The organism is Butyrivibrio sp. XPD2002, from assembly GCF_000423945.1.
In the GTDB taxonomy this organism is placed as follows: domain Bacteria; phylum Bacillota; class Clostridia; order Lachnospirales; family Lachnospiraceae; genus Butyrivibrio.
Map to the genome: position 1 here is coordinate 127,317 of NZ_KE384114.1, position 57,671 is coordinate 184,987.

Annotated in this window: 47 protein-coding genes and 2 riboswitches (2 of these 49 cut by a window edge); of the genes, 37 read left to right on the top strand and 10 right to left on the bottom strand. The window is 42.2% G+C overall.

Annotated features, from left to right (window positions below):
- The 4 genes from G587_RS0116885 to G587_RS0116900 form a co-directional block, all read left to right on the top strand.
- Positions 1-179, top strand: partial view of a PPC domain-containing protein gene (locus G587_RS0116885; protein WP_026493193.1) — the end only. It extends 895 nt beyond the left edge of the window; only the last 179 of its 1,074 coding nucleotides appear in the window; its start codon lies beyond the left edge, outside the window; its stop codon occupies positions 177-179.
- Between the two features lie 181 nt (positions 180-360).
- Positions 361-1,857, top strand: a complete 1,497-nt coding sequence (cysS, locus tag G587_RS0116890; protein WP_026493194.1) for a cysteine--tRNA ligase — start codon at positions 361-363, stop codon at positions 1,855-1,857.
- A 196-nt stretch (positions 1,858-2,053) separates the two neighbouring features.
- Entirely contained in the window at positions 2,054-3,109 is a 1,056-nt protein-coding gene (locus tag G587_RS0116895) for a hypothetical protein (RefSeq protein WP_026493195.1), read from the top strand.
- Positions 3,110-3,298: 189 nt separating this feature from the next.
- On the top strand, positions 3,299-4,591 hold the full coding sequence (locus G587_RS0116900; protein ID WP_026493196.1) for an IS110 family transposase: 1,293 nt from the start codon (positions 3,299-3,301) through the stop codon (positions 4,589-4,591).
- Between the two features lie 597 nt (positions 4,592-5,188).
- Here G587_RS0116900 and G587_RS0116905 read toward each other — a convergent pair.
- Together G587_RS0116905 and G587_RS0116910 are read right to left on the bottom strand one after the other, a co-directional pair.
- Positions 5,189-5,824, bottom strand: a complete 636-nt coding sequence (locus G587_RS0116905; RefSeq protein WP_026493197.1) for a methionine ABC transporter permease — start codon at positions 5,822-5,824, stop codon at positions 5,189-5,191.
- Positions 5,824-6,795, bottom strand: a complete 972-nt coding sequence (locus tag G587_RS0116910) for a methionine ABC transporter ATP-binding protein (protein WP_026493198.1) — start codon at positions 6,793-6,795, stop codon at positions 5,824-5,826. The genes G587_RS0116905 and G587_RS0116910 overlap by 1 nt, the downstream gene beginning before the upstream one ends.
- A gap of 1,084 nt (positions 6,796-7,879) precedes the next feature.
- Here G587_RS0116910 and G587_RS0116915 point away from each other — a divergent pair.
- The 13 genes from G587_RS0116915 to G587_RS0116985 all read left to right on the top strand — a co-directional run bounded on the left by G587_RS0116915 (position 7,880) and on the right by G587_RS0116985 (position 25,301).
- Positions 7,880-8,929, top strand: coding sequence for a MetQ/NlpA family ABC transporter substrate-binding protein (locus tag G587_RS0116915; RefSeq protein ID WP_026493199.1), 1,050 nt, complete (start codon positions 7,880-7,882; stop codon positions 8,927-8,929).
- A gap of 1,240 nt (positions 8,930-10,169) precedes the next feature.
- Positions 10,170-12,488, top strand: coding sequence for a putative bifunctional diguanylate cyclase/phosphodiesterase (locus G587_RS0116920; protein WP_026493200.1), 2,319 nt, complete (start codon positions 10,170-10,172; stop codon positions 12,486-12,488).
- Positions 12,489-12,644: 156 nt separating this feature from the next.
- Positions 12,645-12,872 (top strand): hypothetical protein, encoded by a 228-nt coding sequence (locus G587_RS0116925; protein ID WP_026493201.1) that lies wholly within the window; start codon positions 12,645-12,647, stop codon positions 12,870-12,872.
- A gap of 482 nt (positions 12,873-13,354) precedes the next feature.
- On the top strand, positions 13,355-14,461 hold the full coding sequence (locus tag G587_RS0116930; RefSeq protein WP_026493202.1) for a hypothetical protein: 1,107 nt from the start codon (positions 13,355-13,357) through the stop codon (positions 14,459-14,461).
- Between the two features lie 286 nt (positions 14,462-14,747).
- A riboswitch (cyclic di-GMP riboswitch) is annotated at positions 14,748-14,831 on the top strand.
- 95 nt (positions 14,832-14,926) lie between these two features.
- On the top strand, positions 14,927-16,042 hold the full coding sequence (locus tag G587_RS0116940) for a hypothetical protein (protein WP_026493203.1): 1,116 nt from the start codon (positions 14,927-14,929) through the stop codon (positions 16,040-16,042).
- A gap of 23 nt (positions 16,043-16,065) precedes the next feature.
- Positions 16,066-17,157 (top strand): hypothetical protein, encoded by a 1,092-nt coding sequence (locus G587_RS0116945; protein ID WP_026493204.1) that lies wholly within the window; start codon positions 16,066-16,068, stop codon positions 17,155-17,157.
- A gap of 70 nt (positions 17,158-17,227) precedes the next feature.
- On the top strand, positions 17,228-20,251 hold the full coding sequence (locus tag G587_RS0116950; protein WP_026493205.1) for a hypothetical protein: 3,024 nt from the start codon (positions 17,228-17,230) through the stop codon (positions 20,249-20,251).
- Positions 20,248-21,102 (top strand): polymorphic toxin-type HINT domain-containing protein, encoded by an 855-nt coding sequence (locus tag G587_RS0116955; RefSeq protein WP_026493206.1) that lies wholly within the window; start codon positions 20,248-20,250, stop codon positions 21,100-21,102. Before G587_RS0116950 ends, G587_RS0116955 begins: the two co-directional genes overlap by 4 nt.
- Before the next feature lie 120 nt (positions 21,103-21,222).
- A complete protein-coding gene (locus G587_RS24715; RefSeq protein WP_051201116.1) occupies positions 21,223-22,341 on the top strand; it encodes a polymorphic toxin-type HINT domain-containing protein in 1,119 nt (372 codons plus the stop codon).
- Positions 22,342-22,351: 10 nt separating this feature from the next.
- A complete protein-coding gene (locus tag G587_RS0116970; protein WP_026493207.1) occupies positions 22,352-22,798 on the top strand; it encodes a YrhA family protein in 447 nt (148 codons plus the stop codon).
- Between the two features lie 174 nt (positions 22,799-22,972).
- On the top strand, positions 22,973-23,812 hold the full coding sequence (locus G587_RS24720) for a leucine-rich repeat domain-containing protein (protein WP_051201117.1): 840 nt from the start codon (positions 22,973-22,975) through the stop codon (positions 23,810-23,812).
- A 71-nt stretch (positions 23,813-23,883) separates the two neighbouring features.
- Positions 23,884-24,675, top strand: a complete 792-nt coding sequence (locus tag G587_RS0116980) for a hypothetical protein (protein ID WP_026493209.1) — start codon at positions 23,884-23,886, stop codon at positions 24,673-24,675.
- A gap of 140 nt (positions 24,676-24,815) precedes the next feature.
- Entirely contained in the window at positions 24,816-25,301 is a 486-nt protein-coding gene (locus G587_RS0116985) for a GNAT family N-acetyltransferase (RefSeq protein ID WP_035787112.1), read from the top strand.
- A gap of 435 nt (positions 25,302-25,736) precedes the next feature.
- Here G587_RS0116985 and G587_RS0116990 read toward each other — a convergent pair whose 3' ends face one another.
- Positions 25,737-26,396 (bottom strand): Crp/Fnr family transcriptional regulator, encoded by a 660-nt coding sequence (locus G587_RS0116990; RefSeq protein ID WP_026493211.1) that lies wholly within the window; start codon positions 26,394-26,396, stop codon positions 25,737-25,739.
- Between the two features lie 135 nt (positions 26,397-26,531).
- Between G587_RS0116990 and G587_RS0116995 the strand changes: the two genes are divergently transcribed.
- From G587_RS0116995 to G587_RS25215, 6 genes are all read left to right on the top strand, one after another.
- Entirely contained in the window at positions 26,532-27,266 is a 735-nt protein-coding gene (locus tag G587_RS0116995) for an ATP-binding protein (protein WP_026493212.1), read from the top strand.
- 41 nt (positions 27,267-27,307) lie between these two features.
- The gene (locus G587_RS0117000; RefSeq protein ID WP_026493213.1) at positions 27,308-28,255 is read left to right on the top strand and encodes an L-lactate dehydrogenase; all 948 of its coding nucleotides are present in this window, start codon (positions 27,308-27,310) and stop codon (positions 28,253-28,255) included.
- A 411-nt stretch (positions 28,256-28,666) separates the two neighbouring features.
- Positions 28,667-29,680, top strand: a complete 1,014-nt coding sequence (rsgA, locus tag G587_RS23335) for a ribosome small subunit-dependent GTPase A (RefSeq protein WP_035787114.1) — start codon at positions 28,667-28,669, stop codon at positions 29,678-29,680.
- 16 nt (positions 29,681-29,696) lie between these two features.
- Positions 29,697-30,704: a GNAT family N-acetyltransferase gene (locus G587_RS23340; RefSeq protein ID WP_081679497.1), complete on the top strand. Its 1,008-nt coding sequence runs from the start codon at positions 29,697-29,699 to the stop codon at positions 30,702-30,704.
- A gap of 543 nt (positions 30,705-31,247) precedes the next feature.
- Positions 31,248-31,916: a DUF998 domain-containing protein gene (locus G587_RS25210; protein ID WP_081679498.1), complete on the top strand. Its 669-nt coding sequence runs from the start codon at positions 31,248-31,250 to the stop codon at positions 31,914-31,916.
- Positions 31,916-32,083, top strand: coding sequence for an HAD hydrolase-like protein (locus G587_RS25215; RefSeq protein ID WP_081673616.1), 168 nt, complete (start codon positions 31,916-31,918; stop codon positions 32,081-32,083). The genes G587_RS25210 and G587_RS25215 overlap by 1 nt, the downstream gene beginning before the upstream one ends.
- Before the next feature lie 52 nt (positions 32,084-32,135).
- On the opposite strand, the gene G587_RS0117025 is transcribed toward G587_RS25215, so the two are convergent.
- Positions 32,136-32,429, bottom strand: a complete 294-nt coding sequence (locus G587_RS0117025; protein WP_026493214.1) for a hypothetical protein — start codon at positions 32,427-32,429, stop codon at positions 32,136-32,138.
- A gap of 176 nt (positions 32,430-32,605) precedes the next feature.
- Between G587_RS0117025 and G587_RS0117030 the strand changes: the two genes are divergently transcribed.
- The 11 genes from G587_RS0117030 (at position 32,606) to G587_RS0117085 (ending at position 46,198) form a co-directional block, all read left to right on the top strand.
- A complete protein-coding gene (locus G587_RS0117030; protein WP_026493215.1) occupies positions 32,606-32,971 on the top strand; it encodes a YccF domain-containing protein in 366 nt (121 codons plus the stop codon).
- A gap of 16 nt (positions 32,972-32,987) precedes the next feature.
- Positions 32,988-33,206: a hypothetical protein gene (locus G587_RS0117035; RefSeq protein WP_026493216.1), complete on the top strand. Its 219-nt coding sequence runs from the start codon at positions 32,988-32,990 to the stop codon at positions 33,204-33,206.
- 194 nt (positions 33,207-33,400) lie between these two features.
- Positions 33,401-34,153 carry a hypothetical protein gene (locus tag G587_RS0117040; RefSeq protein WP_155829603.1) on the top strand — a complete coding sequence of 251 codons (753 nt, stop codon included), beginning with the start codon at positions 33,401-33,403 and terminating at the stop codon, positions 34,151-34,153.
- Between the two features lie 36 nt (positions 34,154-34,189).
- Entirely contained in the window at positions 34,190-36,247 is a 2,058-nt protein-coding gene (locus tag G587_RS0117045; protein ID WP_026493218.1) for a M13-type metalloendopeptidase, read from the top strand.
- Between the two features lie 834 nt (positions 36,248-37,081).
- Positions 37,082-38,020 carry a hypothetical protein gene (locus tag G587_RS0117055; RefSeq protein WP_242830105.1) on the top strand — a complete coding sequence of 313 codons (939 nt, stop codon included), beginning with the start codon at positions 37,082-37,084 and terminating at the stop codon, positions 38,018-38,020.
- A 511-nt stretch (positions 38,021-38,531) separates the two neighbouring features.
- Complete coding sequence (locus G587_RS0117060; RefSeq protein ID WP_026493221.1) at positions 38,532-38,900, top strand: hypothetical protein; 369 nt, start codon at positions 38,532-38,534, stop codon at positions 38,898-38,900.
- A 90-nt stretch (positions 38,901-38,990) separates the two neighbouring features.
- Positions 38,991-39,917: a cysteine synthase A gene (gene cysK / locus G587_RS0117065; protein ID WP_026493222.1), complete on the top strand. Its 927-nt coding sequence runs from the start codon at positions 38,991-38,993 to the stop codon at positions 39,915-39,917.
- 13 nt (positions 39,918-39,930) lie between these two features.
- On the top strand, positions 39,931-41,877 hold the full coding sequence (locus G587_RS23355; protein WP_035787118.1) for an ATP-dependent helicase: 1,947 nt from the start codon (positions 39,931-39,933) through the stop codon (positions 41,875-41,877).
- A gap of 63 nt (positions 41,878-41,940) precedes the next feature.
- Positions 41,941-42,030, top strand: a riboswitch (cyclic di-GMP riboswitch).
- 131 nt (positions 42,031-42,161) lie between these two features.
- Positions 42,162-43,094, top strand: a complete 933-nt coding sequence (locus tag G587_RS0117075; protein ID WP_026493223.1) for a hypothetical protein — start codon at positions 42,162-42,164, stop codon at positions 43,092-43,094.
- A gap of 161 nt (positions 43,095-43,255) precedes the next feature.
- Complete coding sequence (locus G587_RS0117080; protein WP_196812607.1) at positions 43,256-44,290, top strand: fibronectin type III domain-containing protein; 1,035 nt, start codon at positions 43,256-43,258, stop codon at positions 44,288-44,290.
- Positions 44,291-44,413: 123 nt separating this feature from the next.
- Entirely contained in the window at positions 44,414-46,198 is a 1,785-nt protein-coding gene (locus tag G587_RS0117085) for a sensor domain-containing diguanylate cyclase (RefSeq protein ID WP_026493225.1), read from the top strand.
- Between the two features lie 117 nt (positions 46,199-46,315).
- On the opposite strand, the gene G587_RS0117090 is transcribed toward G587_RS0117085, so the two are convergent.
- Together G587_RS0117090 and G587_RS0117095 are read right to left on the bottom strand one after the other, a co-directional pair.
- Positions 46,316-46,921, bottom strand: coding sequence for a hypothetical protein (locus G587_RS0117090; RefSeq protein WP_026493226.1), 606 nt, complete (start codon positions 46,919-46,921; stop codon positions 46,316-46,318).
- A gap of 58 nt (positions 46,922-46,979) precedes the next feature.
- Positions 46,980-47,474: a CinA family protein gene (locus tag G587_RS0117095; protein WP_026493227.1), complete on the bottom strand. Its 495-nt coding sequence runs from the start codon at positions 47,472-47,474 to the stop codon at positions 46,980-46,982.
- Between the two features lie 174 nt (positions 47,475-47,648).
- Between G587_RS0117095 and G587_RS0117100 the strand changes: the two genes are divergently transcribed.
- From G587_RS0117100 to G587_RS0117110, 3 genes are all read left to right on the top strand, one after another.
- Positions 47,649-48,596, top strand: coding sequence for a transporter substrate-binding domain-containing protein (locus tag G587_RS0117100; protein ID WP_026493228.1), 948 nt, complete (start codon positions 47,649-47,651; stop codon positions 48,594-48,596).
- 20 nt (positions 48,597-48,616) lie between these two features.
- Positions 48,617-49,273: an amino acid ABC transporter permease gene (locus tag G587_RS0117105; RefSeq protein ID WP_026493229.1), complete on the top strand. Its 657-nt coding sequence runs from the start codon at positions 48,617-48,619 to the stop codon at positions 49,271-49,273.
- A gap of 64 nt (positions 49,274-49,337) precedes the next feature.
- Positions 49,338-50,093: an amino acid ABC transporter ATP-binding protein gene (locus G587_RS0117110; RefSeq protein ID WP_026493230.1), complete on the top strand. Its 756-nt coding sequence runs from the start codon at positions 49,338-49,340 to the stop codon at positions 50,091-50,093.
- On the opposite strand, the gene G587_RS0117115 is transcribed toward G587_RS0117110, so the two are convergent.
- The 4 genes from G587_RS0117115 to G587_RS23365 form a co-directional block, all read right to left on the bottom strand.
- On the bottom strand, positions 50,090-51,268 hold the full coding sequence (locus G587_RS0117115) for a PAS domain-containing sensor histidine kinase (protein ID WP_026493231.1): 1,179 nt from the start codon (positions 51,266-51,268) through the stop codon (positions 50,090-50,092). The genes G587_RS0117110 and G587_RS0117115 overlap by 4 nt on opposite strands.
- A 125-nt stretch (positions 51,269-51,393) precedes the next feature.
- Positions 51,394-53,511 (bottom strand): TaqI-like C-terminal specificity domain-containing protein, encoded by a 2,118-nt coding sequence (locus tag G587_RS23360; protein ID WP_051201119.1) that lies wholly within the window; start codon positions 53,509-53,511, stop codon positions 51,394-51,396.
- 86 nt (positions 53,512-53,597) lie between these two features.
- The gene (locus tag G587_RS0117125) at positions 53,598-56,369 is read right to left on the bottom strand and encodes a YfhO family protein (RefSeq protein ID WP_026493232.1); all 2,772 of its coding nucleotides are present in this window, start codon (positions 56,367-56,369) and stop codon (positions 53,598-53,600) included.
- A gap of 207 nt (positions 56,370-56,576) precedes the next feature.
- Positions 56,577-57,671, bottom strand: the final stretch of a protein-coding gene (locus G587_RS23365; protein WP_081679500.1) for a transglycosylase domain-containing protein. Its footprint extends 1,749 nt past the window's final position; the window shows 1,095 of its 2,844 coding nt (coding positions 1,750-2,844); the start codon falls outside the window, past its right edge; it ends in the stop codon at positions 56,577-56,579.

The following is a 57,671-nucleotide window of genomic DNA, read 5'->3' on the forward strand; positions in this document are numbered from 1 at the left end:
TTAAGACTAAGACCATCACCTATTCTTCTTCCAGTCAGCCCAAGAACATGACTGCAACATTGAAGAAGTTAAAGCGTCACAAGAACTACTACGTTCAGGTAAGAACCTTTGAGAAGAGCAGTTCAGGAAACTACTACTATTCAGACTGGTCCAAGTCAAAGAAAGTAAGAGTTAAGTAATAAAGTAAATAGAATTGGTCTAATAGCCCCGGAGCGTTTAAGAAAATCGCTTCGGGGTTGCTTTTTTACTGTAAAAAGCAGATTTTTTCTGCTATAATTTCATTTGATGTTTTAATGAATAGAGACTATTTGGTACTGTTCCCGGTGCGGAACGATTATCATGATTCAAGGAGTTCTAAAAATGGCACATAAGTTTAGTTTTTACAACACTCTTTCAAGAACAATTGAAGAGTTTATTCCAAACGAAGAGGGTAAGGTGTCCATGTACACCTGCGGACCTACCGTTTACCACTTCGCACATATAGGTAATATCCGTACTTACATCATGCAGGATGCGCTTATCAAGGCGCTTGAATATTGCGGCTATGATGTAAAGCGTGTAATGAACATCACTGATGTCGGCCATCTTTCATCCGATGCTGACACAGGTGAAGATAAGATGCTTGCAGGTGCTAAGCGCGAGCACAAGACAGTTATGGAGATTGCTGATTTCTATACCAAGGCATTTTTCAAGGATTTCGATGCTGTTGGCAATAAGCGTCCCGAAGTTATCGAGCCTGCAACCAACTGCATACCTGAGTTTATTCACATGGTAGAGGTTCTTCTTGAAAAGGGCTATGCATACGTTGCCGGTGGTAACGTGTACTTCGATACCAGTAAGCTCCAGGATTACTATGTATTCTCATCTGCTATTGAAAAGGAGCAGCTTGCAGTAGGTGTTCGTGATGATGTTGAAGAGGACACCGCTAAGAAGAATAAGACAGACTTCGTTCTGTGGTTCACAAAATCAAAGTTTGAGGATCAGGCTCTTAAGTGGGACAGCCCCTGGGGCGTTGGTTATCCCGGATGGCACATTGAGTGCTCATGCATTTCCATGAAGCACCTCGGTGAGTACATCGACATCCACTGCGGTGGTGTTGATAACATTTTTCCTCACCACACCAATGAGATTGCACAGTCAGAGAGCTACCTTGGCCACAGATGGTGCAAATACTGGTTCCACTCCAATCACTTAAATGACAGAGCAGGTAAAATGAGTAAGTCCAAGGGAGCAGTTCTCACTGTTTCCGTTCTTCAGGAGAAGGGCTACGATCCGCTTGTTTACAGATTCTTCTGCCTGCAGTCACATTACAGAAAGCCCCTTGAGTTCTCATTTGAGGTGCTTGATAACACAGTGACAGCCTACAACAACCTTGTGAAGAAGGTGGAGGCACTTATCGCTGCTGATGAAAAGATCAAGGCAGCAGCTGATCAGAATAAGGAAGATATTGCAGCAGTTTTAGAGGTTATCAGAAACAGCCAAGACATTGACGAGAATGTTAAGAAGGAATTTGAAGAGAAGTTTGCAGATGCAATCTCAAATGACCTCAACACTTCAATGGCAGTAACACTTCTGTATGATATTCTAAAGGCAGACACAAACGCAGCTACCAAGCTTGCAGTTGTAGACAGCTTTGATAAGGTTCTTTCACTTGATCTTATCGGACATGCTCTTGCAGATGATTCTGCAGACATTGATCCTGAGCTTGAAGCTTTCATCAAGGATGCGATCGAGAGAAGAGCAGCTGCCAAGAAGGCAAAGGATTTTACTACAGCTGATGCTATTCGCGATGAGCTCCTTGCAAAGGGCGTAGAGATCAAGGATACACGCGAAGGCGTTAAGTGGTCATTAGTATAAAATAAAACAATATAGCCTTTATAAAACCAGGATTAATCAGTATGAATAACTGATTAACCCTGGTTTTTTATGTCATTTATGAACCTTGGGGACGGGGTTAGAGGTTCATTTACTTGTTTTTGTCGCTTTATTATCGTAAAATAGTATAGTATTTTCTAGGAGGGGAACTACAAAATAATAAGGAGATTGGGAAAGTATGAAGAAAGTTACAAGGTTTTTATCACTCATGTTGGCTGCCATTCTGACAGTCACCGCTTTTCATGGGACAGATGCATCAGTTGGAAGCGTTAAGGCGCAGGGAGAAAGCGAGCTTAGCCCGATAATGCTTTCATACAACAAGGGCCTGCAGACATTTAATATTAATAAAAGGCAGGAATATTGGTATGCTTTTGACATACCGCAGGATGGTGACCTGAAGGTTACGGTTGTTGCTGACGATTTGACCGTAATACATTTTAACGCAGGGGAGACAAATCTGAATTATTGTGACAGTGTTCGCACAAACTATCCGTTTATCAAACATTTCACAGCAACACCCGGCAGGTATTATTTACATGTACATAGTAATTATTCCAACAGTTTTAAGTTAAACATAGAATTTACAGGCTATGGTACTAAAGATCCTTTTAAGGATTCTTTCGATAATCCGATAAACTATACACCTGGATCTGAGGTTGTTGGTGCTGTATCCTATACGGATAATACTGACTGGTATAAATTACAGGTTCCTGAAAATGGTAAATACAAGATCACCTATCGTGCTGAAGCAGGAGCTTATGGTCTGTATATTTATGATAACGATATGAAAGAGTACTGGTCGCTCTTAGCATCTATCACCAAAAATGAACCTCAGTCAACCACCAAAAATTTCAAGGCAGGTACATACTATATAAAGGCAAGCACCAGTTCCTGGGGGAAGTACAGATTCAGCATCAGCAGAGACGGTATCACTCCTACCAAGATCAAGAAGGCAAAATCCTACAAAAAGGGCCAGATAGAGGTCAAGGTCAAGGGCGTTAACAACGTGGATGGTTATGAGGTTCGCGTTTGCACAAATAAAAACTTCACAGGAAAAGTAAAGACAAAATCAATTAAAACCGGCTCATATAACAAAGGCAATACACTTAAACTTACTTTGAAAAAGTTAAAGCGCCACAAGAACTACTATGTTCAGGTAAGAACCTTTGAGAAAGGCTCAGAAGATTATTATTACTCAGATTGGTCTAAGGCAAAGAAGGTTAGAGTAAAGTAAATAATGTAAAATAATACAGGCACCGTGATTTTACATCACGATGCCTGATTTTTTATTCAATAGCTTCCTGTAACATTTAAAGTGTGGATAGAAGTGTGAATTTATAGAAAAAGAAAGATACCTCAGATAAACTGTAATTGCTGACCCTAGCATAGTTGGCAATAAACAGAAAATGAGAGGTATCTACAAATGAATTCTACACAAAACAAAAAGATCAGGCAAGTTACAGAAAAGACAATGGTGGTGGGCATCGATGTTGGTAGTGAAAAACATTACTTTAGGGCTTTTGATTGGAGAGGAATTGAGCTCACCAAAAAGCCTTTTCCGTTCACTAATTCAATGGAGGGATTTAATTCCTTTTCCAATGAGATATATTCGCTTATGGAACGATTCCATCTATCGGAGACACTTGTTGGCATAGAGCCTACAGGGCATTATTGGTTTAATCTTGGACAGTATATGAGCGGTAAAAGTATAAAGTTTGTAATGGTTAATCCGCATCATGTACATAAATCGAAGGAGTTAGATGATAACAGTCCTTCAAAAAATGATTGCAAGGATCCCAGAGTTATAGCTGGACTTGTAAGAGAAGGAAGGTATTACTATACATATATGCCACAAGGTATATATGCGGAACTCAGAAATGCTTCAAATCGTAGATTTACACTTGTTGAGGAACAGACACGAATAAAAAATAGGTTGTATAGATGGATCAGCGTGTACTTCCCCGAATATAAAGGCATATACACCCAGATAAATGCTAAGGGTGGGCTTCTGATTTTGAAAGAAGCTCCGATGCCTGAAGATATAATCAAGTTGGGAATAGACGGAATTATAGAAATATGGAAGAAAGCTAAACTTCGTGCTAATGGTCGCAAAAAGGCAATGGTTATCTATAATGCTGCACTAAAGAGCATTGGATACAGAGAGGGGCTTGTAGAAGCAAGAATGGAGATCAGAGATCTTCTTGAGGACCATGAGCAAAATGAAAAGCGTCTTAAACAGATCAATGATCTGATTGAGAACCTTGCCCTTAAGATCAAGAATGTAGAAAAACTTCTTGAAATAAAAGGTATAGGGATAATTACAATAGCAGGATTCATTGCAGAAGTAGGCGATATCATGCGCTTTGATAATGCCAAAGAACTGCAGAAACTTGCGGGATTAGAATTGGTGGCAGATAGTTCTGGAAAGCATAATGGCATGACCAGGATAAGTAAGAGAGGACGTAAACATTTGAGATATTTGCTCATACAAGCTGCGATATCCGTTGTTGGTAAGTGCGAAGAATTCAAAGAGATCCACAATTATTACACTACCAGGAATTCAAATCCATTAAAGAAGATGCAATCAATCATAGCTGTAGCATGTAAACTTATTAGGGTTTTTTATGCGATCTTGGCAAAAGGGATAGACTATGATGCGTCAAAGATGCTTGAGGATATCAAGCATCCAGGAGAAACGCCAAATTTGGCGGCGTAATCCAATAATCCATGGTACTACAGGAAGCGTCCACCGGTAGGTGCTGTAGTAAGGAGTGTTTTGGTTCAGTAAGTTACAAAGAGTGAGCTGGTAGCCAGCAGGAATAAATTTCCGGAGGACAAAGATCCTGAGCAATAGCTGAGCTGGCGCCCTGGTTATGGATAGGCAGAACGAAGGAAGTGAGGACTCCGATAGAGGATGATCCTGTTGGACATGAGAGGTGAGCTGCCATATAGGGATGGGTATGCATCGAGGCCATTTAAATCGTAATCAAAAGACGTTTTATTTGGAGTACCCATAAATACCTATATATCCGTCAATTTAGGCAAGGATTAGTCCATAACCAAGCAATCACTCAATCTGAGAATGAAAAAAAACTAGGAATTTACACAAAAAACACTTGATTAATTGGAGAGGAAATTCCTTCGGATTTCCTATCGAATAAAAAGCGCTCCGCTATGGATGCGACTGGTGCGCAGATGAATTTTGCAAGCTAAAGCTTGCGCGCACCAGCGCGCAAAGAGTCGCGAGCGACTCTTTGTTCTTGCTGTGCAATATCGTTCGCACGCCAGGATTTCTCAAGCGAAATCCTTTTTATTATGACATCTTCTTGTACATGAAGTTACCGAGCATCTGGATCGCCTGAACGAAAGCGATAAGAATTATTGAGCACACGATCAGGTAATCGGTCTTGTACTGCTGATAACCATAGCGGATTGCGATATCACCGATACCACCGCCGCCGACAGTACCTGCCATTGCGGAATATCCTATGAGAGAGATAACAAGAAGGATGATTCCGTTAAGCATTCTCGGGATGGATTCCTTTACATAAACTCTCATGAGAATCTGGAAGTTGGATGCTCCAAAGGATCTTGCTGCTTCAATGACACCGGGGTTGGTCTCACGAAGACTTGTCTCAAACACTCTTGCAATATAAGGAATTGCTGAGATTGTAAGAGGTACGATTGAAGCTGTTGTTCCGATGGATTTACCAACAACCATTCTTGTAAAAGGAATGAGGATTACCAGCAAAATAATGAAGGGGAAGCTTCTGAATACATTTACGATGAAGCTCAGTACTTCATATACGATTTTGTTGGGCTTTAATCCGTCAGGTGCTGTAAGTGTAAGGATTATCGCAGGGATGAATCCTAAAATCACTGAAAAAAGTGTGGACCAGAAAACCATATAAAGGGTCTGGTTAAAAGCTTTTAATATAATATCTGTCATTACTTAATAACCTCCCATGTAACATCATGTCTGTCGAGGAATGCGCAAACGTTGTCGAGATCATCCTCGTGTATGTTGAGTACAAGACTTCCGTAAACATCCTCGCGGAAATCCTCAAGCTTCGCCCAGCAGATATTGAAATCTCTGTGAAGCTCCTGAGACATCATAGTAACGATGGGACGCTGATTGCCCTCGCCGTAGAAGAAAAGTTTGATATTAAGGCCTGTTGTAGGAAGCTTATCACTTTCCTCTCTAAGGAAATCTCTGATCTCTCTTTCCTTAGGCCATACAAACAGCTTCTCAGGCTGACCAACGGAGAGCACCTGTCCGTTACTTAAGAATGCAACCTTTTTACAGATCTGCTTAACTACTTCCATCTGGTGAGTAACGATGATGATGGTGATTCCCATCTCCTTGTTGATCTTCTGAAGGAGTGCCAGGATTCCCTTTGTAATTTCAGGATCCAGCGCACTTGTCGCCTCGTCGCAGAGCAGGAATTCAGGATCAAGCACAAGGGCTCTAGCTATAGCTACACGCTGCTTCTGACCACCGGAGAGTTCTCTCGGCTTTGCGTGAACCTTCTCCTCCAAACCTACGAGCTTTATGAGCTTTAATATCTTTTCCTTCGCCTCAGGTGTGTTGGTAGGCATTCCCCAGAACTTCATGGGAAGCGCAACATTCTGATACACATCAAGTCTCTCCAGAAGGTTGAAGCTCTGGAATATCATTCCCATGCGCTTCTGAAGCAGGCGTAGAGCCTTCTTATCTCTGATATTAACTTCCTGTCCATCCACTGTGATGAGACCTGAGTCGTATGATTCAAGACCGTTGATGCAACGGAGAAGAGTGGACTTACCGGCACCACTCTGACCAATGATACCGAAGATCTCGTGATCCTCGATCTCCATGGATATTCCCTTAAGGACATCTGTGTCCTTGAAGGATTTCTTTACACTTTCGATTTTTATCATTAAAAAATCCCCAAAACTTTCTTATATTAATATTACTAGTATAATTACTAGAGTATTTTACACTAATTTATACTATATGAATAGGTTTTGTTTGGGGATTGGGGGGAGATTGTGTTGGTGAGTTAAGTGCTGGTTTTGCACTCCTTTGCGGGGGTGTGCGGTGGTTGGTGGTACGTCAATCCGCGAACAAATTATTATCCTGGATGAACGGTGGCTGTTTTGTTTGGGGATGTGTTGGTTTTACGCTCCTCTGCGGGAGGCATGTGGTGGTTTGTGGTACGTTAATCCGCGAACAAATTATTATCCTGGATGAATGAGTGTTGTTGTGCTTTTTTGGGCGTTCGCCCGGTAGGATGAATTTCTTGCTTACAGGCGTAACAGAGCGTGCAGGTTATTAGTTGCCTTTACGCCTGTGATCTAATTTGTTCGCGGGTAGACGTAACTCCCACCTGAATAGCATCCCCACGAGGTGACATGAACAACTAAATGGTACATATTTGTAGAGATAGTTGTCTGGAGAAATTGTCAGAACAACTATATAGTGGATATATGCGGAAATAGTTGTCCGGAAATAAAACAGGAACAACTAAACGGCGGAAGTAAGCAGAAATAGTTGTCCGAGCAAATAATCGGAACAACTAAACGGCGGAAGTAAGCAGAAATAGTTGTCCGGAAATAAAAAAGGAACAACTAAACGGCGGAAATAAGCTGAAATAGTTGTCCGAGCAAATAATCGGAACAACTAAACGACAGAAATATGCAGAAATAGTTGCTTACACAACCTTCTGGCAAGTCTAAGCAAGCTATTTCTAGTCTTTACGCTGGTGATCTAATTTGGTCGCGGATAGACGCAGCGCCCACCGGGAGAGTGTTCCCGCGAGCTATACCTACAACCCCAAAATAGGCGTAATTTCGCAGGCTATAAGTTTTTCTTATGCGAAAAAGCGTCTTTTTTAATTGCTAATATAATAAAAGTGGTATATCATACACATATTGAAAAATGCCTTACGGAGACACGGCAAAACATCTGGGTTATGTTGAGATGGTTTCCACAAATAGGCTTAATCAGAGGAGGACATGATTTATGAAAAAGAAAGTTTTAACAAGCATTATTCTTTCAACAGTTCTGACATTCGGAGCACTTACAGGATGCGGTTCTAACGGTGCTGCTGATTCTGCAAGCGATGCAGCTTCAACTGAGGCTACTGAGGCAGAGAGCACAGAAGAGGCTGCTGAGACAGAGAGCACAGAAGAAGCAACAGAAGCTGAGAGTACTGAAGAAGCAACAGAGACTGAGAGCACAGAGGAAGCTACTGATGCTGAAGGTACTGAGGAAGCAGCAGGCGAGATCGTTGCTCCTGCAGATGGAGACAACAAGATCACTGTTGGTGCTACACCTGTTCCTCACGCAGAGATCCTTGACAACATTGTTAAGGAAGTTCTTGCAAAGAGCGGCTGGGAGCTTGAGACTGTAGTATTTAACGACTACGTTCTTCCCAACACATCACTTGAAGAGGGCGAGCTTGACGCTAACTATTTCCAGACACTTGGTTACATGAACCAGCAGAACGAGGACGCAGGTCTTCACCTTACAGCAGTAGCTGGTGTTCACATCGAGCCCATGGGCATCTACTCAGAGAAGTACACATCACTTGAGGAGCTTCCGGACGGCGCTTCAATCGGTATCCCTAACGATCCCGATAACGCTGAGCGTGGTATCGATCTTCTTGTTCAGAAGGGTCTTCTTACTTCAAAGGGTGACTACGGCACAGATGACAACTATACAGAAGATACACTTTCAAAGGATACAGAGGCTAACCCTCACGGCTATGTGATCACACCTCTCGAGGCTGCTTCACTTCCTTTATCACTTCCTGATCTTGATGCAGCAACAATCAATGGTAACTATGCTCTTGAAGCTGGTCTTCCTGAGTCACACCCTGCACTTGATATCGAGGAGTTCGATGATGAGACAACTCTTAAGAGAACAAACTTCCTTGTAGTTAAGGACGGTTCTCAGGATTCTGACAAGATCAAGGCTCTCGTAGCCGCTCTTCAGTCAGATGAGGTTAAGGCTTACATCGATGAGACATATAAGGGCGCTGTTATCTCATCTTTCACAGATGCTCAGTAATAGATAATAGTATTGCTGAATACAAATAGTAGAAGCCACCGCTTCGGATCAATCCGGGCGGTGGTTTTTTATGCTTTAAAGTGTTTTTCAATAGTTGCTGCTTCGCGGGAATGGCCTTAGTGAGGGCGTTACGTCTATCCGCGAACAAATATCAAGATAGGATGAACGGAATGAAGAGTGTGTAGAGATGAGTTGAGTCAGTAAGGTAGTAATGGCTTATATCGGTTACCTCGCGGGAAAGCTCTTCAGGGAGGTGTTGCGTCTATGCGTGAACAAATATCAAGATAGGATGAACGGAATGAAGAGTGTGTAGAGATGAGTTGAGTCAGTAAGGTAGTAATGGCTTATATCGGTTACCTCGCGGGAAAGCTCTTCAGGGAGGTGTTGCGTCTATCCGCGAACAAATATCAAGATAGGATGAACGGAATGAAGTGTGCGCAAAGATGAGTTGAGTCAGTGGGCCAGGGATGGCTCTCATCGGTTACCCTGCGGAAAGAATAATTAAAGATGAGTTCAGTCAATAAGCCCGGAATAGTTCTTGCCGGTTACCTCGCGGAGAAAAAGGGCAGTAATGAGTTACGTCTATCCGCGAACAAATTGGATCACAGGCGTAAAGGCAGGAGAAAAACTGAATGATGTGTTACGTCTGAGGGCAGGAAATTCACCCCACCGGGCGAACGCCCAAAAAGTACACCGACACTCGTTCATCCAGAATAATAACTAGTTCGCGGATAGACGTATCACCAGCCGCAACCCATCCCCCGCAGAGGAACACAAAAATCAAGTCAAAACCATAAGACAAACAAAAATTCATCCAGAATAATAACTAGTTCGCGGATAGACGTACTACAAGCCGCAACCCACACCCCGCAGAGGAACACAAAAATCAAGTCAAAACCATAAGACAAACAAGAATTCATCCAGAATAATAACTAGTTCGCGGATAGACGTATCACCGCTCGCCACACATCTCCCGCAGAGAAACAATCCACACCACCAGCCGCCACATACACCGCAGAAAAACAAAAAACAGGCCAAAGCCCCAAATGATCAAGACTTCCCCAAATCTCAACAATTCCCCCAAAATAATTAATCATAAGTTTATAAAAAGATTATCATTTCGTGAATTTGTATATGTTAACATGATAAGTAGAGGGAGTGCTTGTTGTTATAATGAAAAAGCTTGAATAACCACCTGGTATACAAAAATAAATGAAATAAAACAGGCACATTTTGGGTTATGGAACTGAGCAAAACGAAGAAAACTCTTATATTTATAGCAGGATTCTTCTATCTGCTTACAGCGGTATTTACCCTGGTTGACAATAAGCTGGGGATCGAGGCAGGTGCACCGATAGCTACGTTTATGGTGTTCCTTGTTTTAATGTCCAATTTGAAGGATCTGGGGCCGCATAAGTACTCCACTGCATTCATGGGAATAGGATTCCTTGCTATAGATATTTACTATATATTCAGATTTCTGAATCATTATGTGATAGACCTGAGCGCATATTCTGAAGTAATCGGAATAGTCTATCTTACGCCCAGTTTTTTCTTTATGCTAAATGAGACAACCTTCCTGATATATAAGCTGCGTGGCAGAAGGCGCGATTTATCGCATCTTTTTGCCAATTGTTTTACTGTGTCCATAATCGGATTTGTATTCATATACAAATTCTTCTGCCAGAAGGTAGGGACTATTCATAATTTGAAGGAGCTCATATTACTTCTTCTGATATTCTCTGCATTCTATGTAATCATGATGTGTCTGCAGACCTTCCACATGGTTGGTAACAGCAATGTCCGCCGGGGAACTCTGGTCATCACTGCGGCCATGTTCATCTATGAAATAATGGATATCCAGTATATTTTCACACAGGCAATAGGTGGATTCCCGGATGATTACTTTGCAGATCTCATTTACATGGCTCTTTTGATATTCATGTCAGCAGGAGTTACCATACAGGCCACAAGAAAATATAGCTTCGAATTCACGGGCGGGGCTTATACAACAAGGGCCACCAGAGTGCGACTGATAGCATCGGTGATAGGTGTTATTGTGGTTACCATACTTTTTATTATTGGATATTTGTCACGATCAGAGGCATCCTACATTATTATCGTGGTGATGTCCTACATGATAATGAACTATATCCTGAAGGCCGATAAGCTCGGCGATGAGCTGCTTGAGCATGAAAAAAGGCAGAATGCAATGCTCGAGGAGAAAATCGACGATCAGACCAGGAATTTAATAGAGGCTAATAAAAAGCTTGAGCTACTTTCTTCTACTGATCTTCTTACAGGACTTTATAACCGCTGGTATGCAGGCAATTACCTCAAGGAATTACAGGAAAAGACCTACATATCCGGGAAAAAGTATCTGTTTTTTGTAATAAATCTGAATCACTTCAAGCCTGTCAATGACACCTATGGACATGAGATGGGAGACAGGGTTCTTGAGGAGCTTGGAAACAGAATGAGAGAGCTCCCTGATGAGTATGTAAGCTTCAGAATGGGCGGAGATGAATTCCTTATCATTCTGAAGGCTGACGCTGAGCTCGAAGATCTTGACCCTATTGCTGAGCACATAAGAGAGCTGTTTATAAAGCCTATCCAGTTTAGTTCCTATGTGTTTAATCTGTCTGCAAGCATCGGAATCTCAGTATATCCGCAGGATTCATCATCTATGGATGAGCTTCTTAGATATGCTGACACGGCAATGTGCTTTGTTAAGCATAGCGGAGAGAAGGACAGCTACAGATTCTTTAATTCGGGACTTACCAAGATCATATCCACACAGGCTGCGATAGACAGAAGACTGCGCACGGCCAAGACAGACAGAGATTTCGTCCTGTTCTACCAGCCTCAGGTAGATGTCAGGAAGAAAGAGATAATTGGCGCGGAGGTCTTCGTGCACTTCAATAGAGGGCTCGAGGACGTTTCGCCTATAGATATTATTGATGCCGCTGAGAAGAGCGGATTTATGGGAAAACTGGGAGAGTGGATCGTTAAATCCTCTGTCAGCCAGATTGCTGAGTGGAATAAAAAATACGGAAAATCAATTTCACTTACTATCAACATGTCACCGCTGCAGCTTATAAATCTGCAGTTTGAAAATATGCTGCAGGAAACAATGGAAACCTACAATTTCCGGCCTTCTATGCTGACACTTGATGTGACAAATGCTGTAATAATGGGCGCATCCAATTCTGCAAAGATTGCTATGATAAAGCTTCATGAGGATGGCTATCGCCTTTCTCTTAACGACTTTGGCGGAGATGATATCAATCTCTCATTTGTTCAGGATTGTGGAATAAACGGAATCAAGCTTTCAAGATCGCTTGTCACCACATCCGTAAAGGACAACAGAGCCAAGCAGCTGGTAAAAACTATCCTTGCTCTTGCTGAAAATCTTGGAATATCAGTAACTGCTGTCGGCATCGAAAACGAGGAGCAGTCATCCAATATGCAGGGCCTCGGAGTAAATGAATTGCAGGGATCTTTCTATGGAAAACCTGTAGTTGCCGAGGAATTTGAAAAAATTATCAGTGCAGAATGAAATAAAATTAGTGTGTTGGACTTTTGTTGGACAGATCCTGTTAATATGATTTCATAAGATACAAATAACCACTTGAAATCATGTGATAAAACTGTGATACATATCCTGATAATATGACAATGTAAGAAAGATAAACATCGCAGAGGGGTAACAGATATGAAAAAAGGAAGTGCAGTTAAGAGAATAGCATTCGTACTTGCAGCAGTTGCAGTGATCGCAGGAGCAGGCCTCAATGGACATATGACAGCAGAGGCAGCCAGAAAAGTTAAGACACAGATGATGGAGATCACATGCCCGCACTGCCATAAATATATAACAATAGATGTTCTTAAGGATGATGTTGAATGCACAAAGTGCCACAGCAACATTCACATCGATGGTTGAATCGCCATAAATAAATATGTCTGCCAGAGAAAAATAACCTTTTTCTTTTTTGCATATGTGCTTTCTGGCGATGAGCCAGAAAGCCTCCTCCCGTTTTATACAGCTGCCTGAAAGGGCAGCTTTCTTATTATTTTTAAATATCTCTTTTTTATAAAAATTACAAAATAATTACAAATATTGAAATAAATGGTTGATTTTTTAAAAATATACTGTATAATTTCTTCTTGTGAGGGACCTTACAATTGAAGAATGATAATTGACTGTTGAATAATCGCGTGGGGACTAGAGCATTATTCAATGTTTTAAGGGGAAATCATTTGGGAGCAGATATGCTTTTTGTATATTTGCAAAGTTTTAAATCTTAAGGAATTATTAAAGATGAAATGGCTGCAAAGTTACGGATTTGTCCGATGATTTTGTAGCTAATTTTTTTCCCCGCATTCCTTCAGTTGTAACAATCTTTAATTATATGGAGGAACGGTATGAAGAAAACACAGATTCAGAGAAGAGGAATTCTTCTGTCCATGGCACTTCTTGCAGGAATTTCAACTATTACACCTGCATATTCACTTAATGCAAAGGCATACGTGCAGACAACGGCTAATCAGGATGAGACCTACACAATCACCAACACAGATACAAATGATTCCTGCATTTCTAAAAACAAAGAGGATCATTTGTCAAATGCTTATATTAACTCGGATATAACTGCAAAGACGATCACGACAAAATCCTATGATGAATTAAACAACATAGATCTCTATACAACCTATGATGTTGCGAAATACGGTAACTTTAGAACTGATAAGGGTGAACTGAAAGTAAAGGTCATCGAGAAAAAAGAGAGCAATTACGAAAAATCAAAAATCTATGTAAATGGTTCTGATGGGAAAAAGTATTGCAAGAATGTTTTTGGCAATAAGCAGGAATATAGCGATGCGGTTGTAGCAGAGGCAGAGAAGACAAACAAGTATCATGCTTATGGCGAGTATTGTATCAGATTCTATACTAAGAAACCCGGAAAGTACAAGTTTTCTTATGATGCGCTTGATTCTAATGGCAATGTGATAATCACTAAAACAATCAAGGTAATTGCCAAGGAGGACGGCGATCCGATTAAGGAAGCCAGCTTTGCAGGTAAAAGATTTTACGTCAGTGGAAACAGCAGACTAAATGGCGCAACTGAGGATCTCTATTCTTCAGTAAAGGATGGAAATTATACAAAGAAGAAATCAGGAAAGCTCCAGATTACAATGAACAAAGGCTTCAAATTGAGAAAGATTGAGGTTGGTCATGTTCCGGTAGCATACAAGGAAACAAGTACAGTTGATGACTGGGCAATTGTTTCAAAGGCTATTGAGTGGAGCGAGGTTAATAATGGTAAAAAGATAAGACTTAATACCATTGATGCAGGTGGAAGCTCATACGACAAAGATAAGAAAAAGGCTGCACCTGAGGGCTATAGAATCAGAACCTCTGAAAGAATGAAGCAGTATGCTACAACATATATTCGTGTAACTTACTATGATAAGAAGAACAAGACAACAGAGCGTGAAACATTCAAGATAAACAAGCTTATAAATAAATAATATGAAGAAGGCGGGATTTTTCCGCCTTTTTGGAGAACCTTTTGAATACATACAGTGAAATTGATGCTGATGTGGATAATATGATGGAAAGAGAAATTTACAGAAAAACAATAAAAAACTGAATGATAAAAAATTACAAAAAGTTACAATTATTAAAAATATTTATTGCAATTTTGTAATTTTCATGTATAATTCTTTTTTGTGAGGGGACTTACAATTGAAGGATGATTATTGACTATTGAATAATCGCATGAGGGAACATAGCATTATTCAATGTTTAAGGGGAAATCATTTGGGGCAAACATACAGTGATGTATGGACGCAAAGTTGTAAATCTTGGGGAATTATTTAAGATGGTTTGACTGCAAAGGCACGGATTTGTCCGCTGATTTTGCAGTCATTTTTTTACATTTATTACATAATCCCTCCTTCAATTGAAATATTCTTAAATTTTGGAGGAGTGGTATGAAGAGAGCATACGTCAATCCCAGAAGAGTTATTCTTCTGTCTGCATTCGCGCTGTCATTATCAGCAGCAGTTTCGGTAAATTGCCCCATGGGGTATGTCAAAGCATACGTAGAAGAAACCAGAAATCCCAACGGAACCTACACTTACACGGATAGTGATACCAATGAGTCCGTAACAACAATGATTAGAGATGGTTACGCTGGTACATATATAGGTAAGGAGGAGGCGGTCTGCGAGATAGAGACGAAGTCCTATTACAACGTGCTGACTCTTTACACAACACTGGATGTTGCAAAATTTGCAAATTTCAGAACCAACAATGGCAAGCTCAAGACTAAGCTGATGTACAAGCATGAGAGTAATTACAGTCTTGATAATGCCGACACAAGTTCCTGCTGGATCATCGGAACTGATGGAAAAAGATATTACAAGGATATTTACGGAAACAGGAAACAGTACAACGCTTCCACAGAACAGGAAATATTAAAGACAAATAAATATAAGGCACACGGAAGCTACAAGATAAGACTTTACGCAAAAAAAGCCGGAAAATATGAATTTTCTTACGATGTTTTGGATCACAACGGAAATGTAATTACGACAAAAACCGTAAAGATTGTAGCTAAAGAGGACAATGATCCCATTAAGGAAGCAACCTTTGCAGGTAAGCGTTTCTATGTGAGCAATGCCGGAAAACAGAAGGGACTTAGGAATGACCTGTACGAAGGCAAGGGCTTATATAACACAAAGAAGTCCGGCAAAGTAAGAATAACCATGAACAAGGGCTACAAAATCAAAAAGATCGAGGTTGGCTATCAGCATGTAGAACGTAGCAACGGCAGCACAGAGGATAAATGGAGTAATAAGTTTGCTGATGTTGCATGGAGGACAATTAAGAACGGCAAGAAGATAAGGCTTAATAAAGAGGATGCATATCCATACTTTGACAGCTATGAGAGAAAAGCAAATACAAAGGCACCGGGAGGATACGACATCTATTCTGATGAGAACCATGGTCAGGGCTCGACGACATATATCCGCGTTACTTACTATGACAAGAAAACCAAGACAACAGGGCGGAAACAGCTTTCTATCAACAGACACATCAAATGATACATGGAAGGTGAGACACGAGTATGAACATGACAGGAATAATGAAAAAGGCAGTGTTGTTTGCAACTGCAATGACTATAACACTTACAGGTTCACTTAATGCTAAGGCTTATTCAACAGTGAACTGGAGTGATCAATATAAAGGGAATGTTTTTTACAACAGCGATACAAATGATTCATGTGTCGCAAAGGATAGCGCTGATCACGCAGCCAATGCTTATGTGGCTGATCAGTTAAAAACAAAGACCATAACAACAGGTTATTATGGCGCAGGAAATATCATAACAATCTATACGCCCTACGACGTAGCGAGATTTGGTAATTTCAAAACCAACAAAAAAGCCTTGAAGCTCAAGGTTACTGAGAAGCTTGAGGATAATTATTCAGAGTCTAACAGCTTCGTCAGCGGAACAGATGGAAAAAAGTATTGCAAAGATGTTTATGGAAATAAACAGGAGTATTCCGCAGAAACTATTGCAAAGGCAGAGAAGACCAATAAGTATCATGCTTATGGAAAATACAGCATAAACTTCTATACCAAAAAGGCCGGTACATACAAGTTTTCCTACGATGCTCTGGATCATGACGGAAACGTTATAACAACTAGGACCATCAAGGTGGTTGCAAGGGAAGACGGCTATGCGATAAAGGAAGCGACCTTTGCTGGAAAAAGATTCTATGTCAGTGCAAATAGCAGATATAAGGGAAAAGAAACCAATCTGTATTCCAGTAAGGATGGAGCATACACAACAAAGAGCTCCGGAAAGCTCAAATTCAAGATGAATAAGGGCTTTAAGATCCAGAAAATTGAAGTGGGATATAACACAGTAGGATACAGAGATAACAGTACAACTGATAGCTGGTCAATCCTTCCAAAGGGAACTGTGTGGACTGAGGTGAAAAACGGCAAGAAGATAACACTGTCCACAACAGATGAGGGTGGTCCCAGTTATGAGAAGACAAAGAGATATGATGCTCCTACGCAGCAAAAGATCAGAAGTACAGAGATTCATGAACAGCGTTCCACAACATACATACGAGTCACATATTTAGACAAACGAAATGGAACGACCAAAAGAGAGATGTTTACTATTTACAAGCTTATAAATAAATAATCGTTTGGGGGAAACTAAGGAATTTTGCGGTAGATGCAGGATTCACACATTATTGAGGAGTCATTTGGGGATGAAAAAAATAAATAGCAGGATTGCATTAACATTAGTGCTTTTTCTAATTGTTGCAAACACAAAGATAACAGGAGTTAGTGCAGTTTCGGAAAGATCTGAAATAATCACCGCTGACTTTCAGGTTATCGGTGAGGATGCAGGAGCTGATATGGAAGAAAGCGGCGGAAATGCTGAGAACGAGGAGCCTTCAGACGAAGGCGGTGAAGCCGAGACGCCCGATAAGAAAGCAGCATCTGCACCGTTATCGGTTGAGGATACTTCTTCGCAGGATAAGATCACTTTCTACTATGACGGAGAGGAACTTGTTCCGGATAATGGCAAGATGATCATTCGCAAGGGCAAGGAATTCTATGTTTCGATAGAGTCAACCAAGGGGATAAAGGTTGAGCCTCAAAGTACGGAAGAGCAGACAAACGATAATACCCACAAGTATGTGTTTGATCTGGCTCAGGGCAACCATAATATAACAATAATCCTGTCTGAGAAAAAAATCACAATTGGGGAGAATGGAGATCTGAATGAAGAAATAGTGGAGTATCCATACTATTACAGCGTTGTATGTCAGGATGATACCAAGATTCCGGACATCAGTGTTTCTTCAGATCTTTTCAAGGGCAATAACATAGTCGCTTCAAAGGATGGAAAGAGCTATCTCATAGATGGAGCCTTCTGCCTGTCAGCAAATGTTAAAGACACCCAGAAGATGAAAGGCTTAAATGTAGTCGATGAGACAGAATATGCTTCAGGTGTAAAGGAAGTAAAGCTTTTTGCCAGCAAGCTGACACAGGACGGAAAACAGGAAAGCTATGACCAGGTGATAACAGGTGACAATGGTCAATATGATTTCAATTTTCCTTCGGACGGCGAATACTACATTGACCGCATCGAGGCGTGGGATAACAAAAATCCCGGTTCTTCGGTATTTGATATAAAAAAGACAATATATGTAGAAAACTTAAGCGAGCAGAAGACGAATTATACGCTTTCTGCCGGAGCATGGAGTTTCTACAGACAGGATGGAGACGAAAATAATGATGATTATCAGGGAGCCTGGTATTCATATAACAAATATAACGATGGAACTCTTGTTGTTACTGTAAAGTTCCATACCTATGGAAAGGTTGATCCTGATTATTCATTAAGCTGTGGCTGTGATGTGGTAGAGCCTGCAACCAAGGCTCCTGACACAATAAGCAATGTCAAAAACGAATATGTTTTAACATATAAATTCGATGCCACAAAGGATCAGGATAAATTATATACATTCAGCTATTACCGTTTTGATGAGTGGGATAAGAAGAAAATAGATATTCCGATTCGCATTGATAACACAGCTCCTAAGGGAACCTTTAAGGCGAACTTCTTCGGTAATACTGATAAGTATTTTGTAGATATAACGAACGTTGAAAAAGAAACAAACGGCGAAAACACAAGCTATACATATAGCATTACAGCAGCACAGGGTCAGGTAGTAACCAAGGATGACAAGTTTGCTGTAAATGTTACTTCAGCTGATGCAGAGGATTCGGGATCGGGAATTGTGAAAATGCTCTGTAAATACTCAGTTGATGGAGCCGAGATTCCGGAACCCATGGAGGGTGAGGTCAATAAAGATGGCACAGTCAAGGCCGGTAAAGCGATTGTTTTCGAGGAAAGCAAGTATTCAGAGCATACCTTCGTAATAACCAGTGTTGTTCTCGAGGACCGGGCAGGAAATACTTATGATCTGCTTCCCGATACAAAAAATGATGACGTAAGCTACGAAATTGATTCACTCTCACCCAGGATTGATGAAGCATATCTGGGAGATGCAGTTTTCATGGATCCGGATGGAACAATGTATTTCAAAAATGCATTCTCCAACCAGATTGGAATCACGGATAAGAACTTTGACAATGCAGAGGTGCGTGCTGTAGGAGACGGATTAAAACCTTCCTTCTCAAAGAAGAAGGGCAGCGGCGGCGAGACCAATGTCTATAAGCTCGAGTTCAAGGATGACGGACGTTACGAGTACTACATAGAGGCAACTGATAAGGTTAAGAACATTACTCCTGCGGACGACAAGGAGAAGAGTGCTTCAACCAGAAAGGTCGTAATCGATTCTTCCAAGCCCAAGATCGATATCAAGTACGTGTCCTCATCAGGAAAAGTCAGCGCGGATGCTGATACCGAGAACTATACAAACAGCGATGTTTCAGTGGTAGTTACAGTAAAAGAAGAAAACATTGCAGACAACGGTATTTCGGTAGAGATATCCGGAGAGGATTTAAAGGGCGGCGATAAGAGCCATCACCTTTCTCTTTCGGATTTTGAGACAGATGGTGAAAAATACGTTGCTACCTACAATATCACCGAAGAGGGTAAATACTCTGTAACTGCTACAGCAACTGATAAGTGCGGATACAATGCTACAGCAGATGCAGGAAAATTCATCATTGATAAGACAGAGCCCAAGGTTACAGTAAGCTTTGATAATAACGAAGCGGTAAATGAGCACTATTACAAGGCTGCACGAGTAGCAACCATTAAGGTCGAGGATCTGTCCTTTGATAAAGGCAGTGTAGAACTCAATATTGATGCTCTGGGAAATGCTCCCTCTCCTAGCGGATGGTCAGGATCTGAGGGTGAGCACACAGCAACACTTGATTTTAGTCAGGACGGAAAATATAAATTCAGCTTCTCATGTACAGATAAGGCGGGAAATTTATCGGACACCTTTGAATCTGAAGAGTTTATCATCGACAGAACTGAGCCTAAGATCAAGATCGATTTTGATAACAATGCTGCGGAAAACGAATTCTATTACAACAAGGCTAGAACAGCCACTATCGATATCGAGGATATTTCCTTTGATGATAAGGCGGTTCAGGTGAAACCTATTGAAGGTGAGGAGTGTGATGCACTTCCCGAGGTGGGAGCATTCTCCGGCGGAGACACCAATCACAAGGCCAACATATCATTTGCAGCTGATGGAACGGAAGTGATGATATTACTTTTGTTTGTAAATATGATATACAAGTGATCAAACTTCTTAATATTGACTACAACTATCATATTAGCCAGGTAGCCAAGACTATGGCATGGAGCGGAGACTCACTTGTAAGAGACACAGGTTCTTCCGAAAATAGTAATTCCGGAGATGGTGAGGCTACATCTGATGACAATAAACCTGAAGAAGGTGAAGACAAACCTGAGGATGGTGAAGACAAACCTGAGGATGGTGAAGACAAACCTGAAGATGGTGAGGATAAGCCTGAAGAAGGTGAAGACAAACCTGAAGAAGGTGAAGACAAACCTGAGGATGGTGAAGACAAACCCGAAGATGGTGAGGATAAGCCCGAAGAAGGTGAAGACAAACCCAAAGAGGATGATGACAAGCCCAAGGATCCTTACGAAGCCAAGCGCGAAGAGATGGTCAAGAAATATGGCGAAAAAGCTGTAGCAGCTATCGAAAAAGAGTATGGCGATGAGACTAAGGAGTGGGATGATGAAATATGGTCTATAGCAGCAATTATTTATGCTATGGATAATAATTGTCCTGAGATCCTCGATGAAAAAGAGAGATGTGAGTACGAGAAGGAAGTAAATAAACGATATGGAATGTGCTTTGTTGCTGGAACACAGGTAAAGACTGCTGAAGGCAATAAGAACATTGAAGATATTGAAGTTGGAGATAAAGTATTTTCATACGATGTTAATACCGGAGAGCAGGCATTAAACAGTGTTACAACATTGTTTGTGCATGAGGAAGATGAGCTTATTGATATTGAACTGGAAGATGTTGATATTAGTACAACAGCTCCTCATATGTTCTATGTTCTTGGAGAAGGCTTTAAGAAGGCGTCAGATCTGAAAGTTGGAGATAGCTTATAGCTTTTAGATGGAACAAGCGCTGATATAGATGAAATTACATACAGGCAGCTTGATGAACCTGTAAATGTCTACAACTTTAGTGTAGAGAATTATCATACTTATTATGTATCAGATGTCGGTGTGTTAGTTCATAACGAATGTCCTGCTGCCATTCGACAGAGAGCGGTTAAAGACTATTCCGAGGATGTTGTAAAGGAATTAGAAAAAACATACGGCGATGACGTTACATCAAAGTGGAATAAGGAGACATGGGATGCAGCGGCAATGGCTGAAGCTTTGAAAAATGGCCGACGCGATATTTTGACCGATGAACAAAAGGCAGAATATGATAAGATTATTAAGAATGGCGGAACTATCGATGCTTGCTTTGTTGCAGGTACACAGATAAAGACACCCGAGGGAAATAAAAACATAGAAGATATTGAAGTCGGGGATGATGTCTACTCATGCAATTATTGTACCGGAGAGCAAGGAATAAAGGATGTAGCAGATGTATTTGTTCATGATTCTAACATAATCGTTAATGTGGAATTTGATGATGAAAATATCTGTACAACATATGAGCATCCGTTCTATGTTCTGGGAGAAGGCTTTAAAGCAGCTGCAGAGTTGCAGATAGGAGATAGCCTATGTCTTCTCGATGGAACCAGCAGAAATGTTGAGAGTATTTCATTTAGTTACTCAGATACTCCTGTCAGGGTATATAATTTTGAGGTTGAGGATTGGCATACATATTATGTTTCTGATACGGGAGTTTTGGTTCATAATAAGTGTAATTTAAAACCTGTGAACAAAGAGGGCGATACAACATTTGTGGGAGAATATAGAAAGGATAATAAACTTGTTATAGAGCCAAATGTTAAGATGGAAACACGGGAGTCAACTATTCCGACACCAGCAGAGAGACAAAAAGTAGATACAGAGTATAAATCTAGAAAAAAAGAATATCTTAATGATTTAGCTGAAAAACATGCTGATGAGTTGAGAAAAGCAGGAATAACAGACGCAGAAATTGATCTAATGAGACAGGGCAAGAATCCATCTGGATATCAGGTTCACCATATAGTACCAAGAGAATTTGGCGGAGACAATTCGGATGATAATCTTGTTTTGATTAGGACAGATCCTTATCATTTCGCCTTAACGACATATCAATCTGATCAACCAAAAGGTCAGCCAGGTGAGAAAGTGACTAGGACATGGCCTGTACCAAGTGGAACTGTTTATCCACCAAAATAAGGAGAAGAATATGTGGGAAAAAGAAATTGGACAATTAAGGGATTTTTACAGCCAAATAGGAAAAGAATTAAATGCGCCGGCAAAAGATAATGAAATTGCGAAATTTGAATCTGAGGCAAAAAAACGATTGGGCCAAGAAATTCCAGATGAACATATGGCATTATTTAAAATAGTAAATGGTTTTAGTTTTAATGGTGTTAATGTTTATGGAGTTGATGAAGAATTACTCGAAAAAAAGCCTGAAGAAGTATATAGTTTTATTGAATTAAATGAGATGTGGAAAAGGCATTATGAAGGCAATGGATTATATTTGGCTGATACTGATTTGTATTTCTACGTTTTTGATTCAAAGAACGGAGGATATTACCGTTTGACTAATCCTATGGGGGATGAAGATAAAAAATATAATTCCTATGAGGATATGATGAAGGATATATTTGATGAATGTCTGGAATGATAGAAATGGATTTGCATGTCTTCAATAATCTGATATATCAGAGACGAAGTACTTTTGGTAATTATAGTCGCCTATGGCGAAAAACTAAAGGGTGTTGTGAGCCAAATGCCAGTACATCCTTTAGTGCTTATATTGATCAATATGGTAACAAAGTTAAGAGGAGAATTTTGGGAAATGAAAAAGAAAATAGTAATGATGACTTTGCTGCTGGCTATAGGAATTACAGCCTGTGGTGAAGCAAAAGCTGAGAGTAGCGGTGAAAACGCAATAATTGAAGAAGAACAGGTTGTTCAGAGTGAAGAGTCAGATAGTCTGGAAGAATCCAAGGTAGAAGATTTTGAATATACCTTCTTGGATGACGGAACCGTTGGTATACGTGCATATAAAGGTTCAGCAGCGATAATAAATATACCAGAGGAGATAGAAGGAGCGAAAGTTACCAGTATTGATGGCATTAGTGGGGACTCAATAGTAAAGATAGTTATTCCTGATAGTGTGACAACAATTGAGCAGGCAGCATGTTGGGCAAATGATAATCTCGAAGAGGTTGTCATGGGTGAAAACGTGACCAAAATCGGAGCAAAGGCGTTTGATCTGGATGACAATTTACAAATTATCAATCTTCCGGATTCGGTTACTGAGATAGGGGAAGCGGCATTTAGCACAACTGCCATTAAAGAAATAAATGTTCCGAAATCATTGACAGATATGAGTCAGGGGATTTTTTCTCTTTCTTCATTAGAGAGGGTAACTGTTCCTGGTAATGTTAAAACGATTGGCTTATGTGCGTTCGAAGATTGCAAGGATTTACAGGAAGTTATTATTGAAGAAGGCGTTGAAATGATTGATGAAGCAGCATTTAAAGGTGATGATGCTCTTGCAAGGATTGAGATTCCGGCATCTGTAACTGAAATAAATTGCAAAATTCCAGAAGGTTGTACAATAGTTACTCCAGCAGGAAGTTATGCTGAAACATTTGCTAATGAAAATGGCTATACGTTTGAAGCTAGATAGAAAGCAATGCATTACCTGATTTTTTGATGAATACTATTTGAAAAGTTCGAATATAATTTTGGAGGATAAAAATGAAAAAAGTAAACGCATTAGTAAAAAGGACAACAGCAGCAATTTTATCAGCGGCAATAGCAATGGGAGTTATCCTGACACCCGCATTCAGCAAAGAGGCTCATGCAGCTGATACAAATATTACAATGGGATCAGCATTAGAGATACCAAACAATAGCTTTGTAGAAGGATCAGTAGATTATAATGATCCATCCGGTGGATTCAGATGGTATAAGTTTACTAATGCTAATAACTGTGAATCTGTGGCGGTAGTCACAGTCACTGCATCTACCAATAATCCGGAATGTGCAGTTTTTAATTCATTGGGTGGAAGTGATGGAAAATCCACATACGCATGGCCTTGTGCAACATTTCATGTTGGTATGAAAGCGGGAGAAACTAAGTATCTAAAAGTATCTAACGGTACATGGAAAGGAGCATGGACCGCATCAGTTTCAATTTCACCTGAGGAAGCGAACACATTTGAAACAGCTAAGAAGTATAAGTCCGGAAAGAGAATCAATGGAAAGCTGAATTATCTGGATGATGTTGATATTTACAAGATCAAGGCTAAGAAAACCGGTGTTATGAAGATCGCAATCACTAATAATGAGAATCATTATGCCGTTGAGTATACCGTATACAATAAAAGCAAAGTTGCTAAGAAAAATGGCGATGTATTAAAGGCTAAAACAGCAAAAACAAAAATGAAGGTCAAAAAGGGCCAGTATGTTTATGTAGAAATTAAACGCAAGAATGTAGCGTTTGATACTGATCTCGGAACATATTCAATAAAGACAAAAATTAAATAATAAGAGGTGTAATATCTTATTTAACTCACTGATTGAAAAATAGGAGAAATCTTAAAGAATATGAGGAAGCAAGGGACAATCCTGAATATAGACATTTTTTAGAGGGCAACTTTAGTGATGTCATATAGGAGGATATAAGAATGTTTGAAAATATAGTGCTTGCATCAGAAAGTGATAGAGAGCAGATAATGAAGCTTTATAAAGAGCAGCTTGGAAGAGAGTTTTGTGCATGGACAGATCATTACCCTTCTGAAGAAACTATAGATTATGATCTTTCAAGGGATGCCCTGTTTGTCATGAAAGAGAATGATGAAGTCATAGCAGCAATTTCCATAGATAAAGATGAAGATGTGGAAAGACTTGAATATTGGGATAAAAATCTTGCTCCCAGTGGAGAATTGTCAAGGCTTGCAGTTACACATTCCATGCAAGGGAAAGGCGTAGCCAGACTTATGATGCAGCACGGAATGAAAGCACTTAAGGACAGGGGATATAAGAGCATACATTTTCTTGTGAACAAGTACAACGTGCCCGCACTTCGATCATATGCCAAATTTGGATTCAATGTTGTCGGTGAATGTCATATGTTTGAACAGGACTTTTTGTGCTATGAAAAGGAATTATGAAAGTGAAAAAGGACCCTAATGGACGGAAGAAGTATTGAGGCTGGGGGAATGTACACTAATGTTTGACCTAGGCTTGTGGGAGAACTACGCGTCGAATGCCATAGGGCTAGTAAGTTCGCGTAGACCAAATTGCCATAAGAGCAATAACTACGTGATAAATGACGCTTAAACGGGGATTTGTCACGTAGGAATTGTTCACTTAGAAGCATTCGACTACGTGAAAATTGCTTAGGCATAGATAAGACGCGTAGGAAAGAGTTAATACTAAGGCAGAAACTACGCGATAAATATTAAAATCATTGCTAGGACTAGTAGAAAAGACAATATTGATGCTAAAACCTACGCGAAAATAGTTGAAAGTGAAAAATGTTCAAGTAATAACGGCCTTCCGGGGACCAACAGAGTTATAGATGAAAATGATCCCGGAATAGACTCCTAAGACGTAAGCAGCTTGAAATGACTTTTTCTTGTTTCAATTATCCCTTCTTTTTGCATCTTTCCAAGTTCCTTGGAAAGAGCGCTTCTTTCAAGGTTTAGATAATCAGCGAGCTGCTGGCGGTCAAAGGGAATGTCGAATTCAGTACTTTCATTCTGAAGTGCGAGAGTATTCAGATAAGACATAACACGCTCACGGATTGTCTTAGGGGAAGTGTGAAAGCTTCTGCCGGATAGATTCAGGTTTTTCTTTGAAGATATCAACAAGAGATTTCGCAGAAATTTGTAATCCCAGGAATTCTGGCTCTTATCTGAGTTCAGGATTCCTTTTGTTTTAAGCAAGAGTATAGAGCAGCCTTCATTGGCTATGACATCAACCAGCATGGGAACATCCTCAAGAAGGGCATAGGCTTCTGCAAAAAGTCCGCCCTTTTCAACATGGCTGAGGATAGTTCTGTTTCCCCAAATATCATCACTTAAGATTGTGACACTGCCGGATAAAACGATTCCTATGACTCCGGGCTTGGAACCGGCGTGGAGTATACGATCGTTCTTTTCATAAGACTGTTTTCTTGCATCAAGTGCCTTCAATAAAGCGGCAATCTCTTTATCTGTCATTCCTCTGAAAAGAGGTATTTTCTGCAGAACTTCATTATCCATCTAAATTCTCCAAAGAATTCAGAGTCAGGCTCGGAAATGTAAACTCTGAATTTTTTTAAAATGTGGTTATAACAACATACTTATATTTTAAATCATAGTAAACTGACACCAATAAAGCAAGGAGGTCATTTTAATATGGTACGTAAGATAATCAAGATAGATGAGGATAAATGCATCGGTTGTGGGCTTTGTGCAAATGCCTGCCACGAAGGTGCAATAGAAATGGTCGATGGAAAAGCAAAGCTTGTAAGAGAAAATTTCTGTGATGGCTTTGGCGACTGTCTTCCATCTTGTCCTACAGGTGCTATCACATTTGAGGAGAGAGAAGCTCCTGAATACGATGAAGCTGCGGTTAATAAGGCAAAAGAATTAAAGTCCTGTCCTGATGGGCATCATGAGAGTCACACAGGAGGATGCCCCGGCTCGAGATTCATGAAGTTCGAGAAAAAAGAAGAACCGAAAGAGAATAGTAGTGCTACATTGGCAGACAGATTTGTATCACATCCTTCGAGACTTGAGCAGTGGCCCTGCCAGATAAAGCTTCTTCCTACAACAGGAGATTTTTATAAGGGAGCAAAGCTTCTTATCGCTGCAGACTGCACAGCTTATGCCTATGCGAACATGCATGAGGACTTCATGAAGGGTAAGATCACAATGATAGGCTGCCCCAAGCTTGATGAGGGTGACTATACTGAGAAATTGACAAAAATTATCAATGGCAATGACATCGCAAGTGTTACGATAGTAAGGATGGAAGTGCCTTGCTGCGGAGGACTTCAGAGGGCCGCTGAAAATGCTATAAGAAACAGTGGTAAGTTCCTTCCCTGGCAGGTTGTAACCATCTCCAGAAACGGTGAAGTTATAGAGTAAATCAGTTTTCATTATAAAGAATTGGAAAAGGAGGAAACATCATGGCTGGATTAAATTACAGGAAAGTAGCTGTTATAGGTTGTGGATTTGTAGGTGCTGCATCAGCATTTGCAATCATGGAAAGCGGTCTCTTTTCAGAGATGGTACTGATAGATGCCAATAAGGAAAAAGCTGAAGGCGAAGCGCTGGATATCAGCCATGGACTTCCTTTTGCAAAGCCTATGAAGATATATGCCGGAGAATACAAGGATATAGCTGATGCCTATGTTATCGTGGTAACAGCCGGTGCTGGCCAAAAGCCCGGCGAGACAAGACTTGATCTTGTAAAAAAGAATGTCGGCATTTTTAAGTCCATCATTCCCCAGATAGCGGAGGTCAACAAGGATGCTATAATGCTGATAGTCGCTAATCCTGTGGATATCCTCACTTATGCTGCAAAAAAACTTTCGGGCTATCCTGAAAACAGAGTGTTTGGATCCGGAACTACTCTTGATACTGCAAGATTCAAGTATCTTCTGGGAGAGCATCTTTCTGTGGACAGCAGGTCTGTACACGCATTTATAATTGGAGAACATGGAGACAGTGAGATTGCAGCCTGGAGCAGCGCTAATGTTTCAGGGATTCCTATCCATGATTTCTGCGAGATGAGAGGCCACTTTAGCCATGAGGAATCGATGAAGCAGATTGCTGAAAATGTCAAGAACAGTGCTTACGAGATAATCGAAAAGAAGGGCGCTACTTACTACGGCATAGCAATGTCAGTACGCAGGATCTGCGAAGCGATTGTTCGTGATGAAAAGACCATTCTTCCGGTATCAAGTTTGCAGCACGACAACCATGGCATTTCTGATGTGGCCCTGAGCATGCCTGCAATTGTTGGAAAAGATGGCGTTGAGAGCACAGTGCCGATCAGCCTTAATGATGCAGAAACAGAGGCTTTAAGAGCGTCTGCTAACACTTTGAAAAAGGTAATAGAGGAAGTTCTGTAAATGATAAATTGATGAATTACAGTAATTCAGGCGACTTAACAGATAGGAGTGATAATCGGTGTAAAACACACCAAAATCAGTGTAACTATTGATATATTTACGTTTTATTGATAAACTCTAAGAGTACTAAATCTAAAAGAAAGCGAGGTAATCATATATGTTTGAAATGAGAATAAGCAGTGTAGAGATTGTAACTGAATATAGTGTGAGACCCTCGGCTTATGAGTATCATCAGAAAGAGGCATAATTTACTTTGCCGTCTTTCGTTATATAATAATTGGCATTTTGCGATTTTAGCCGTGGCATTTTTGTCGCGGCTTTTTCTATGTATACTTAAGCAATATTTCCATAAACAGGGTCTCCGTACAGATGTGACAAATAACTTTAACAAGAAAAAATGGAGACAAAACAATGAATAATAATGAGCAAAACACTTTACCAACAGGAAACAAAGGAAGAATTTCTGAGATTCAAAAAAATACCTACACCATCAGGTTTCAGGGGAAAGAGGTACCTGCAAAACTAAAGGGAAGTTTCAGGGAGGTTGAGGCGAGTCAGCTTCCGGTAGTAGGTGACTATGTAATTTTTGATTACAATCCAATTGGCGATTCTGTAATCGAATCGATCTGTGACCGCAGGAGTTTTCTGCAAAGACCTGATCAGGCAAAGAGCTGCACTATGCAGTATATGCTGGCCAATGCGGATTATACTTTTATCATTACCTCATTAAACGAGGACTACAGCTACAACAGGATTGCAAGATATATCAGTGTTGTATTGCAGGGTGGATCTGTGCCGGTAGTTATACTGACCAAAGCAGACCTATGCAGCAACACAGGCAGATATATAAGAGAGGTGGAGACTATATCTGACAAGGTGAGAGTTCATGCTATATGCGCCCTCTATGATATAGGACTTGAGGAGCTCTCAGAGTACATGAAGAGCGGAACCACCATCGCGCTCTTAGGATCCTCCGGAGCAGGAAAATCAACGCTTCTTAATGCTCTTGCAGGAAAAGAGATCATGAAGACTTCAGAGGTACGTGCTTCCGATTCTACAGGAAAACATACCACTACTTACAGACAGCTCATAGAACTTGAAAATGGCGTTTCAATAATTGACACTCCCGGAATGAGGGAGATTGGCATTGCGAGAGCAGAAGAGGGGTTGGAAGATACATTTTCGGATATCGTAGAGCTGGAAGCTATGTGCAGGTTCAGTGATTGCCAGCATGATACAGAGCCCGGATGTGCAATCAAGGCAGCGATTGAAAGTGGAGAGCTGTCTAAGGAGAGATATATGCTCTATAAGTCACTTACAACCGAGAATGTTCGTAACTATGCAAAGAAAAAGGAAATTGCGAAGTGGGCGAAGGTAGCAAAGAAGTTTAAAGAATCTAATAACAGGTCATATTCACAGGGATAATGCAAGAGAGGAAAGAATGATAATTCAAGACTTTGAACCTAGACATATAGAAGAAGCAATGGGCATTGCCCTTAGTACATACAATTATGAGAGGAAGTTTACACAGGCTCTTCCGGAAATATCAAGCATTCCGATACTAAAACAATTATCAGAAAATGGATTAGGCGTTGCAGCATTTGAAAGCGAGAAGATGGTCGGATTCCTTTGCAGTGTGGAACCGTTTGAGAATGCTTTTCGTTCCACTGATGTGAGAGGTGTTTTTTCACCCATGGGTGCGAATGGTGCAGTCATGGAAAATCACGGCAAGATCTATGCAGCATTGTATCAGGCATCCGCAAAAAAGTGGGTAAAAGCAGGAGCGTTGACACATTCAATTTGTTTATATGACCATGATGAGGAAGCAAAACAGCAACTTTTTCGTTATGGCTTTGGAATGAGGTGCATGGATGCCATTCGTCCGATGGAACCAATTGACTGCGCCTCATGCGATGGATATGAGTTTTTGGAATTGCCCAAAGAAGATTTTGCATATGTTTATCCGCTTCATTTGGCACTTCATGAACATTACTGCCAAAGCCCTTTTTTTATGAATCGAGGATCGGATACGCTGGAAGTATTTTTGGATTTTGCGGAAAGGAATCATGGACGTTTCTTTGTAGCGAAGAAAGACGGAGAACTATGCGCCTATATGGAAGTGTCAGACGAAGGCGAAACATTTGTTGCATCCGGCGGTGTTTACCGCCATATCACGGGGGCATATTGTTTACCGGAACACAGGGGCAGAGGCGCATATCAGAATCTGTTAAATTTTGTTATTAATACTTTGAAAGCAGAAGGATATACTATACTGGGAGTAGATTTTGAAAGTATCAATCCGGCAGGAAGTGGCTTTTGGCTTAAGTATTTTAATGCTTATACCAATAGTGTTGTGCGCAGGATAGATGAGCGGATTTTACAAAGATTCCCGGAAGGTCGTTATTACTTGAAAAATACTTACTTTCGACTATTTTCGCGTAGGATTTAGCAGCAATATTGTCTTTTCTACTTGTCCCTGCCTGGGTTTTAGTATTTATCAAGTAGTTTCTTCCTTAGTATTAGCTCTTTCCTACGAGTCTTATCTATTCTTAAGCAATTTTCACGTAGTCGATTGCTTTTAGGTGGTCATTTACTACGCGAGAAATCCTTGTTTGACCATTTTTCGCGTAGTTATTGCCTGAATGGCAATTTATGCTACTTGACCTTATTTGCTTTGTGGCATTCGGCGTGTAGTTACACTTTTCATCCCCACTAATTCATTAAATCCTTCCGCAAGATAATGTCTGTTTGCATTATTAAGTATAACATACCCCTTCGTGGGGCTTAGCTGCAGATCGGTGGTGCTAAATTAAAAAACAATAGTGCTGAGCAAAGATTAGCACCGGTGCTATCAGACCGAAATAACCAATATGAGTATTATTGGAAATAATCAGTGAGTTTTAGGTCGTTATCGGTGTAGATGACGACCTTTTTTATATTGCGTGATAGGCTTATTTTGAGGATACATTTATCGAAGAAGCAGGAGGGAGTAATGAATAGAAAACTGATTAATTGGATTGGACTTACAGGTCTTGCTGCTCTTATATCTTATGCAGCTGCCGCATATTTTTGCAGAGGTGCATTTCCGGGATATAATTGGATGGAATCTGCTGTAAGTGATCTTTCGGCAGAGACAGCTCCTTCCAGGCAGCTTTGGGACAAACTCTCTGCTGTATACTCAGCAGGAAGCGTGGTATGTGCAACATGTGTGGCTATATATGTTTCTGAAAAAAAGATTTCAAGCAGAATGTTTAGGGTGGGGATTTATTTGTTTACTGTTATGAACTGGATCTCGAAGATTGGATATTCGATGTTTGCTCTTGATGATGCAGGTAAGCAGATATCTTCATTTCAGGAAGTTATGCATATGATTGTTACTGCATTTGTGGTATTTTTATCAATAGCATCACTTGTTCTGCTGATCATAGCTGGCGTTAGAAATAAAGAAGTAAGAGGCATCGGGATCTGGGCTGCGATATTCTTTGCTATGATGTTGATGGGACCTATAGGCATGCAGGTATTTCCACCTCAGTATTTTGGCATAGCAGAAAGATTCAGCATATATTCCGCAATAGGATTTAACGCTGTTCTTGGAGTGTATCTTTTCAATGGATTTGGAAATGAAGGAAAGGAAATAATGATCTCAAGAATGAGTGTGTAATGATAGGCGACACCAAATTTGATATAAAAGGAGCTTCAGAGGCAGGTGTAGACAGCATAGCCGTCACTTATGGATATGGCAAAGTGGAGGAGATGAAAGAGGCAGGTGCTACATATATAGCAGACTCTGCGCAGGCAGTTGCTGGTTTCTTAGGTGTCAGCATCTGACAGAAGGAAACCAGGTTTATGCCTGCTTTATGCTGCCTGATCGCTGGTGAACTTATCCCTGCATTCCTGCTGACTGTCTTATCATATCCTCCACAACGATATCGTAGATCTCGCCTACTGTGTTGCAGTATTCGAGAATCTTCCAGGGCTCATTTGTGTGGAAATGTATCTTGATAAGCTCCTCGTCACCTGCGGCAATGAGTGAGTTACCTTCAAAGTTTGTGGTTATGTAGTCGGCAATCTCATCCTCGTCGAGGTCTTTGTCTCTCCTGTCAATAAGGAGCTGTGTATCATATCGATATGCAAACTGATCGTCTTCTGCATCAATGCTCTGAACTGGTTCCATTAAAAAATCCTCCTATATCAAATTAAATTTCGTACTTCACAAATATACCACAATAAAAATGGATTAGAAAATAATAAATTGAGTTACTTTAATGTGATAAAATAGTGATAGATAGATTGGTATTATGACAATGTAAGAAGAACAAAACAAAATACATCTATCAGGAGGAAATGGTTATGCGTTTGATTGGTAATATTCTTTGGTTTATCTTTGGTGGATTTTTCAGCGGAATGTCATGGGTTTTAAGCGGAGTGATCTGGTGCATCACAGTAATCGGAATCCCGTATGGACTTCAGTGCTTCAAGTTTGCAACGCTTTCATTCTTCCCATTCGGAAAGGATGTCGTGTACGGAGGCGGTGCTGCTTCTACGATAGCCAACATTATCTGGCTCATCTTCTTCGGAGTATGGATGGCTCTTGGTCATGTGATAGTAGGTGCTCTCTGGTGCATCACAATCATAGGAATTCCCTTTGGCAAGCAGTTTTTCAAGCTGGCAAAATTATCCCTCACACCCTTTGGTGCGCAGATTGTTAGTAAGTAAGCGTTGAGGACCGGATATGTTTTTTAATAAAAATAAGAAAGCCGTAAAAACATACGACTCGGTGAATAAGAAACCGATTATCAGAGCAAGTATCTGCAACGGAGAGCAGGTTGCCGGTTTTAAGGACATTAACACAGGTGTCTTCGAAGAGGTGATGCTCATAAGGAACACGGAGGACCTTGTAAACTTTAAGGAGACGTACGGAATCACCGGTGAAATAGAAAAAACCTATTGATCGCATACACAAACACAATATATAGCCTTCACATTTGATCTTAATCACATGTGGAGGCTAAATTTTATGCCTTTTTAATAATTTTTTCAGAGAAAGTATCGTATGATTAGCATTAGAGGGTGTTTTCAGACGATATAGGTTTCTATGGGATCTGATAGTGTTTAAAAGAAAAGACGAAAAGGAGGGGCTGATAGATGATCGACTTGAAAATGAAACTAATGTCAGTGGTGGCAGTAATTACAGTATCTGCAATGATTATTTCATGCGGTGTTGGTAGCGCTCGCACAGTGGAAGTACCGGAAGCTGCCGTAGCTAAGGCTGCCGGTTTGGCGAAGACTGAAGAAAAGGCATCTTCAGGCGAGGAATATGCATCAGTTTACCTCGATAAGATTACTGAATATGACAAGGAAGGAAAAGCTGACAGCTATGCGCTTATCGATGTAAATGATGACGATATCCCTGAGCTTGCGGTAGCCAGTTCAGCGGGCGAGCTGGATGAAGAAGGAAATGCGCATCTCTTTACTGTAAGTGATGGCAAGCTGGTTGAGCTTATGAGCTTATCCTCCGGCTATGATGGAAATCACATTTTTGTTTCAGAGGGTAAGAACGTTATTCTCAGAACAGGTGGTATGTCCGGTAGTGAGACCTATGATGTATATGCTCTTAAGGATGGCGAGCTTGAACAGACCAAGGGGCTGATCGCGCTTTATGACTTTGAAAATGATTCATACATTTATTATGTAGGAGAAAAGATCATAAGCGAGCAGCAGTATACTGAAGAATTTACAGAGTCTATCAGCGAGTACAATTCATATACAGGAATCGACTACGACGGATTAAACAAGACTGATATTACATTGGAAGATGGCTTTACCAATATTGAAACTATATCAACCAAAGCATATATGACCTTTGATGAAATGAAAGGATTACTTGGCAGCAAGTAATTATTCTGGTTTTTTACCGACAGAGGAATTGTATCTATGAAAAAAAGAATATTATCAGTTCTACTAACTTTCTCATTAGTGCTTATGGCAGGTTCTACTGGTACAGTCAATGCGAAGCAGCCTGCGGAAGACAACGTGATTACAGGTGGAAAACCGTGGATAGATTCTGATTTCAAAGAGAATATCTCTGCTGATTTGAAAACAGATCCAAAAGATGATCTTCATTTATATGCTAACAAGGACTGGATTCTGAAAAGTGATATCCCGGATGGGTATACTAACTGGAGCCATTACCTTGAGAGAGAGCTGGATGTCAAACAGCAGTGCATAGGACTTCTCAAGGATGAGAGCCTTAAAAGCCATGATGCTGAATTGATTCAGACCTATAACAGTCTTGTGCTTGATTGGGATGCCAGAAATGAGATAGGCGTATCAGAGCTGCAGGATATGTATGATCAGATATCTGCAATTAAAAGTATTGATGATATCACAAAGTTTATGACAGATAAGAAGACTGCTGATGTAGCGTATGATTTTCTGTCATATTCAGTAAGTGTTGGTTATAATGATCCCGAAAAGTATCTGGTGAGTGTTAGCAGTACACCACTTCTTTTATCAGATTCTGCTGAATATACTAAGCGAACGGAATTAGGCGATCTGTATTACGGATATAAGAAAGATCTGTTTGTTTGTATGGCGGAGAAAATGGGTATGTCTTCCAAGGATGCAGAGGAGTGCTTTGATACTGCAATAGGACTTGAGACAGAACTTGCAAAGAAAATCCTTACCACTGAGGAAAAGCTTAAAGATGACTATGTTGAGAAAACAAACAACGAGATGTCGTTTAAGGAGATGGTTTCGCTTACAAAGGAATTTCCTTTGGAGGATATTTTTACCGGCATGAATATCAAATATGATGGTATTTATATTGTTGAGCAACCTGATTATTTAAAGTGGTTGGATAAGATTTATACGGATGAGAATGTAGAAGCAATGAAGGATCTGATACTAGTTCAGTATCTTTTGAAATATCCAACACGAATCGATAAGGAAACCTTCGATAAGCGTAATGAGATATACAATAAATATGTTGGCACAAGTGGTACGGTTTCAGATGAGGAGATGGCATACAGAGAGGTAGTATCACTTTTGCAAATTCCCATGCAGAAAGTTTATGTCGAGAAATATGGCTCTGCTGAGGATAAGAAAAAGATGGAAGACCTTTGTAAGGAGGTTATAGATACTTACAGAGAGCTGCTATCTGAAAATGACTGGGCCTCAGATGAGACCAAAGAATACGCAATTGAAAAGCTGGATAAAATAACAATCTATGCTGCATATCCTGAGAAATTCAGGGACACCTCAAATCTTGATATTGAAGGTTGCTCCCTTATAGAGGCGGGCAGGCGAATTGAAAAGTGGAATAACGATTACATGAAGAGCCTTATAGGTACAAACAAGGATCATGAGATGTGGTTTGAGGGATGTAACATTCTGGAATGCAACGCTTATTATGATAGTCAGTCAAATTCAATTAGTATGTTTCTGGGTATGATGGGTGAGCCATTTTTCTCTAAGGATATGAGTACAGAGGAACTCTATGCCAGCATAGCTGCATTCTGGTGTGGTCATGAGATTTCACATGCTTTTGATAACTACGGAGCACAATTTGACGCTTATGGTCAATACAGAGATTGGTGGACAACGGAAGATAAAAAGGAGTTCCAAAGACGTGTATCCAAGATGTCCGGCTATCTGGATAATATCGTAGCTTTTGGAGATTATCATTTAAATGGAACAAACGTGGTTAGTGAGATGGCTGCTGATATGACAGGTCTTCAATGTGCACTTCGTATGGCTAAGAAGGTAGACGGATTTGATTATGATAAATTCTTCACCAAGTATGCACAAATGAATGTAAACATGGCTGTATATGGAGGTGAGGTCGCCCAAATACTTCAGGGAGAGCATCCGCTTTATTATTCCAGGACTAATGTACCGGTGCAGCAGTTTGAAGAGTTTTACGAGACCTATGATGTTAAGGAGGGGGACGCTATGTACCTCGCTCCGGAGGATAGGCTTGTGATTTGGTAAATTGTGTAGTGGTTGTGATGGTTGTGACAGCGCCCCGATTGTGGGGGCGCTGTTTTTGCTTTTTTGGGGGAGGAGTTTTTTGGACGGTTAGGTTTCTGCAGGGAGGGTTTGTGGGGAGTGGAGTTTTTGGGATTGCCAGGTCTCTGTAGGGAGGGGGTGTGGGGAGTGGGAGCGCGGGGGTGTTACGTCTGTTTGGGAGTGGGAGAGATTTTGGTTGCATGGATTGAGGCGTTGTTGATGGACGTTAAGTCAATGGGACTTTGATCTAATATATTGGTGGCAGTGTGGATTGTGCTTTCTGAGATGTGTTGCGTCTATAGGGTACTGTATTTGATTATCGGTTGCTCTGCGGGATGTATTTTCAGGAGGGAGTTGCGTCAAGTCGCGAACAAGTTATCTCATAGACTGCAAGCGCGGAATGTTGTTCGCGCATGAGTTCAACCTAAATTGAGACAGTCGCGCTTCCTGGGCTAATGAGGTATCACTTGGCGGTTGTTCCAGGGTAACCGGTAGAAGGATTTGTTCGCGGATAGACGCAACGGCTTCATGGCGGCACTTCCCGCGAGGTAACCGATAGAAGGATTTGTTCGCGAATAGACGCAACGGCTTTATGGCAGCACTTCCCGCGAGGTAACCGATAGAGAGAATGGTTCGTTAGTAGGCGTAACATCTTTTGGATAGATAATTACTTGATATGCAGGATGTTTATTGCACACTGACTAGCTTGTATATAGAAACTGTACTTTGTACAATTATTCTTGTTATATCGTTTTTGATTAGTAACCTGAAATAGCTAGTATGAAAGAAGTTGTGTTCAAGGGGAGTATCGTAAATATGAATGTTATTGTAAAGCCAATGGAAACAGACGAGGATAAAAAGGGGAAAGCTTACTATCACTTGCCTGGATTATTTGAGTTTTATGAATTATATAAAGTGTTTTTGCCGCTTTTCAGGGAGCATAGGGAATATTTCTATGATTGGTGTGAGATAGGCTCAATCTATGGAGCACCAGGAGACTGTATTTGGGACGGTGGCCGTGTGGGTTTCGGGGATGAAGACCTTGCGGATGTGGCTTCGCTTATGGCAGAATATGGTATTTCTGCCAGGCTGACCTTCAGCAATTCACTGCTTAGAGAAGAGCATCTTGCGGATAAGCGGTGTAATGATTTGTGCAGAATGTTTGAGAAAAGCGGTAATGCAGAGAATGGCATAATTGTTCATTCGGATTTACTGCTTGATTATCTTAGGAGAACCTATCCCGGTTTTTATTTTGAGTCTTCCACAACAAAGGTGTTGACAGACTTTGAGGAGCTTAAGGCAGAGCTCGACCGTGAAGAATTCCGTTTTGCAGTTCCTGATTTCAGACTTAATAAAGAGTTGGATAAGCTTAAAGGTCTATCCGATACGCAGAAGCAGAAGGTTGAGTTTCTGTGTAATGAATGTTGCTGGTTCGGCTGCTACGACAGGAAGAAGTGCTACGAGAATGTCAGTCGCAAGAGCCTTGGTGAGAAGTGCGAAGATCACATCTGTGTTTCTCCTGATGCAGGGAGAGGCTATAGATTCTCTGATGCTATGAAGAATCCGGGATTTATAGGCATAGATGACATTCAAAATACCTATATGCCTGCGGGCTTTTCTCACTTTAAGATTGAGGGAAGAAGCCTTGGCAGCGCGATAATCCTTGAGTTCCTGCTGTATTACATGACTAAGCCTGAGTATTGGCTGAATGTCAGAGAAGAGATTTATCTGAATAGTATGTTGGATCTGTTCTGAATTAAATATAGTCTCATGTATGTTGAAGGCTGACTTGCTAGATTATCTAGTGGCGGCCTTTTGTATTGGATTTTAGCTTTAGGGAGTTCAATCAGTAGGCTAGAATAATCTAAATTGGATGAACAGTAAAGTTGCTGTCAAAAGATGGTTCAACCAGTTGGAAGAAATTCACTCAAATAGGTTGATATGCGGGAAGTGCGTACAGGAGTGAGTTGCGTCTAACCGCGAACAAATTAGAATATAGACGCAACGGCTCCCCAAAACATGGTATCAAGGTGCAACCGGAATGTCAGAAATGAAGCCTACCGGCGTAACAGCCCCGAAACAGGAAGAAAAAAGTTAGACCAGAAAGAAAGCAAGTTCGCGAGCAGACGTAACGCCATCCGCCCCCGCGCACACCGCGAGGTAAAGGTTCACGAAAATTCAGCCAGAAAAAATATTGTTCATGAATCGGCGTAACTCATCCCAAATATGCTATATTAAAAAGAAAAAACAGAGAGGTTTGGAATACATGTTAGGAGGATTATTTGGCCCCAAGGAAGTGGAGCAGGTCGTACATTTCGATTTGTTTCAGTCCGAGGACGGAAAAGCAAACAAGTACTTTACCATCGCCTTTGATGCTAAGGTATTAGACAGAGATCTCAAGTGTGAGATTACCTGCTGGGAGGATCTTGATGGAGACAACCGTGCGGATTGTAAGCCCATCATGGATGCCCTGGACAGAGGGTTCCCTGATAGAACAATGCCGGTGTACTTTTACGTTAAGAACAACGATATAGTCGATTTTAATTTTGACATGAGTCTTCTGGTTGAACAGACAGGAGATGAAAGAGTAGAGAATATGGACTACGACTATAATTTCAAGGGTACTCAGTTTTGAGTACCTTTTTGTTATTGTTGCCGCAAATCTCTTGGTATAAAATGTATGAGTGTGCTTGCACAAAACAGATGTAGAGGAGTTACTTTTTCGATGATATATGATAATGTACTTGAGGCAGTTGGACATACGCCCATGATAAGGCTTAACCGCATGGTTGATGCAGACAGTGCGCAGATACTGGTTAAGTTTGAAGGAACTAATATCGGCGGATCAATTAAGACAAGAACTGCCCTCAATATGATAAATGAAGCGGAGAAGGCCGGTCTTATAAAGGAAGATACAATTATCGTCGAGCCCACCAGCGGTAATCAGGGCATTGGCCTTGCGCTTGTAGGTGCGGTAAGAGGATATAAGACCAGAATAATCATGCCTGATTCTGTCAGCGAGGAGCGCAGGAAGCTCATAGAGCATTACGGCGCAGAGGTTGTGCTGATACATGATGATGGCGACATCGGAGCCTGCATCGATGAATGCCTGCAGACAGCGCTCAGAATGAGGGATGAGAATCCTAATGTCTTCGTACCGCAGCAGTTTGAGAATCCTGCTAACACTATGGCTCATAAAAATGGCACGGTGAAGGAGATTCTCGAGCAGGTGGACGGACCGATACATGGCTTCTGCTCAGGAATTGGAACAGGCGGAACCCTCACAGGGATAGGTGAAGTCCTGAAGGAAGAATATCCTTTTATCAAGATATGGGCAGCAGAGCCTGAGAATGCAGCAATTCTTGCTGGAGGTAATGTTGGAACACATCTTCAGATGGGCATCGGAGACGGCATTATTCCTGAGATTTTGAACCAGACCATCTATGACGATATTTGTGTGGTGTCCGATAAAGAGGCCATTGAGACCTCCAAGAATCTTGCAAAGCTTGAAGGCCTTATGTGCGGAATCTCCAGCGGAACCAATGTGGCAGCAGCTATTAAGCTTGCTAAGAAGCTTGGCCCCGGGAAAACTGTGGTGACCATACTTCCCGACACTGCGGAGAGATATTTTTCCACACCATTATTTTCGTAGGAATTAGCAGGACATGAATTACAATGAGTTTTATGAAAGGTACTTATCGCATCTTAGCGATCAGCAGCTTGATGCGGTAAGGACCACCGAAGGACCGGTGCTTCTTCTGGCAGTTCCCGGAAGCGGCAAGACCACGGTCCTGGTGAACAGGCTTGGATATATGCTTTATTGTAAAGGGATAGATCCTCAGCATGTGCTCACGCTGACCTACACCGTAGCCGCCACGAAGGATATGGCTGACAGGTTTAAATCAGTGTTCGGCGAGGATGTATCCTTTTTGCTGGAATTCAGGACCATAAACGGAATATGTGCCAAGATCATCCAGCATTACGGCAGGCTGATCGGGAAGAAGGCATACGACCTTGTGACCGATGAAAAGCTGATCGGCAAGATCCTCACCGACATTTTTATCAAGGTTAAAAAGGAATATCCCACGGAGAGCGACATAAAGGGAGTGAGAACCCTCATAACCTATTGCAAGAATATGCTGCTCACAAATGATGAGATAAAAAAGCTCGACAACGACATGGATATAGACATCCTTCCTGTATATGAGGCCTACAATGCGGAGCTCAAAAGGCGCGGGCTCATGGACTACGATGACCAGATGGTCTACGCCTACAGGATGCTCAAGGGCTCGCCGGAGCTCCTTAAGTTTTATCAGGATAAGTACAGATACATTTGCGTGGACGAGGCGCAGGATACTTCCAAGGTCCAGCACATGATAATAGGTCTTTTATCAGGAAAAGATGGCAACCTTTTCATGGTCGGTGATGAGGATCAGAGTATCTATGGCTTCAGGGCGGCATATCCTGAGGCGCTCCTTAATTTTGAAAAGGATCATCCCGGTGCGAAGGTCCTTATAATGGATCAGAACTTCAGATCAAATGCAGCGATAGTGTCTGCTGCTGATGTTTTTGTAAGACATAACGATATGCGCCATGACAAGCACATGCAGGCGGCCCGGGGAAGAGATTCGGAGATTAACTACATCCAGCTAAACAGCAGGAGAAATCAGTACAATTATCTTGCTAAGGTTGCGGATGATGTGAAAAATCAGACGGCGGTGCTCTACAGGGATAACGAGAGCATCATTCCTCTTGTGGATATCCTTGAGAGGCAGGGCATTCCTTATCGCGTAAGGAATGCAGACATGGGATTTTTTACGCACAGAGTCGTGATGGATGTGGAGAGCATCCTGAAATTCTGCATGGATCCTTATGATGAAGAGAACTTCATGAAGATATATTTTAAGTGCCAGACATATCTTAAGAAGACACAGGCGGAGAGACTGTGCAGACTTGCTGCAAGTTCGGACCTTCCGATTCTTGATGCGGTGGAGGAGACCGATATGCTGGGAGCCCATGTGAAGGCAAAGTGCAGGTCCCTCAGGACACACCTTTACAACATGAGGCATGAGACGCCTCTTAAGGCACTTAACAGGATTGAGCGCTTCATGGGATACGGCGAATATCTGGAGAATAATCATATCGATACGAATAAGCTTTTCATTCTGAAAATGATTGCCGCTAATGAGGAGACCATAGGCGGCCTTATGAGAAGGCTTGATGATCTGCAGATTATTTTCAGGGATAAGGAGCCGGACTACAGGGCAAAGCTCATTCTTTCAACGATTCACTCCAGTAAGGGACTGGAGTATGACGAGGTTTATCTGATGGATGCCTGCGATGGAGTTTTCCCAAACAAGGTTATCGGGAATAAGAAGTTCGCGGACAGGCAGGAGCTTCGGGAATTTGAGGAAGAGCGCAGGATATTCTATGTAGGAATGACGAGGGCAAGGAATAAACTTAACATCCTTACCTACAATGATGAGGATTCGACTTTTGTTAAGGAGATATCTTCAGTTCCCGCGAAGGACAGGAAAAAAGAGCATAAGTCCGACAAGAATCGCCCCAAGGCCTCTGTTAAGAAGATGATAAGACCGAAATTTACGCGCTAAAAGAGGTTTTAATCAGAGCTAAATTGCGGTATAATCATAATTTGTGAGGGGACACAATTGAATGTACGTTGGGGGCAAACATACAGTGATGTATGGACGCAAAGTTGTAAATCTTTTGGGGAATGATTTATTAAAGATGGTTTGACTGCAAACAGTGACGGAGAGATTCGTTACTATTTGCAGTTTTTTATTCTATAATATTGTCTTAAATTCTGGAAGTTTCTTTGCTATCCGGTCTGTTCTGATCGCTGTATTCCCGAAAAAAGGAGAGGAGAGCTATACACATGGAAGAGAGAAAAAAGTATGCGAAAGAAATTCAGAAGATGTTCGACAAGAGGCTGACACCTTTACTTCTGATACTTGGAGGTATTCTTTTGGTAGGACTTGCCGGATGCCTGATACCCAATATCGTGGTTAAGATCATAGGCTTTATTGTACTTGCCGTCATCTACTTTGTTGTTATGGGAGCGGCTGACCGCCTCGAGTATGGTAAGAAGATCATGTACTGCCGTGCACTTGTAGGCAAGGAAATATCTGATGATCCGGTAAGCGAAGGACTTGAGAGAGTAAGAACCTTCGGCAGAAGAAACCTTAAGAGATACAGAAGAGAGTGTGGCCGAGTTTTCTATACAGTAGGCAGAGGCGCATTGACAGTTGGTGACATGATGGATCAGGTTCCTTACCTTAACAAGCTGTCACACGTATATAAGAAGCTCGTTAAAAGACTCATCGAGAATTCTTCAAAGATCCTTATCACCTATCAGCTTGGCTGCTATGATGAGGCAGACCAGGAGCAGTTCTATGATCTTGTAACTTACTTTGTACAGGATGGTAAGAACTTCCTTCTTAAGACAGTTAAGTCTGAGTTCAAGGATTTCATCAAGAGTGAGGTCAGCTGGATCATTATGCTTCCTGCGCTTCTTGCATTTGCATTTACAAAGAACTATCTTTTCGCCATCATCGCACTGGTAATCATGATAGTTAGCATAGTGCTTTCATACAACGAGGATGACTTCGAGATCCTTTGCGATTACATCGAGTATGTTGATACACATGAGCTCAACGTTGATCTTAAGAACAAGCTTGTAGTTGGAATGAAGACAGGTAACACAATCCTTGACTTCACTAAGATATACAATAATCCCACAGACTACAACATGCGCAGAGCAGTTAACGGTGCCGAGGACCTCATGGGTAATATCGAGAACAGACTCTGATTTTTTGAGGAAAATTTGGGAAATTAAAACAGTCTATTTTGCGTCATCATATATTTAATAAACCGTTGATGAGCTTTATAGTTTAGTTATGAAAAGCAGATAAAAACTCTATATATGCATGCATAGAGATTTTTATAAAAAACAAGAGAGGAATGAAAAAAGTGAAGAGAAAAGTTTTTACAAGAATCGCTGCAGCAGTTCTTTCAACTGCTATAGCACTCGGGGGAGTTTTTGTGGCACCGCAGACAGCACAGACTGTACATGCTAAGAGTGCTGAGATCAAACAGGTTAATCCCAGCCAGACATCAATTACAGTTAACTGGACAAAGTATTCTGAGGTTTCAGACACAAAAATCAATAAGATGCACATTGGTATCGCTACAACTTTGGAAGGCGCAAGAGCCATGACAAAGGCTAAGAAAATTTCAATCGATCCTAATTCAACATCTTACACATTTAATAACCTTACACCCGGAAGCCGTTATTATGTAAATATTACTGTTGATTACAGAAAGTATGGTCTTGATTGGGATGATTACGGATATTTATGTGATCCCTTCTACACAACACCTGCTAAATCATCAGCACCTTTCCAGACACATAACTGGAGAAATCTTGGAAGCTTCAGCTTTGACTGGGCAGAGATGCCTGATGTTTCAGGATATGAGTACGAGGTATATGAAGGCAATACCCTTGTAAAGAATGATGACACAGGTACCGGCGTATTCCGCGGAGGCAGCTTTGGAGATGCTAAGGATAAGAAGAAGTACTATGTTCAGGTAAGAGCCTTCACAGAGATTAACGATGTAAAGTATTACGGAGACTGGTCTGACCAGACTCAGCTTCTTGTAAACTCTGAGATCAAAAGAACCAAGAAGGGCTACGATGTTAAGATCAAGAAGGGCAAGCTCAATGTAAGCTGGATGAAGACAAAGGGCGCAGATGGATACATCGTATATGTTTCTACACAGGAGAAAGTCGGATATAAAGCATACAAGATTAAGGGCGGCAAAAAGAAGTCTGCTGTTGTAAAGAAGTTTAACGGTAGCAAGTTCAAGAAGAACATGGGCTATTATGTAGCTGTAATGCCTTACAAAAAGATGGGTGACAGAATCGTTTACGGTACCATCGGTGGTAAGGTTTATGTAAAAGGAAAGATCACAAGATATTGCCAGACTGACGAGCTTGGAAACTAAATAATAACGTGCATTATTCAGCCACACCGCGAGGTGTGGCTGTTTTTATTTTAGCTATGAAGAATGTTATAATTGTTATAAAATAAAAGGTAACACAATCGTTTTTTTATGAGGGCCACAAATATGAAACAGATACTTGTGGAATTAAAGGATAGGCCTGAACTGTTTGTTCAGATAGAAGGAATACTTTCTGCCTGGAAATCCGGAAATTACAAGCAGATGCTTCTCCACATATACAGCGGACTCGAAGGCGAGAAGTTCACGGAATACGTTGCGAAAACACTCAGCATAATATTTCCGGAGGCGGATATTGTAGGTACAATGTCAGCAGGAGAGATCATGGAAGGACACCTCATGAACAGAGGTATCCTTATTGGTGCGCTTTTCTTTGAGAGCACCAATGTTGAGGTGTTCCGCTATGACAATGTGAAGGGCAATGAAAGGGCTGTAGGCAGGCAGATCTGTCAGCAGCTTGACAGCATCCCGGGTATCAAGGCAGCTGAGTTTTTGCTTCCCGGAACTGAGTTTGAGACAAAACCACTATTCGACGAGATCGATGAATGTGATAAGGATATACATATTTTCGGTGGATATTCAGGCGGACATATGCTGAATTCCCCGGTTCATTACGTGTTCGATGCCAAAGGTATCACCTATGATTCCATACTGGTCACAACCTTTGCGGGTGATGATTTTCATGTGGATGTGGACAAGGTCATAGGATGGGAGCCTCTGGGTGTTCCCTTCAGGGTCACCAAGGCTGACGGTCACAAGCTGGTAGAGCTTAATGGAAGACATGCTTCCGAGATATATGAAAAGTTCCTGCAGATCGACAGAAAGGTCCACGACAATGCGATGGAGGGCTATACCTTCCCGCTCCTTGCCGAGTACAAGGGAGAGCAGTGGCTAAGAAGTGCCATTCATATAGAAGAGGATGGCTCACTTAATATGCACGGTACCATTATGGAGGGCATGGATATTCAGCTGTCCTACGGCAATCCTGCGACGATTGTCAGCCAGGTAAACGATAGACTTAAGAGAGTCCGTGCGTTTAAGCCACAGGCGGTTCTTCTGTATTCATGTATTGTCCGTAAGGCTTTCTGGGAGCGCTATGTAGATATGGAGCTTGAGCCATTTGCGCAGCTTTGCTCCACCTCCGGGTTTTACACCTGGGGCGAGCTGATCAGGAACTGTGAAACCGGAGAGATTGTTGAGCATAATGTAACACAGCTTTCCATCGCAATGAGAGAGGGAGAGCCTTCCTCGGCAGAGCTTCCTGATGTACTTGTTGATGACTCCGTTTTGCGCGGACCTGCGGCTCAGATGCGAAGACTGACAAGTCTTGTTTACACCACCATGGAGGATCTGCAGAAGGCTCAGAGTGACCTTCGCGTTCTGAATGAGAAGCTAAGACTCATGGCAGAGACTGATGCCCTGACAGGGCTTATTAACAGAGGAAAAACGGAAGAGGCGATAAATAACCTTCTTCAGGAGTCTGCTACGAAGAATACATCGGTCAGTCTCCTGATGATAGATATCGACCACTTCAAGAGCGTAAATGACAATTACAGCCATGAAATCGGCGATGTGGTACTTAAGGAGACGGCAGCTATTTTGAAGGAAGCCGCTCATGAGCACCGGGACGGAAGAGCCGGACGTTGGGGAGGCGAGGAGTTCTTTGTAATTCTTCCTCTCGTGGAGAATGAAGAGGCCATGGAGATAGCCGAGTCCCTAAGAAAAAGGGTTGAGGATCATGTCTTCCCTGAGGTGGGACATCTCACCATAAGTATGGGGGTTATCACTATTAAGGGTGATGTGCAGGGTAAGGACATTTTCCTGTGCGTTGATAAAGCACTTTATGAAGCCAAGGAAAGCGGCAGAAACCGCATAGTAAGAGCTGAGATTTGAGAGTGTGAGTTTTAGTTTTTGGATATGAGATTTTGGTAAAATGAAAAGAAGTCTGCTCCTTTGAATGTGGAGCAGGCTTCTGTTTAGTTTCATGAAAAATCGATTTGTGTTTTCGGATTATAAGATTCTCTCGTAATGATCGCCCTTTTCAACAAAGCCAGTCTTTGCAAGATAAGCCTTGTGATTTTCATCTGAACCCTTGTAGACTAGCTTGTCGATACCCTCGTGAACCAGGTTGGCCATAAGAAATGCACCGATTGAGAAATCGCGGTACTGAGGCACTGAGTAGTCGAGCTTGATATCCAGGGTGTGTTCCTTTAAGTTACCAAGCATGATTCCCACAGGCTTACCCTCGTGGCAAACCACGAAGCCGGCGTTGACCTTGCTGAAGTCCATTGAGATACCGGGGAAGCATTTGGCGATGTCATCCTTGTTGCGGTCGATGGTGTACCTGGTCAGACCGTCGTCACCCGAAACCCTTACAAGATCGTAGTTCTTCTCGGTGTTAAGCATCTTGCCCAGATAGTAGACATTGATGGCAACCAGAGCTACGTTCATAATAACCGTGGGATATGCGTTGATAAGAATACCGTAGATAACGCAGAACAAGCTGCCGATAGTATTTACAATTCTCAGCTTGTACACTGACACCATCATAAATGACAGAAGTACAAGAGCAGAACCGATGTAACCGATGATTTCAAAGATAGTAGCTGTACTCACTTGGAATCCCCTCCTTTGTCTGTTAACAGCATAAGAAAATGTATATCTTTATATTAAATCATAAAAGGATTTTTAGCAATTCATCTGCGATAAGGTCTGACACAATCAGCTTGTACTCATGCCTTGATGGAGCGGAAGGAAGTGTGAAGCTGAAGGTGCGGCTTATATCTGAAAAGATTATGCCAAGGTGTACCTCGCCCGGAACACTGTCGGCATTTTCAGGGTCGGTGTTTCCAAGGGTGCCGGTCACTCCAAGGCCGATGTCAGCGCCGTAGGAATCCATGCAGGCTTTTGCCATTGATAGGGCGGTTTCCCTGGAATAGACACCGTTTTTCTCGATGATATCTGCAGGAACTCCCTGCTTTATCTTGGCCTCGTTGGAGTAGGTTATGTATGCGCCCTTCATGATCGCAGAGGAGCCTTCCGTATCCGTAAGAAAATTTGCAACCATTCCGGCGGTGCAGCTTTCCATTGTACTTATGGTAAGTTTCTCTTTTATAAGATGTTTCGTAATTCGCTCGTATTTTTGTATTACATCAGTTTCGTTGATCATTGATTTTTCCTGCCCGAACATAAGTATTTTTCAAAAACATCATAACAATAGTGTTTGCATAAAACAATTTAGTGTGATAAAGTGGTAGAGAATGAAACTGTTTTTCTTATCAAAAGTGAAAATTTAATTGTATTGAATTTAATGTGGATATTAATTTTTTAACAGGAGGCTATTATGAAAAGAAAATTTATCGCAGGATTGCTTACAACAGTTATGACAATTTCAATGACAGCTTGCGGACAGGCAGCAGGTGCAGACACTGCTACAAATGCAAGCTCTGAGGAAGTGGCAGCAGATACAGCTGAGAGCACTACAGAGGAGACAGCAGACGCAGCTGAGAGCACTACAGAGGAGACAGCAGACGCAGCTGAGAGCACTACAGAGGAGACAGCAGACGCAGCTGAGAGCAGCGATGAGTCAGATGTTGACTACATCAAGGGCAAGGGCAAGCTCATCGTTGGTATCACAGATTTTGCTCCCATGGATTTCAAGGATGACAACGGCGACTGGATCGGCTTTGATGCTGATCTTGCCAAGAAGGTTGCAGAGTCTCTCGGCGTTGAGTGTGAGTTCGTTGAGATCGACTGGGATAACAAGATCCTTGAGCTTCAGAACAAGTCAATCGACGTTGTTTGGAACGGTATGACTCTTACAAGCGAGGTTACAAGCTCCATGGAGTGCACCAATCCTTACCTTAACAACGCACAGGTTGTAGTTGTTTCCAAGGACCTTGCAGGCGACGTTGCAACTGTTGAGGATGCTGCAAAGCTCAGCTACGCAGTTGAGGCAGGTTCTGCAGGTGAGCAGGCTGCTACCGATAACAGCTTTGATTTCATCTCTGTAACATCTCAGGCAGATGCAGTTATGGAGGTTCAGGCCGGAACATCAGGTGCATGCATCATCGACCTTCTTATGGCAGGAGCTATGATCGGTGAGGGCACAAGCTATCCTGATCTTACACACACAGTTGAGCTCACAACTGAGGAGTATGGCATCGGATGCCGTAAGGGCTCTGACCTTGCAGCTTATATCAACGATCAGCTCAAGAGCATGTACGATGACGGAAGCATGGTTGAGACAGCTAAGGTATACGGCGTTCAGGACGCTATCATTGCACAGTAAGGATTTATTAAGGATAAAATATGTTTGCAACAGTAACGTTATCCCTTCTTGAAGGGTTTCTTGGAACATTAAAACTATTTGCGCTGACGCTGATTTTTTCATTACCGCTTGGGCTTCTCATAAGCTTCGGATCAATGAACAAGGCGCCGGTAATAAAGCTTCCCATCAGATTTATCATATGGGTGGTTCGCGGAACACCGCTGATGCTTCAGTTACTAATCATATATTATGGCCCCGGAATTTTTCTGGGGCTTAATGTATGGGGAACAGGTGGAAACGGAAGATTCATCGCAGCGCTGGTGGCATTTGTGTTTAACTACGCCTGCTATTTTTCAGAGATCTTCAGAGGTGGTATTCAGTCCATCCCCGTTGGCCAGTATGAGGCAGGTCAGGTGCTTGGTATGACCAAGAGCCAGATTTTTAAAAAGGTCATTCTGCTTCAGGTAATAAAGCGCATAGTGCCGCCCATTTCTAATGAGGTCATCACCCTTGTAAAGGATACTTCCCTTGCGAGGGTTATCGCCGTTTATGAGATTATCTGGAACGGTCAGGCCTTCATCAAGAGCAGCGGTATCATCTGGCCTCTTTTCTACACAGGCGCATTTTACCTTGTGTTCAGTGGTCTTCTGACCTTGTTGTTCGGATTTATTGAAAAGAAGCTCAGCTATTTTAGATGATGAGCGGAACACTTAGTGATTATTGCTAAGCAGAGCATAGTTTTTATTTGAAAAAGGAATTAGTATGCCGATACTTGAAGTTAACAATATAAAAAAGAGTTTTGATAATCACCAGATTCTTAAGGGAATCAGCTTTAGCATGGAAGAGGGCCAGGCCATTTCCATCATCGGTTCCTCGGGAAGTGGTAAGACCACGTTCCTGCGCTGCCTCAATTTCCTTGAGAGACCTGATGAGGGCACCATAACAGTTAAGGGCGAGCAGCTTTTTGACGCGGCTAATCCTGAGATGAATGCTAAGAAGCTCCGTGAAAACAGACTGCATTTTGGTATGGTTTTCCAGCAGTTCAATCTGTTTCCCCAGTACACAGCTCTTGATAATGTAACCCTTGCACCTAAGCTTCTCGCAGAGGGCAAGAGTGATGCTGATATAGAGAAAAGGGGAAAAGAGCTCCTTGATCAGATGGGACTGTCCGATAGAATGGACAATTACCCGCACCAGCTTTCAGGTGGTCAGCAGCAGAGAGTAGCCATAGCAAGAGCCCTTGCTTTAAAGCCGGATATTCTGTGCTTCGACGAGCCTACTTCGGCTCTTGATCCTGAGCTTACAGGTGAAGTTTTGAGAGTAATAAGGAATCTTGCTGATAAGCATACGACAATGATAATAGTCACACATGAGATGGCATTTGCCAGAGATGTGGCAGATGAAGTCATTTTCATGGATGATGGAATAATTCTTGAGAAGGGACCTGCGCAGCAGGTTATCAATAACCCCAGAGAAGAACGTACAAAGCAGTTTTTATCAAGCCTTAATAATTCTTAAGGCTCGATCGGAACAGCTTCGAGATTTATTGTAGCGGTAAAGGTACTTCCGAGGCCTTCTTCACTTTCCGCTGTGATATCACCCTTCATAAGGCAAGCTAAACGCTTTGCAACAGACAGTCCCAGCCCGGTACCTGTACCGTACTTGCTGGGATTCCTTTTTTCCTGGGAAAAGGTTCTGAAAAGACTGGGCATGAAAGCTGTGCTGATTCCGCAGCCTTCATCCTTAACTGTGAAGGTGATATGGTAGTGGGTACCCTGTTTTCTTGAGGCTACGGTGATCTCAACAGTATCTCCGCGCTCACTGAATTTAACAGCATTGTTGGTCAGATTTATGACCATCTGCTGGGTTCTTCCGAGGTCGCAGATTACCTGAGGGTTAGCTCTGTAATTTCTGTTTACGACTATCTTTACATCCTTTTCCTTGGCGAAGGCACAGGTTATCTGCTCAACGCCGTCAACAATGTCATCAAGGGAAGTTTTCTTTGGATCAAGATTTAAGTTTCCACCATCGATTTTATCAATATCAAGAATGTCACTCATGAGCCTTGAAAGGTAGTGACTTGAGGTGTAGATCTTGCGCATGTCGCTTCTTAATACATTTACGTCCTCCTGGGTCATGCCGAGGTATGAGAGGGCAGAGATAGCGTTCATGGGTGTTTTTATCTCATTACTCATGCGTGAGAGGAATTCAGACATACGTCTGTTGGCGCGCTTCTCGTTTTCAAGAAGCTGGTCGTTTAATTTATTAAGGCGTTCGATCTTGGCGATGCGTTCCTGTTCCTCTGTGACATCCATAAAGGAACCAACGAAGCCGATGATGACGCCCTCATCGTAAATGGGAGTTTTGGTGGCGATGATTTCGCGAACTTCACCGCTGATAATACACTGGCCATGAACATTGTGAGTGCTCTCGCCCTTGAGGACTCTGAGCTCGTCCTCCATAAAGGGCTTCGGATTCGGATGCCACTGCATATCCTCATCTGTCTTGCCGATTACTTCATCCGCTGTATCAAAACCGAAGAAATCCAGGAATGCCTGATTAACACCAACGAATCTGCGCTCTGTGTCTTTCCAGAAAATGCAGTCCTGAGTGGTGTTGATGATCTTATCAAACAGCTGATCAGCGTGCTCGCTCAATGATATGGTCTTTAATTTCTCGTTCTTATCACCCATGATTACCTCTAAATAAATCTTAAATATTCAGACCCAAAGCCTGCATAAGCATAACCGAAACGGGAAAATGACATGCAAATGCAAGGGTCTGAATAGAACCATTATATCACGAAATAACGTAAATGCTAGAGTGGAAGGAATAAGTTTTCAGTTTTAACTAATTGTTTTATAAGTGCAATTTTTTCAGGTGTGAGTTTAAAGAGCTCAAAACATATTTCGTCGATCTCGTTATAGAGCTCTTTAACCTTCACGGAAGTGTCCAGTTCATCTGTGCTTGTTTTATAAACGTTTCTTGAAAGTGTTAATATTTGGTCGATTTTTGATTCTATATTTTTTTGCGTTTCTTTATCCGCATAGGGGATAGGAAGCTTTTCAATGTGAGACCTTAGAACCTTTACGGAACGAAATCTCTTCCTGAAAAAGTATTCCGAAACACTTGAATTCAGTATTGCCAAAATGTACTTGGTACTTAGGTTTTCAATGTTCGGAATAACGATATTACAACTATTTAATGACAGTGTTTTTTTGTCGTCATAGGCAAATACAAGGTGTCCTCCGATGAATCTGTAGAGGAGCTTTTCCGGTGCTCTGTACATGGATATGGGTGCAACCTGCTGCCACTTTTCTGGGGCGAAGGCTATATAGCACTTGGGCTCTTTAAATGAATATCTGAAGATATCCGTGCCCTTCAGGATGATCTCGTTCTTAGGGCTTTTCCGTGATTTTAGCATGTCTTTGTTGGCGCCTGTTACGATACCAAGAGCGAACTCTGCGTTACCCTCAAGAAAGCGGACATCAGGGAGACTTGCCAGTGATTCCAGAAGAGCATATTCTTCATCGGGAACCAGGAAATCAAATCCGGTGTCCGATATTTTTCTCTCCGAAGTTATCTGATAGGAGGCGTCGCCGTCGTATATCACAGGGTGCTTACTCAGGAAGGACTCCTCTTCATCCTTCTTTTCAGTCTGAAGGATGATGGAGGGGCACTGAACATGGTCAAACACATCCCCCAGGTACTCAAGGTGTGTGAGCTTCGTCTTTTCAAGAAGAAGTCTCCTTGATAGGGTGTGGGACTTAACAAGCAGAACCGACTCCGGAAGCACCAGTGACAATGCGCCGCCGTTTTTCAGAAGGCGGATGCCCTGCTCTATGAAAAGGTCGTAGGAGTCCAGGGACCTCTCTGCAGCGGTTGCGTACTCATCCTTGAGGAACGCTCTCTCCTCCGGGCTAAAGGTTGAGCCCCAGGGCGGATTACCAAGGATGATATCAAATTGCTTTGCTTCGGGATCCTGGTGAAGGAAGTCTGCGATTGATATGTGCTCCTGCCAGAATGCCATGTCGGGAAGCCTGTATTTCAGGGCCAGGTTGAGGCGGGAGAGCTTAACGCTGATTTCGTCCGTATCGTACCCATAGATATTCTCTGCGGGAATTCCGGGCGGAAGACACAGAAGGAAATTGCCTGAGCCACAGCCGGGATCAAGGATCACCTTATCCTGACCGTCAGTTAAAATGGAGGCCTCGAATAGATGCCCTAAAAGTCTCTGAACGATCTTTCCCGGGGTGTAATAAGCGCCTGTGCTTTTCCTTGTCTGCAGGTGCTTAAGTGAGATGTAGATAAGCCCCAGGGTGTCTTCTCCTGCAACGTAGGTAAGGGGCGCGGAGGAGAGGTCCAGTTTATCGAGAATGGGAGCAAGGTCAGCGGTTAGATTTGCATCATCGTTGCTGGAATTATATTCCGGTGAATCTGATGTGGTACTTTTCCGGCTGATATCGTCTAACAGCTCTTTGTATTTATAGTAATCCTCAGTGGAAATGCGGCTTGAAATAAGCCCCTTCGCACACTCTGATAAAATCGCGCAGAGGAATCGGTCATCTGACAGAAGATCAGTATTTATGCTGTTTTCATTTGTGGTATCACCTTCAGAATCTGCCGCAGCACTCTCGGAATGAAGTGCAGCTATGTCCATGACAAGCTTCTGGACGATGGGAAGGTTCGGCGATGAGTCTGCGATATAAGAGCTGTATAGGAGATTTCCCGATACATAGCTCTTATTTCGTCTGCTTCTTAGAGATTTAAGCTTTCCGCTTTCGAGGTCAGCCTTAAGTGAGCGCACGTATTCATCTGAAAAGGTAAAGGTGCGGCCCTTCTTCCCTTCAGGTTTGATTTTTCCAAGTTTAACCCAGTTTCTGCCGGTGGCGGGTGTTATAGACAATTCCGTACATAGCTCAGTGAGTGTAAACATATGCGTTCCTCTTTTTCAAATTACGCTTTGCTCATGCCGGGGATTAGAAGTTTGAATCATAATTCCCGGATGAGACTTAGAAAAGATCAGTGCGCTCTTTTACGAAGCACTATAAGTAGTATAAATCCAAATGCTGTAAGTATAAAGCCTGCAAGGAGACCAGGTGTGTGATATACCAGTCTTATGTCGTGGTGACCTGCTGTAAGCTCAAGTGCGCTGAACATGGTATCGGCAGGAATGAGCTCGGTTTTCTTGCCGTCTACGTATGCCTTCCAGCCCTTGGTATAGGGGATGGAGAGGAAGAGAACTTCTGAATCCGTGGTGTCGATACTTCCTGTGATCTCGTTTGTCGCAAAGGAAATCGGATTCTTGTGGAGATCTACGTCAGTTAAAGTGTGCTCTTTTAATGCTGCGAGCTGCGGGTGCATGGTTGAAAGAGTTCTGGTGTATACTGCGAGCTCGTCGAAGGAATAGGTCCCCTTGTCGCTGAAGGTGAGCCTGATCTGAGTCTTGGCAGTGTCGGAATAGCCAAGGTCAACGATGAAGTCATGCCATCCGGAGTAGTACCAGGATCTCTCAGATTTGTAGTCGATGTTCTTCTGTATTGAGGTGCCGTCAGGGAGCTGAGTGGACACGTTTATAGCAAGAATATCGTTATTGCTCTTTACGTTCAGGTTTTTGAAAAATACCAGTGTCTCAGCGTTGGGAGTTCCCTCAAAGGTGAGTATTGCAGCAGCGCCGGCTTCCTTAACCTTAAAGCCGTCTTCTACTTCCTTGATTTTGCCCTCGAAGGAGACGTCGTAGGGCTTGTTCTCTGAGGTGTAGGTGGGCTCTGCTTCAGGATAGGCAGCAGCCTTTTCATCAGGAAGAACAACGCCGTAGAGGAGAGCTTCCTCGCGCTCAATTGGCGTAAGGGCATTAAAATCGCTCTCTGAAATTGCCTGGCTGTATGTGAAGCCAAGAGGCATTGCTTCGGGATTTTCATAGATTCCGAAGTTGAACTTTTCATAAGAAGGTGCATAACCGTAGGGCACAAATGCCTGCTGGTCAGGTGTGTTGTAGCGAAGTGAGTAGTACCTTACGCCTGCGATGGAATTGAGGATAGCGCGGTCATCCAGGGCAAAGTACGCAAAGTTCTGCTGGTCGTTGTTGGCCATGAGCTTGAAGTATTCGGATACTCTTTTATCAGCAAGACTCCAGAAAAACTGGGTGGAGGATATGCCGTCAAGCATCGCAGCGTTCCACACCAGGTCTCTTCCTGAATAGCGGTAGAAGGAGCCTGAAACGTCAAGTCCGTCTGCAGCAGCGTTTTCCTCAACAACCTGAACCTCGGTGCTCTGGAGCTGTGCGTACATCTCCTCGGGAGTGCAGGTATCCATATAATCCTTGACCATGTTGCCCTCCTCGGGAGAGTAGGCGATGCGGCCATTTTTGATGATGCAGGATAATGTGATAACGAGGATAACTGCGCTGAGTACACCTGCTAAAAGTCTGTTTCCTTCAGATTTTTTCTTATCAATAAGACCTGTGATCTTTTCTGAAATGAAATCTGCAAATTCTGCTGTCACAAAGCCTGCAAAGAGTGCACAGGCAAAGGCCCATCTGTTAACTGCGTAGGAAAATGCTGCAAATACGTAGCCGCAGAAGGGCAAGCACAGAAATGCGGTGATAAGAAGGGCAAAAACAAGCTCCTGATAGAGGCAGCGTGTTTTCATGTATTCAGAGGTCTCATCCCAGGCAAAGAATACGCTGGAGGGACCTTCTGTGTCCTTAAGGAGTTCCTTTTTCTTTTTGCTTATTTCGATGGTGGTAGTGATGAGCTTATAGATGCTTCGTACAACAACCAGAAAAAGTGCTGCCACAAATACAGGCGTAAAGCCGAGCTGTGTATCATTTTCTCCGTGATATACGAAGGTGTAGACGTTTTTAATAAGCTCCCTGTAGTAATTTGCGGGATAGAGGAAGGGAATCTCTATTCCTGAGCCGGATCTGGGGTTATTTGGGAATGCCAGGAGCACCGTGAGCAGGATGAACATGCTCATGAGAGTTCCTGTGATTCCGTATAAAAAGAAGGTGCCGACAGTTCCCATAGCCTCTGAAAAAGGGCTTCTATTTTTCTTGGTGGTATCAGCAGAACCGGATGCCTTATGGGCACCAAAGTATGTGAAGATGAGTCTTACCAGCACATAGATGATTGTAAGGAGCACGATTATGTAGAAGAAATAGAAGTTGTTTGTTCCTGCAAGAAAAATAGCAACTGCGAAGAAGGTTGGCTTCTTTTCCTTCAAGATCCTCTCGGCTCCAAGGAGCACCAGCGGAAGATAGATCAGCGGATTTGCAAAGAACGGGTGCCACAGTCCCAGATACATGAAATATGAACCGAAGCTGTAGGTGAACATTCCGGTCATAAGGGCTGTGGGTGTCATGTCTTTTCTGAGATATTTTGCATAAAAAGAAAATGTTATACCGGCAAGATATGCACGAAGTAACATTACAACCTGGAAATAGATATGGATGTATTCAGTTTTTACAAATGCGGAAAACAGGTTGAGAATGTCGCCCAGTGCGTAGTACTGCAGCGTGGGATACATGTCGCTTCCGTAGCCTATTCCAAAGGCAAAGGTCTGGAAGGATAAGCTGTGATCATGGATGATGTGATAGAAAACGCCGCGTAACCATTTTGAGTAATAGGCGGCAGCCTTAAGATGCTGCCGCCAGGTATCGCCTTCACATATAAGAGTTTTGCCGTTTTTAAGGAAGTAGCCGTAAACCAGATAAGATACAACGGCAAAGAGAGCTGTGTAAAAAATATAGAAGAGTGCAGTGCTCTGCACGGATTTTTTTGAATTGTTATTCATGTGGATGTTTCCTTTTTTATGTAATTTAAAATCCCCTCGGGTATAGTACTCAAGGGGATTATATCATATATGAGAACCAAGCAGAAATAAATAAAGAGGTATCCAATCGTGCTTGCACGTATTGGTACCTCTTTGTTTATTTCTATTTAGGGCGAAGCCCTGAACGAGGGAATGTTAACATTCCCGAGTGCTTGGTTCGGGTGTTACTTACTCATCATCCTCTTCCTCGTCGTCATCCTCTTCGTTATTGGCTTCATTAGTGGCCTCAGGCTGAGGAGCCTCTGGAGCCGGTGCTTCCGGAGCGGGCGTAGCCTGTTCTGCAGGAGCCTCTGCCGCGGGCTGCTCGGCTGCGGGCTGTTCTGCCGCAGGTGCTGCAGGTACTGCCGCGTTAGGATCAGCCGGTGTACCGGAGTACTGAGTATTTACAATACCCTGCTGGATAAGCGCTGTCTCCTGGGCCAGAATCTCCTGAATATTGGGCTGAGCCATGAACTCAGGGGTATGATGACAGGTAACCGTAGGAGTAACCACCGTATTACCGAATTCATCCGTTGTAGTTGTAAATCCGCTGGAACCTGCACCTCCGTTAGGTGACTGTGCCTGCAATGCTGCGGGTTCAGCAGGAATAAGCTCAAACACACCGGTTATCTTGAACGGACACTGCTCTGAAGCAGGGTGCTGATCTGACTGACAGATTGTTCCTGCATAGTGAACGTTACAGCTTTCTGTAGGAACTGTTCCCTCCTCAAAGTACTCGGAAAGGTGAGTTCCATCGCAAAGACCACCGATAGGCAGTTTTCCTGATCTTGAACATACCGTAGCGGATATTACTGAATCAGGCTTGGTGAACTGGGTTGACGGAAGATTCTCATGAATCTTGGACATAACCGCGCGCCAAAGCGTCTTCGCAAGCTGCTGCTCGGGCTTGGTTGTAAGGTCTACGTTGTTGTCGTAGCCGGCCCATGTTGTAGCAGTGTAGTAGGTTGTGTAGCCTGCAAACCAAACGTCGTTTTCGTCGGATGTTGTTCCGGTCTTACCTGCGATAGCAGTTGTTCCGAAGTTAACAGCTGTACCTGTTCCGCTTGTTACAACGTCCTGCATTGCGCTTGTGAGCAGGTATGCTGTTGATTCCTTAAGGATTCTTGTGGAATCAACCTTGGTGTTGTCGAGGATTGTGTTACCCTCGTGGTCAACTACCTTGGTGTAGAGCTTGGGCTTTATATAAACACCGCCATTAGCGATTGTTGCATAAGCTGCGTTAAGCTCCATGTTTGTAACACCGTGTGTCAGACCACCGAGTGC

Excerpts from the sequence above, each read along its gene's own strand:
- G587_RS0116930 (WP_026493202.1), top strand. The coding sequence starts at position 13,355 with ATGAAGAAAACACAGATTCAGAGAAGAGGAATTCTTCTGTCCATGGCA.
- cysS (WP_026493194.1), top strand. The coding sequence starts at position 361 with ATGGCACATAAGTTTAGTTTTTACAACACTCTTTCAAGAACAATTGAA.
- G587_RS0117035 (WP_026493216.1), top strand. The coding sequence starts at position 32,988 with ATGTTTTTTAATAAAAATAAGAAAGCCGTAAAAACATACGACTCGGTG.
- G587_RS0117040 (WP_155829603.1), top strand. The coding sequence starts at position 33,401 with ATGATCGACTTGAAAATGAAACTAATGTCAGTGGTGGCAGTAATTACA.
- G587_RS0117030 (WP_026493215.1), top strand. The coding sequence starts at position 32,606 with ATGCGTTTGATTGGTAATATTCTTTGGTTTATCTTTGGTGGATTTTTC.
- G587_RS0116990 (WP_026493211.1), bottom strand. The coding sequence starts at position 26,396 with ATGGATAATGAAGTTCTGCAGAAAATACCTCTTTTCAGAGGAATGACA.
- G587_RS0117085 (WP_026493225.1), top strand. The coding sequence starts at position 44,414 with ATGAAACAGATACTTGTGGAATTAAAGGATAGGCCTGAACTGTTTGTT.
- G587_RS0116970 (WP_026493207.1), top strand. The coding sequence starts at position 22,352 with ATGTGGGAAAAAGAAATTGGACAATTAAGGGATTTTTACAGCCAAATA.
- G587_RS23360 (WP_051201119.1), bottom strand. The coding sequence starts at position 53,511 with ATGTTTACACTCACTGAGCTATGTACGGAATTGTCTATAACACCCGCC.
- G587_RS0117110 (WP_026493230.1), top strand. The coding sequence starts at position 49,338 with ATGCCGATACTTGAAGTTAACAATATAAAAAAGAGTTTTGATAATCAC.
- G587_RS0116985 (WP_035787112.1), top strand. The coding sequence starts at position 24,816 with ATGTTTGAAAATATAGTGCTTGCATCAGAAAGTGATAGAGAGCAGATA.
- G587_RS0116950 (WP_026493205.1), top strand. The coding sequence starts at position 17,228 with ATGAAAAAAATAAATAGCAGGATTGCATTAACATTAGTGCTTTTTCTA.
- G587_RS0117095 (WP_026493227.1), bottom strand. The coding sequence starts at position 47,474 with ATGATCAACGAAACTGATGTAATACAAAAATACGAGCGAATTACGAAA.
- G587_RS0116905 (WP_026493197.1), bottom strand. The coding sequence starts at position 5,824 with ATGACAGATATTATATTAAAAGCTTTTAACCAGACCCTTTATATGGTT.
- G587_RS0117045 (WP_026493218.1), top strand. The coding sequence starts at position 34,190 with ATGAAAAAAAGAATATTATCAGTTCTACTAACTTTCTCATTAGTGCTT.
- G587_RS0116995 (WP_026493212.1), top strand. The coding sequence starts at position 26,532 with ATGGTACGTAAGATAATCAAGATAGATGAGGATAAATGCATCGGTTGT.
- G587_RS0116915 (WP_026493199.1), top strand. The coding sequence starts at position 7,880 with ATGAAAAAGAAAGTTTTAACAAGCATTATTCTTTCAACAGTTCTGACA.
- G587_RS0116895 (WP_026493195.1), top strand. The coding sequence starts at position 2,054 with ATGAAGAAAGTTACAAGGTTTTTATCACTCATGTTGGCTGCCATTCTG.
- G587_RS25210 (WP_081679498.1), top strand. The coding sequence starts at position 31,248 with ATGAATAGAAAACTGATTAATTGGATTGGACTTACAGGTCTTGCTGCT.
- G587_RS23340 (WP_081679497.1), top strand. The coding sequence starts at position 29,697 with ATGATAATTCAAGACTTTGAACCTAGACATATAGAAGAAGCAATGGGC.
- G587_RS0117000 (WP_026493213.1), top strand. The coding sequence starts at position 27,308 with ATGGCTGGATTAAATTACAGGAAAGTAGCTGTTATAGGTTGTGGATTT.
- G587_RS0116910 (WP_026493198.1), bottom strand. The coding sequence starts at position 6,795 with ATGATAAAAATCGAAAGTGTAAAGAAATCCTTCAAGGACACAGATGTC.
- G587_RS0116945 (WP_026493204.1), top strand. The coding sequence starts at position 16,066 with ATGAACATGACAGGAATAATGAAAAAGGCAGTGTTGTTTGCAACTGCA.
- G587_RS0116940 (WP_026493203.1), top strand. The coding sequence starts at position 14,927 with ATGAAGAGAGCATACGTCAATCCCAGAAGAGTTATTCTTCTGTCTGCA.
- G587_RS0117125 (WP_026493232.1), bottom strand. The coding sequence starts at position 56,369 with ATGAATAACAATTCAAAAAAATCCGTGCAGAGCACTGCACTCTTCTAT.
- G587_RS0117105 (WP_026493229.1), top strand. The coding sequence starts at position 48,617 with ATGTTTGCAACAGTAACGTTATCCCTTCTTGAAGGGTTTCTTGGAACA.
- G587_RS0116920 (WP_026493200.1), top strand. The coding sequence starts at position 10,170 with ATGGAACTGAGCAAAACGAAGAAAACTCTTATATTTATAGCAGGATTC.
- G587_RS0117025 (WP_026493214.1), bottom strand. The coding sequence starts at position 32,429 with ATGGAACCAGTTCAGAGCATTGATGCAGAAGACGATCAGTTTGCATAT.
- cysK (WP_026493222.1), top strand. The coding sequence starts at position 38,991 with ATGATATATGATAATGTACTTGAGGCAGTTGGACATACGCCCATGATA.
- G587_RS0117075 (WP_026493223.1), top strand. The coding sequence starts at position 42,162 with ATGGAAGAGAGAAAAAAGTATGCGAAAGAAATTCAGAAGATGTTCGAC.
- G587_RS0117055 (WP_242830105.1), top strand. The coding sequence starts at position 37,082 with ATGAATGTTATTGTAAAGCCAATGGAAACAGACGAGGATAAAAAGGGG.
- G587_RS0117115 (WP_026493231.1), bottom strand. The coding sequence starts at position 51,268 with ATGGGTGATAAGAACGAGAAATTAAAGACCATATCATTGAGCGAGCAC.
- G587_RS0116900 (WP_026493196.1), top strand. The coding sequence starts at position 3,299 with ATGAATTCTACACAAAACAAAAAGATCAGGCAAGTTACAGAAAAGACA.
- G587_RS25215 (WP_081673616.1), top strand. The coding sequence starts at position 31,916 with ATGATAGGCGACACCAAATTTGATATAAAAGGAGCTTCAGAGGCAGGT.
- G587_RS23355 (WP_035787118.1), top strand. The coding sequence starts at position 39,931 with ATGAATTACAATGAGTTTTATGAAAGGTACTTATCGCATCTTAGCGAT.
- G587_RS0117100 (WP_026493228.1), top strand. The coding sequence starts at position 47,649 with ATGAAAAGAAAATTTATCGCAGGATTGCTTACAACAGTTATGACAATT.
- G587_RS0116925 (WP_026493201.1), top strand. The coding sequence starts at position 12,645 with ATGAAAAAAGGAAGTGCAGTTAAGAGAATAGCATTCGTACTTGCAGCA.
- G587_RS24720 (WP_051201117.1), top strand. The coding sequence starts at position 22,973 with ATGAAAAAGAAAATAGTAATGATGACTTTGCTGCTGGCTATAGGAATT.
- G587_RS0116980 (WP_026493209.1), top strand. The coding sequence starts at position 23,884 with ATGAAAAAAGTAAACGCATTAGTAAAAAGGACAACAGCAGCAATTTTA.
- rsgA (WP_035787114.1), top strand. The coding sequence starts at position 28,667 with ATGAATAATAATGAGCAAAACACTTTACCAACAGGAAACAAAGGAAGA.
- G587_RS0117060 (WP_026493221.1), top strand. The coding sequence starts at position 38,532 with ATGTTAGGAGGATTATTTGGCCCCAAGGAAGTGGAGCAGGTCGTACAT.